This is a genomic window from Xanthobacter albus, assembly GCF_043194895.2.
In the GTDB taxonomy this organism is placed as follows: Bacteria; Pseudomonadota; Alphaproteobacteria; order Rhizobiales; family Xanthobacteraceae; genus Xanthobacter.
Genome location: NZ_CM195532.1, coordinates 2,781,061 through 2,835,819, shown reverse-complemented (window position 1 = coordinate 2,835,819; position 54,759 = coordinate 2,781,061). Strand labels below are relative to the sequence as shown.

Here is a 54,759-nt window from a genome sequence, read left to right as displayed (position 1 = left end):
CTGCACGCGCGCTGGCAGGCCCGGGCCGAAGCACGGCGCGCGGCGCTCGATACCCTCTTCGCCGCGCGCGGCGCGGCGCCCTTCCACCTCGTCGACCGGTTTGACCCCGATGCGCTGCTCGACCATCTCGCGCGCCGCTAGATCGTTTCAGTGTTTCATGGAGACACTGAAACGATCTATCCTCGTGCAATCACGCGTTTCCTTCACGCGAACCGGTTTCCACTTCGCTCGGAAACGCTCTAGGGCGCTCGCCCTTTCGGGGGCCCTGGTGCTGGCCCCGGCCATCGCGGCGGCGACGGACATCACCGTCCAGGCCCCGCGCGCCTTCGGCTACGTGCTGGGCGACACGCTCACCCTCGAAGCGCTGATCCGCCTCGACCCCGGCGTACGCCTCGACCCCGCGAGCCTGCCGCAGCCGCACCGCGTTTCGAGCTGGCTCGACCTCGTGGCCGTGGACATCTCGCCCGCACCCACCGCCGAGGCGTCCGGCCCCTTTCGCCTGCGGATGACCTACCAGAGCTTTTACGCCGCGCTGGAACCGCGCGCGCTGGAGATACCGGCCGTGGCGCTCACCATCCGCGACGGCGCGGCACGGCGGGAATTGACCGTGCCGCCCTTCCGCTTTGTCACGTCGCCCCTGCGCGAGCTGGTGCCGAGCACGGGCGACAGCCCGCTGGCTCTGCAACCGGACATTCCCCCTGCGCCCTTCCCCCTGCGCCCCGACGCGGAACGGGCGGCGCTCGCGGCGGCGGTCCTGGCCCTGGCAGGACTGGGGCTGGCGGCGGCGCGGGGCTGGCGCCCCTTCGGTCGTCACCACCGGCCGTTCGACGGGGCGGCGCGCGCCATCCGCAGGCGGGGGGCGCCGCAGGACGCGGCCGCCTATCTTTCCGCTCTCGTCGCCCTGCACCGTGCCTTCGATGAAACCGCCGGCCGCCGCCTCCTGGCGGAAGACACGGCCGACCTCCTCTCCCGAGCGCCGCACCTCGCGGCGCGGCAGGTAGACGTGGCGCGCCTGTTCGAGGCCTCGCGCATCGCCTTCTTCGGCGCGGGCGCCGAGGCCGCCATGGCGCGGCTTCCGCCGCCGGAGCTCATCGCCATCGCCACCCGCCTCGCGCAGGCGGAGCGGCGCGCGCCCACGCGGATCGTGGAGGACGCGGCATGAGCGGGAATTTCGACGGGTGGGCCGACAGCCTCGGAACCGGCCTCGCCGTGGACCACCCGCTGGCGCTCCTGCTGCTCGCGCTTTGCGTGCTGCCGCTGCTCGCCGGTCCCTTTCGCGGCGCCACGACACCCGATCTCGCGCTCGCCCCGCGCGACGGGCTCTCCCTGGCCATGGAGCTGGGGCTCAGGGCGGCCGGGGTGGTGGCCATCGGCGCGCTGGTGCTGGGCCTCGCCGGATTGCACCGCAGGGCGGAGAGCATCACCCGCATCGGCAACGGCGCCCACCTGATGCTGCTGCTCGACCGCTCCGCGAGCATGGACACCACCTTCGCCAACCGGCAGCCGGGGCAGGGCGAGGAATCGAAATCCGCCGCCGCCAAGCGCCTGCTTACGGAATTCCTCGCGCGCCGGCCGGCCGACCGCATGGGCGTCGCCGCCTTTTCCACCTCGCCCATGCCGGTGCTGCCGCCGAGCGACCACCGCGATGCGGTGGCGGCCGCCATCGCCGCCATCGACCGGCCGGGGCTGGCCCTCACCGATGTGGGGCGCGGCCTGGCGCTGGCGCTGGAGGCCTTCCGGGACGAGCCGGCCGATGGCGACGGCGCCGTGCTGCTGGTTTCCGATGGCGCGGCCGTCATCGACCCGCACGTGCAGGCCGCCGTGCGCGACGCCGTGAAGCGACGGCCGGTGCGGCTCTACTGGCTGTTCCTGCGCACCGCCGGCGCCCGCGGTATCTTCGACCGCCCCGAAGCCCCCGGAGACGACACGCCGCAGGTGATGCCCGAGCGCCACCTGAACCTCTTCCTCGCCAGCCTCGGCGTGCCCTATCGCGCGTTCGAGGCGGGCGACCCCCAGGCGGTGGCCGAGGCCATCGCCGAGATCGACCGGCAGGAGAGCCGGCCCCTGCTTTACACCGAGCGTGTGGCGCGACGGGACCTCGCCGGGCCCTGCTATGCGGTGGCGGCCTGCGCCCTCGCCTTCCTCACCGCCGCCAAGCTCGCCGAGCGTCGGCTCGATGACCGCCTCCCGCCGGTGGCGACGCCCCCCCACGGGAGGACCACGGCATGACGACGGCATCCGCTGTCCCCGCATGGCGCCGGCCCGCTTCGCATGCCCTCCGGGCCATGCTCGCGCTCGCGATGCTCGCGGCGCTCGCCGCGCTGGTGGTGCTCGGGCTGCGGATCTTCACCCACATGCGCGGCAATGCCGACATCGCCGCCCTGGCCGCCGGGCGCGACCTGCCGGTGGCCACCGATGCGGCGCCGCGCCTGCTGCTGGCGCGCGCGCATTTCCTCATGGTGCGTGACCGGCTGGACGAGGCGCAGCCGCTGGTGGACCTTCTCGCGCGCCGCGACCAGGGCCCCCTGGCCGTGGCCGGGCTCTACGACCTCGGCAACGCCCGCCTCGCCCGCGCCATCGCCCATCTGGAACGCATGGAGATCGACCCCGCGGTGCCCCAGGTGCGCCTGGCGAAAGCCGCCTACCGCGCCGCCCTCGCCCGCGCGCCGGACTCCTGGAACGCCAAGTACAACCTGGACGTGGCCATGCGCCTCGTGCGCGATTTCCCGGAGCTCGACCGCGAGCCGAAGGACGAGCCGCAGCAGGCGCCGAAGCGGGTGTGGACCGACCTGCCCGGCCTGCCCAAGGGGCTGCCCTGATGCGCGCGCCCTTTCGACACGCCGACCCGCGCGCGCTCGCCCTCGGCGCGGCGTTTCTGCTGGCCCTGGCGGCGCTGCTCGTGCCCCCCGTGACGGCCCCCGGCAGCGCCTATCGCCTTTTGGCCATCGTCGATGTCACCGGCTCCATGAACGTGCGCGACGCGGGAGAAGGCGGGCACCCGCTCTCGCGGCTGGAAGCCGTGAAATCCACCCTGCGCGACCTCGCCGCGCGGCTGCCCTGCGGCTCGCGGCTCGGGCTCGGCATCTTCACGGAGCGGCGCAGCTTCCTGCTGTTCGAGCCCATCGACACCTGCGCCGATTTCGCCCCGCTCGACGGCGCCATCGCCGCCCTCTCCTGGCGCATGGCCTGGGAGGGGGACAGCTACGTGGCGCGCGGGCTCTATTCCGCCATCGATCTCGCCGCGCCGCTCGATGCCGACCTCCTCTTCTTCAGCGATGGACAGGAGGCGCCGCCCCTGCCCCGCTCCGGCATCCCGCCCTTCTCCGGCGAACGCGGCCGGGTGGGCGGCCTCATCGTCGGGGTCGGCGGCCCGGTGCCGGCGCCCATTCCCCGGTTCGACAATTTCGGGCGCGAGGCGGGCTTTTACGGTCCCACCGACGTGCCCCAGGAGAACCGCCACGGCCCGCCGCCGGAAAATGCCGAGGCGCGCGAGGGCTGGCATCCGCGCAACGCCCCCTGGGGCGCCGAGATCGCCGCGGGGGAGGAGCACCTGAGCGCCGTGCGGCCCGATCATCTGCGCGCCCTCGCCGCCACGACAGGGCTCGCCTACACGCCACTCCACCCGGCAGGAACGCTGGTGGAGGCGCTGGAGACGGCCGCCCGGCCCCGGCCCGTCGCCACCACGCGCGCGCTTTCCCCGGTGCCCGCGGCGCTCGCCCTGGCGCTGCTCGCCGGTGTCTACGGCGCGCCCCTCGTTCTTTCGCTTCGCCACAGGAGGACCGCCACGTCATGACCGCCCGCCTCTCACGCCGCCTCGCCCTGGGGTGCGCGCTTGCCTGCGCCCTAGCCTCGATCCTCACGTGCCTGCCCGCCCGCGCCCATGGGCCGACGCCTCAGAAGGCCGAGGAAACGGTGGTGATCGACGCCCCACCGGAAACCGTCTGGAAGCTGGCGGGCGATTTCGGCGCCATCGCCTCCTGGCATCCGGACGTGAAGGCGGCCAGCGCGACCGGCAGGGAGCCCGGCGCGGAACGGGTTCTGGTGCTGGAGAAGGGCGAGATCACCGATGGGCTGGACGAGATCGACCCCGCCGCGCGCCGCATCGCCTACCGTCTCTCCAAGGAAAATGTGGAGGCATTTCCCGTGAGCTTCTACACCGCCACGCTCACGGTGGACGATGCCGGCGGCGGCAGGAGCAAGGTGGAGTGGGCGGCGCGGCTCTACCGTGGCGACACCGGCAATTTCCCGCCCGACGAGCTGAACGACGAGGCCGCCACCACCGCCATGTCCTCCTTCTTCGCCGATGGGCTGAAGGGCCTGAAGGCCAAGGCCGAGGGCCGCCCGGCGGCTGGCGCGGCCCCGGCCGGCCGATGAGCCGCGCCGGCGCGGCCGCCGCGGCCGGCCTCCTGCTCTGGGTACTCGCCTGGGCCTCGGCCTCCGCCGGGCGCCTGCTGGTGGTGTGCCAGGGGGGCGACGAAGTGCGCATCATGGACCCCGACGCCCCGGCGGCCGCCTGCGGCATCCCGGTGCCCAGGGCCCCGGCGGCGATCGCCCTGGCGCCCGGCGGCATCGCCTATGTCACCCACCCCGATGCCGGGCTGGTGACTCGAATCGACCTCGGGCGAGCGGAGGCGACGGCGTCCGCGCCCATCGGCGGCCAACCGTTCGGCATCGCGGCCGATCCGGACGGCCTCTCGCTCTATGTGGGCGACTGGAGCGCGGATCGCGTGCGCCGGCTCGATGCGAAGACCTTCGCGGAAACGGGAAGCGTGGCGGTGGGCCGCGCCCCCGCCGGGCTCGCCATCGACGGCCGGCGACGCGAGCTCTACAGCGCCGATCGGGAAAGCGGCGCCGTCAGCATCATAGACCTCGCGGCCTTCGCGCGCGTCGCCTCCGTGCCGGCGGGGGAAGGCCCCTATGGCTTCGATGGCGCCGATGATCCCGACCGGCTGCGCGTGGTGAGCGTGCGCAGCGGCGAACTGGTGGAGATCGACAAGGCGCGGAGAATCTCCACGCGCGAGCGGGTGGGCCTCATGCCCTATGGCGTCGCCAGCGATCCGCGCACCGGAGAGGTGTTGGTGGCCAATCAGCAGTCGGGTAGCCTCACTCTTATATTAGCCGGCAAACCTGCACGCGTCCGCACCCTGCGCGTGGGGGGCTCGCCCGAGGCGGTGCAGATAGAGCCCCAAAGGCGCCGCGCCTATGTGACGGACTGGTTTGCCGACCAAGTAATTGTCGTGGATCTCGACGCGTTTCGCGTCATGGCGCGGATTCCCGCCTGCAGGGGGCCACGCGGCCTTGCGCTCGCGCCCTGAGAGCAGACGGGCGAAGGGGCTCAGCTCTGTGGCCGGTCCAGCGCCGCGATCGCGATCATCATCACGATCCCGATCAGCATGATGGTGACGACCGTATGCATCCGCGCTCTCCCTCGCGCCCCCGCAATACGAAGGATAAGTGACGCCGGTTCCATGTTGCAGCGCACAAAACGCCACACATCCCTGCGCCGCGCGCGGGAGCCGGCGGTAGCATTCGCCACCCCGAAGCGCTGAAGCCATGGAGATGTCGAGAGCCTGCCCCGAATGGGAAACTCCGCTCCAGACGGAACTCAGCCGGCGAGGGATCCCGATGCCGTGCCCAGGCGTCCCGCCCCATTCTCTCGACGGAACGAGGCGACGCTTCGAGTCGCCCAAGGCGCGCCCCCGGAACAGGTGCCCGCCCGGTGACGCCTACAGGTGGCGATCCTCATAGGCGATGGTCTCGTCGATCAGCACCCGCCAGACCGCGCGGGCCACGCCCTCGGGCAGGCCCTCGGCGCGGCCCAGGGCCTCCACATGCGCCAGCACCTCGTCCACCCGGTCCTCGAGCAGGGCCGGAATGCCCGCCTCGCGCTTGATGCGCACCACGCCCTCCACCACGCCGAAGCGCTCCACTAGGAGGGCGATGAGGCGCGCGTCGATCTCGTCGATGCGGCGGCGCGCCTCCTCCAGGGCGGGCGGGGCCTCGTTCAGCCCCGCCACCACAGGTCCTCCACCGGGAAGCGGCCGGCCGCCTCCTCGATGACCTCGGCGAGGGAGAACAGGGTGGTTTCCTCGAACGGGCGTCCGATGAGCTGGAGGCCCAGCGGCAGGCCATCCGCCGAGAGGCCGGCGGGCACCGAGATGCCCGGCAGGCCGGCCATGTTCACGGTAACGGTGAAGACGTCGTTGAGGTACATCTCCACCGGATCGGCCTTCACCTTCTCGCCGATGCCGAAGGCGGGCGAGGGCGTGGCCGGGGTGAGCACAGCGTCCACGCCGGCGGCGAAGGCGTTGTCGAAGTCCCGCTTGATGAGGGTGCGCACCTTCTGGGCCCGCAGGTAATAGGCGTCGTAATAGCCGGCCGAGAGCACATAGGTGCCGATCATGATGCGGCGGCGCACCTCCGGGCCGAAGCCGGCGGCGCGGGTGTTCTCGTACATCTCCACGATGTCCTTGCCCGGCACGCGCACGCCATAGCGCACGCCGTCATAGCGGGCGAGGTTGGAGGAGGCCTCCGCCGGGGCGACGATGTAATAAGCCGGCAAAGCGTATTTGGTGTGCGGCAGGGAGATGTCCACCACCTGGGCGCCAGCATCCTCCAGCCACTTGGCACCCTGCTGCCATAGCGCGTCGATCTCGTCGGACATGCCGTCCATGCGATACTCGCGCGGGATGCCGATCTTCTTGCCCTTCACCGAGGCACCCACCGCCTGCTGATAGTCCGGCACGGGCCGGTCCACGCAGGTGGAATCCTTGGGATCGTAGCCGGCCATGGAGCGCAGCAGCAGCGCCGCGTCGTTCACCGAGCGGGCGAAGGGGCCCGCCTGATCCAGCGAGGAGGCGAACGCCACGATGCCCCAGCGCGAGCACCGCCCGTAGGTGGGCTTGATGCCGACCGTGCCGGTGAAGGCCGCCGGCTGGCGGATGGAGCCGCCGGTGTCCGTTCCCGTGGCGCCCGCGCACAGGAAGGCCGCCACCGCCGACGCCGAGCCGCCGGACGAGCCGCCGGGCACCAGCGGCGCCTGATCGCCGTCGCGGCGCCAGGGCGACACCACCGGGCCGAAGGAGGAGGTCTCGTTGGACGAGCCCATGGCGAACTCGTCGTTGTTGAGCTTGCCGAGCAGCACCGCGCCGTCGCGCCACAGGTGGGCGGAGACGGTGGATTCGTACTGCGGCACGAAATTCTCGAGGATCTTGGAGCAGGCGGTGGTGCGCACCCCCTGGGTGCAGAACATGTCCTTCACGCCGAGCGGGATGCCCTCGAGCGGGCCGGTGTCGCCGGTGGCGATGCGGGCGTCGCTCTCCTGCGCCATCTTGAGCGCGATCTCGGGCGTCTCCAGCACATAGGCGTTGAGGTGGCGCGCCTCCTCCATGGCCTTGAGATAGGCCTCGGTGAGCTCGACGGAGGTGAATTCCCCCTCGGCCAGCCCCTCGCGGGCCTCGGTGAGGGTGAGCTGGGTCAGATTGGTCATTCCACCACCTTCGGCACGGTGAAGAAGCCGCCTTCGGCATCCGGCGCGTTGGCGAGCACCTTTTCGGGATAGTGGCCGTCGGTGACCACGTCGTCGCGCATGGGCAGCTCCAGCGGCACCACGCCCGTCAGCGGCTCGACGCCGGAGACGTCGAGATCGGCCAGCTGCTCCACGAAGTCGAGGATGGCGTTGAGTTCATTCTGGAGGTGGCCGAGCTCCTCATCGCGCACCGCGATGCGCGCGAGATGGGCCACCCGGCGGACGGTCGCCTGATCGACGGACATATGACGCTCCCAAAAGCTGAGGGCCGCTATAGCAAGGGGGCCGGCGCGGTGGAAGGGTAAAGCCCCCGCCGCTCGCATCCGCCGCAGCGGACCTACCCCTCGCGCACCACATCCAGGAACTGCGCCCCGTAGCGCGCGAGCTTGGCCTCGCCGACGCCGGAGATGGCGCCGAAATCCATCATGGAATGCGGACGGGCGCGGACGATCTCCATCAGCGTGGCGTCGTGGAAGATCACGTAAGGCGGCACGCCCTGGGCGCGGGCCAGCTCCAGCCGCAGCGCCTTCAGGCGCTGGAACAGGCCCTCGTCGCCGGCATCGGAGAGCGCGGCCCGCGGCGGGCGCTGGCCGGCGGCGCCGCGGGCCGCGCGGGCCGCCTTGGCGCGCACCTCCACCTTCAGTTCCACCCGCTCGGCGCCGCGCAGCACGGGGCGGCACTTCTCGGTGAGGGTCAAGGTGCCGTGGCCCTCCACGTCCACCGCCAGCAGGCCCATGGCCACCATCTGGCGCACGATGGCCCGCCACTCGTCCCGCGAGAAGTCCTTGCCGATGCCGAAGGTGGAGAGCTGGTCGTGGCCGAACTTCAGCACCTTCTCGTTGCTCTGGCCCAGCAGCACGTCGATGACATGGCCGGCGCCGAAGCGCTCACGGGTGCGGTAGACGCAGGAGAGCAGCTTCTGCGCCGCCTCGGTGCCGTCGAAGGTCTTGGGCGGGTCGAGGCAGGTGTCGCAATTGCCGCAGGGCTCGGCCAGCGCCTCCCCGAAATAGGAAAGCAGCACCTGCCGCCGGCATTGCGCCGTCTCGGCAAGGCCCAGCAGAGCGTCGAGCTTCTGCCGCTCCACAAACTTGCGCGCCTCGGGCGCATCGGAGGCGGAAACGAACTGGATGAGCTTGGCCACATCCTCCACGCCGTAGAGCATCAGCACTTCGGAGGGCAGGCCGTCGCGGCCCGCGCGGCCGGTCTCCTGGTAATAGGCCTCGATGCTCTTGGGCAGGTCGAGATGCACCACGAAGCGCACGTCTGGCTTGTCGATGCCCATGCCGAACGCCACCGTCGCCACCATCACCACGCCCTCCTCCTTCAGGAAGCGGTCCTGGTGGCGGGCGCGGGTGTCGGCGTCGAGGCCGGCATGGTAGGGCAGCGCCGTGAGACCCTGGGTCGCCAGCATCTCGGCGGTGGCCTCCACCTTGGCGCGGCTCATGCAATAGATGACCCCCGCCTCGCCCTCATGCTCCTTCAGGAAGGCATGGAGCTGGGCCTTCGGGTTGTTCTTGGGCACGATGCGATAGCGGATGTTCGGCCGGTCGAACGAGGAGAGGAACACCCGCCCCTCATCAAGCGCCAGCCGCTCCACGATCTCGCGGCGGGTGGGCCCGTCGGCGGTGGCGGTGAGCGCGATGCGCGGCACGCCGGGGAAGCGCTCGTGCAGCACCGTGAGCTGGCGGTATTCGGGCCGGAAATCATGCCCCCACTGCGACACGCAGTGCGCCTCGTCGATGGCGAACAGGGCGATGTGGGCGCCGGAGAGCAGGTTCAGGAACGAGTCGGTGAGCAGCCGCTCGGGCGCCACATAAAGAAGGTCGAGGTCGCCGGAGGCCAGATCACGCTCCACCTGCCGCGCCTCGCCGGGCGGCAAAGCGGAATTGAGCGCCGCCGCCCGCACGCCGAGCTGGCGCAGCGCCTGCACCTGGTCGTGCATCAGCGCGATGAGCGGGGACACCACGATGCCCGTGCCCGGCCGCACCAGCGCGGGAACCTGATAGCACAGGGACTTGCCGCCCCCCGTGGGCATCAGCACCAGCGCGTCGCCGCCGGCGACGACATGCTCCACGATCTCCTGCTGCGGGCCGCGGAAGGCGTCGTAGCCGAAGACCTGACGCAGGACGTGGAGGGGTTCGGGCGCGGATGGGGCTGGCTTTGCCATGGCCGATTTATAGGCGCGCCGCCGAGTCGCGCAAATGGGCGCGTCCCTTATTCCGCACGGGAACGGGGACGCGCCGCCGGAATGAACTCAGGCCTCGAACGTCTCGCCGCTCGCCGGCACCACCACCTTCACCGGATGGTTCTCCAGGGCCTTCACGAAAGCGGAGGGCTCCTGCACCAGGATGGGGAAGGTGCCGTAGTGGCAGGGCACCACCACCTCGACGCCGGGCAGGAAGCGCTTCACCGCCAGCGCGGCCACCTCAGGCCCCATGGTGAAGCGGTCGCCGATGGGCAGGATGACCACCTTCGGCGCGTGGATCTCGCACATCAGCGCCATGTCGGAGAAGATGTCCGTATCGCCCATGTGCCACACGGTGGGCTCGCCCGGCGCCTTCACGATGAGGCCGGTGGGGTTGCCGAGATATTCGGAGGGCGCGCCGGGGCCGCCCGAGGAGTGGTCCGCGCGCACCATGGTCACGGTGAAGCCGCCCAGGTCCACAGTGCCGCCGGTGTTCATCATCACGTTGGTGCCACCGCAGCCCTTGGAGGCGAGGAAGGCGCACACTTCCGGATTGGTCACCACCGGGATCTCGGTGCCCGCGTCGGCCGCGTCCTCGACGATGGAGATGGTGTCGCCGATATGGTCCGAATGGCCGTGGGTGAGCAGGATGTGGGTGGCCCCGCAGGTGGCATTCTCCACGCCGGAAACGAAGCTCGGATTGCCGGTGTAGAAAGGGTCGATGAGCACGCCCTTGCCCGCGAAATCGAGCCGGAAAGCCGCGTGGCCGAACCAGGTGATCTTCATGGAAATGCGCCCTTTTTGAAATTGCGCCCTTGGCTGCGCTCCTTGGATGGAGCCGGCCGGCGCGGCGCCGGCCATGACGGACGGCGCGGAGTATCCGGGAAGCGCGCGCCCCGCGCAACGGCCCTCTCGCCGGCCTCCGGCGCCATGGCCGCGCGGCCCTGCCCATGCTAGCGAGAAGCGATGAGCGAAGCTTCCCTCCCCGCCCCCATCGGCCCGCTGGCCGATCTCGCCGCCCTGCTGCCGGAGCGCGGCGGCCTCATCGGGCTCGACCTCGGCACCAAGACCATCGGCGTGGCCACCTGCGACCCCGACCGCCGCCTCGCGACCGTGGTGGAGACCGTGCGGCGCACCAAGTTCACGGCCGATGCCCAGCGCGTGCTGGCGCTCGCGGCGGAGCGGCGGGCGGTGGGCTTCGTGCTGGGCCTGCCCCTCAACATGGACGGGACCGAGGGCCCCCGCGCCCAGGCCACCCGCGCGTTCGCGCGCAATTTCGCGAAGATGACGCCGCTGCCCATCGCCCTGTGGGACGAGCGCCTTTCCACCGCCGCCGTGGAGCGCGCCCTGATCTCGGCCGACGTGAGCCGTGCGAAGCGCGCCCAGGTGGTGGACCAGCACGCCGCGGCCTTCATCCTCCAGGGCGCGATCGATTTCCTCATCCGCCACGCCCTCGCCCGCCATGCGCCGGACGAGAACGAAGACGGATCGCTGGCCGAAGACTGATTCGGACACGATCCGTACCCCTGCCGTTCGCCGCCGGGGGACGGAGCGTCCCATTCCGGGACGCCGCGCGGCTACTTCTTCAGCAGCGCCGCCACCTCGCCATCAAGCCGGCCCGCGAAGCCGCTCACCTCTCCCGCGACCCGCCGCACCACCAGGGCCGACTCCCGCGTCTCGCCCATGGCATCGGAGACGCCGGTGATCATCCGGCTGACGGATCGGTTCGTGGTCGCCTGCTCCTCCACGCCCGACGAAATGTGGACGAAGGCCTCGCTCAGCTGACGGACCTTGGAGGTGATCTCCGAGACCGCGCCCGACGCGGTCTGGCTCTCCGCCTGCACCTCGCCCACCAGCCGGCGGATATCCTTGGTGGCGTTGGCGGTCTGCACGGCGAGCGCCTTCACCTCCTGGGCCACCACGGCGAAGCCGCGGCCGAGCTCGCCCGCCCGCGCCGCCTCGATGGTGGCGTTGAGGGCGAGCAGGTTGGTCTGCCCCGCGATCTGCTCGATGAGGGCGGTGACCTGGCCGATGCGCTCCATGCTCTGCGACAGGCCCGCAACCCGCTGGTCGGCGGCGGCGGCGGTCTCCGCCACGTTGCCCGACAGGCCCGACATCTCGCCGATGCGCCGGTTGATCTCGTCGAACGAGGCAGACATCTCCACCGCGGCGGCGGAAACGGAGGAGGCGTTCCGCTCGCCGTTCTCCGTCAGCTCCAGCAGGCGGTCGCTGGACTTCTGCATTTCGCTCGCCGTGGCGCCCATGGCGCCCACCACCTCCGTCACCTGCTCGGCGAGGCGGATGCGATCGGTGGCGACGGACCACGTGACCATCGGCCGGAGATACGTTCCATCCTCGCTGTGGATGGCCGACATGCGCAGGTCCAGAACCTCCGGCCCGATGTGGATGAGGGCCGCGTGCGGCAGGTTCGAGGGGTCGCGGAGCAGCCTGTGCTGGGTCTGCGGATGCTTGTGGAACACATCGATGGAGGTGCCGACCACCGCATCCGCCTTCACGGGCAGGTAGCGCTCCACGCGCTTCAGGGTCTCGAGGCTGGCGCGGTTGGCATAGTCGATGCGGAAATCATCGAGGGAGCAGGTCATCACGTTGACCGGCACCTCTTCCAGCATGTGGTGGAGAAGCTCTGCGCGCTGCGCCTGCTGCGCCGCCTCGGTCACGATATCCCAGGCCACCTGCAGGTGGGCGCATGCCCCGCCGCGGCCGCGCACCATGCTCGCCTTCAGCTCGATGCTCTCGCTCCCCATCCGCGTGAGCACCTGCGCCGGCAGCTTCCCAATCGCGAAAAGCTCCCGCGCACGGGCCGGATGGCCCGCGAGCAGGGTGTCGAGAGGGGCGCCGACGAGCGACTGCGCCGACGCCGGCAGCAGATGCGCGATGCGGCGCGCCAGCTCCAGCGACCGCCGGTTCGCATAGGTGATGGAAAAAGCCTGCGGATCGCAGAGCAGAACGGCGACGGGAAGATCGTCAAGGTACGGAACAGCCTGCTCGGCCGCGTCCTTGCGCGCGACCAGCCGGAACGCGGTTACAGACATCGTTGCCCCCTCGGCGCCGTCTTGCCGGGAGGACTGAACGCGATCCGGCAGCGGCGCTCTGTGCCGTACCTTTATATGTCAAGTTGCATACACATTGCACACCTTCTTACCTCTCAGTGAAAAAAGTTAAGCATTGAAAATCTTCCGTAAGGGAAAGGCCGCCCGCACCCAGCCGGCCACGCGGAAGCGAAGCATGCTACAAAAATCGCGCGGCGCGATCGCGATTCGCCAGCCTGCCCGCGCCGCGCGCGGGGGCATCCTCCACCTCCCCGACGGCGACCATGGCCACCATCCTCAGCGCTCTCGTTCCCGTTTTTCTGGTGATCGCCCTCGGCGTGGTGCTGCGGCGGACCCTGCTGCCCGAGGTGCAGCACTGGGTGGCGCTGGAAAAGCTCACCTATTTCGTGCTGTTCCCGGCGCTGCTGGTGGTCTCGGCCGTGAAGGCGGACCTCGCCAAGGTGAACATCGTGGCCGTCGCCGGCACGCTCATCGGCACCGTGCTGCTGCTGTCGGGGCTGATCGTCGCCCTCAACCGCCCGGTGCGGCGGGCCTTCGCCGCCGACGGGCCGGATTTCACCTCGTTCTACCAGGGCGCGGTGCGGTGGAACACCTATGTGGTGCTCGCCGTGGCGGGCGGCCTCTTCGGCGCGGAGGGCATCACCATCGCCGCCCTGGCGCTGGTCACCCTCATCCCCGTGGTGAACGTCAATGCGGTGCTGGTGCTCGCCGCCTTCTCCGGACGGGAACCGCCGACAGGCCGCTACATTCTCGGCCAGCTCGCGCGCAATCCCTATATCTCCGCCTGCGTGGTGGGCGCGGCGCTGAACGTGCTGCATGTGCCCGTGCCCGCCCTCGTGCTCGAGTTCGGCGACATCCTGGGGCGCGCGTCCCTCGCCATCGGGCTGCTGGTGGTGGGCGGCGGCCTCGCGCTGAACACCCTGGTGCGGCTGAAGCCGCTGGTGCTCGCCTCCCTGGGCGTGAAGCTGCTGGTGAAGCCGGCCATCGCCATCTGCATCGGCCTCGCCGCCGGGCTGACGGGGGTGGAACTGGTGGTGGTGGCGCTGATCGCGGCGGTGCCGTCTGCGCCCGCCGGCTACATGCTGGCCCGCCAGATGGGCGGCAACGCCACGCTGCTCGCGGAAATCCTGACGCTTCAGATCATCGCGGCGGCGGTCACGCTGCCGCTGGTGGTGGCGGTCGCATCGGCGCTGGCGGGCTGAGCCGCCCGCCCGGCGCCGCCGACCTCAGCAGGGCGCCCAGAAGCCCGCGCCGCCGGGGGTCGTCGTCACCCAGCAGCTGCGGGGCGTGCCCGCGGGCGGTTGCTGCAGCGGGCCCACCGGCCCCTGCACGTTCACCTGGGGCACCGGGTAGAGCGTGACGCGCGGCGGCTGCGCGAAATAGACCGGCGGCGGCACGGCGCCCACCACCACCGGCGCGTTGGCGATGCCGATGGCGAAGGGCCCGGCGGGCGGTGCCGGCGCCGGCATCTGCGCGGGAGCCGGCTCCATGCAATTCGAGCAACCCTGGTACCCGCCGCCGGGCGGGGGGGCCTTGGTCACGCCCTGGCGGCCGTAAAGGTCGGCGGCCTGCGCCGGGGCCCCGATGCCGCAGGCCATGCCCGCCAGCAGCGCCCACGCTGCGACCCGGCCCCGTGCTCCCCTCGTGGACGTCATGACTGAACTCCGTTCCCTGTAACCTGCCCGATCACCCGGCAGGCCGGCGCGGGCCGCCCGCCCGAATCCCCTGGTGCCCGCCGCAATCTACGGCCGGCGCGTTGCATCTTGCCGACGGCGGCGCGAATCCCCCGCAGAAGCGACCGAAGGCGCGCCGGCCGCTTGCCGCGCGCGCCCGCTGCGGATATGCCTGCCGCCTGCCATGTCATCCGCTCCAGCGTCATCCGCTCCCGCCTTCGCCCTCTCGGGCCGAGACCTGCTCGGCATCGAGGGCCTCACCGCCGGCGAGATCCTTTCCCTTCTGGACCTCGCGGAGGAGTTCGTCGAACTCAACCGCCAGGTGGAGAAGAAACGCTCAACCTTGCGTGGGCGTACCCAGATCAACCTCTTCTTCGAGGCCTCCACCCGCACGCAGTCCTCCTTCGAGATCGCCGGCAAGCGACTCGGGGCGGACGTGATGAACATGTCGGTGGGCTCCTCCTCCGTGAAGAAGGGCGAGACGCTGGTGGATACCGCCATCACGCTCAACGCCATGCACCCGGACATCCTGGTGGTGCGGCACCACGCCTCGGGCGCGGTGGCCCTGCTCGCCCGCAAGGTGGACTGCTGCGTGGTGAACGCCGGCGACGGCGCCCACGAGCACCCCACCCAGGCGCTGCTCGACGCCCTCACCATCCGCCGCAACAAGGGGCGGATCGAGGGGCTCACCGTCGCCATCTGCGGCGATGTCCTGCATTCGCGCGTGGCGCGCTCCAACATCCTGCTGCTCTCGGCCCTCGGCGCGCGGGTGCGGGTGGTGGCGCCCTCCACCCTGCTGCCGGCGGGCATCGACCAGTTCGGCGTCGAGGTCCACCGTTCCATGGAGGCGGGCCTCGAAGGCGCGGACATCGTGATGATGTTGCGCCTCCAGCGGGAGCGCATGAGCGGCTCGTTCGTGCCCTCGGTGCGGGAATACTTCCATTATTTCGGCCTCGACGAGGCCAAGCTGCGCTACGCCGCGAAGGACGTGCTGGTGATGCACCCCGGCCCCATGAACCGCGGCGTCGAGATCGACTCGGCGGTCGCCGACAGCCCGCGCTCCCTCATCCGCGAGCAGGTGGAGATGGGCGTCGCCGTGCGCATGGCGGTGCTCGACACCCTGGCGAGGAAGCTGCCCAATGCGTGACGCCCGCTTCACGGCGCGCGAACCGCGCCCCCTCCTCCTCGCCAACGCCCGCATCATCGACCCCTCCCGCGGGGCGGATTTCCACGGCGACGTCTTCCTCGCGGACGGCATCATCAAGGATGCCGCCTTCGGCATCGCCTCCGCCGGCATTCCCGAGGGGGCCGAGGTGGTGGACTGCAAGGGCGCCGTGGCCGCGCCCGGCCTCGTGGACATGCGCGCCTTCGTCGGCGAGCCCGGCTTCGAGCACCTGGAGACCCTGGCTTCCGCCAGCCACGCGGCGGCGGCCGGCGGCGTCACCACCCTGGTGTGCCAGCCCGACACCGACCCGGTGGTGGACGACCCCGCCATCGTGGACTTCATCCTGCGCCGCGCCCGCGACACCGCGGTGGTGCGCGTGCACCCCATGGCCGCCATCACGCGCGGCATGAGGGGCGAGGAGATGACCGAGGTGGGCCTGCTGAAGGCCGCCGGCGCGGTCGCCTTCACCGATGCCCACCACTCTGTGATGAACGCGCTGGTGCTGCGCCGCGCCCTCACCTACGCCCGCGACTTCGACGCCCTCATCGTCCACCACACGGAAGACGCCACCCTCTCCAAGGGGGCCATGAACGAGGGCGAGTTCGCCGCGCGGCTCGGCCTCGCCGGCATTCCGAAGGCGGCGGAGACGATCATCCTGGAGCGTGACCTGCGGCTCGTCGCCGGGGTGCGCGGGCGCTACCACGCCGCCGCCCTCACCTGCGCCGAATCGCTGGAGGTGCTCCAGCGCGCGAAGGAGGCCGGCTTGCCGGTGACCGCCTCGGTCTCGGTCAACCATCTCTCCTTCAACGAGCTCGATGTTCTGGGCTACCGCACCTACTTCCGCCTCCAGCCCCCGCTGCGGGCGGAGGAGGACCGGCAGGCGCTCATCCACGCCTTGTCGTCCGGCCTCATCGATGTGGTGGTCTCCGACCACGTGCCGCAGGACGTGGAGGGCAAGCGCCTGCCCTTCTCCGAGGCGGAACCGGGCGCCATCGGCCTCGAAACGGTGCTGCCGGCGGCCCTGCGCCTCGTTCATTCCGATGCGGTGGACCTCGTGAACCTCATCTCGGCACTCTCCACCCGCCCGGCGCAGATCCTCGGCCTCAAGGCTGGAACCCTGAAGCCGGGCGCACCAGCGGACGTCACGGTGTTCGATCCGGACATGCCGTTCGTGCTGGAGCCGGGGCAGCTCAAGTCCCGCTCGCGCAACACGCCCTTCGACGGCGCCCGCCTCACCGGCCGGGTGCTGCGCACCATCGTTGCCGGCGAGGTGGTGTATGAATACGTTTGACGCTCGAAAATAGATCGCCCTCCCCGCCCAGGGTCCGCCATGCTCGCTGATCTTCCGCCGTCGCTCCTGCACCCCCTGGCGCTGGTGTTCGGCTATCTCCTGGGGTCCATCCCCTTCGGCCTGCTGCTGACCCGAGGCGCGGGCACGACCGACATCCGCAGCATCGGCTCCGGCAATATCGGCGCCACCAACGTGCTGCGCACCGGCCGCAAGGATCTCGCCGCCCTCACCCTGCTGGGCGATGCCCTCAAGGGCACCGCGGCGGTGCTGCTGGCGCGCCACTTCGCCGGTGAGGCGGGGGCTCTCGCGGCGGCGGCCGGCGCCTTCCTGGGCCACATCTTCCCGGTGTGGCTGAATTTCCGGGGCGGCAAGGGGGTCGCGACCTTCCTGGGTGTCACCCTCGGCCTCGCCTGGCCGGCGGCGGCGGCATTCGCCATCGCCTGGCTCGCGGTGGCGTTCCTCAGCCGGTATTCGTCGCTGGCGGCGCTCACCGCCTCGGTCGCCACGGTGGCCTTCGTCGCCTGGGCGGACGACATGCCGATGACCATCCTGCTCGCGGCCCTCACCCTGCTGCTCTGGTTCAAGCACCGGCAGAACATCCAGCGCCTGCTCGCCGGTACCGAAGGCAAGATCGGCGCGAAGGGCTGAGGCGGCGATCCATGGCCGCGCGGCGATCCTCCGCCATCACCGACCCGCCGGAAAGCGCGGCGCTGAGCCCGGCCGAGCGGTTGGACTGGCTGCGCCTCATCCGTGCCGAGAACGTCGGCCCGCGCACCTTCCGCACCCTTTTGAGGAAGTTCGGCGGCGCGGCGGCGGCGCTGGAGGCGCTGCCCACCCTCGCCCGCCGCGGCGGACGCCTGCTGCCGCCTCGCATCCCCACCCGCGCGGAGGCCGAAGGCGAGATGGCCGCCCTCGCCCGCGGCAAGGCGCGCCTCGTGGCCCTGGGGGAGGCGGATTATCCCCCGGCCCTGCGCGCGCTCGATGATGCGCCGCCGCTTCTTGCCGTGCGCGGCGGGGGCGAGACGCTGCGCGCGCCCATGGTCGCCATCGTCGGCGCCCGCAACGCCTCGGCCGCCGGGCGCAGCTTCGCCGAGGCCATCGCCCGTGAGCTGGGGGCCGCAGGCTTCGTCGTGGTCTCCGGCCTCGCCCGCGGCATCGACGCCGCCGCCCACGAGGCTTCCCTAGCGACAGGCACAGTGGGCGTCTTCGCCGGCGGCCTCGCCCGGCCCTACCCGCCGGAAAACCTGAAGCTCATCGAAAGAGTGGCGGACACCGGGGCCGTGGTCTCTGAGATGCCGCTGACCTGGGAGCCGCGCGCGCGTGACTTTCCCCGCCGCAACCGGCTCGTCTCCGGCATGGCGCTGGGCGTGCTGGTGGTGGAGGCCGCGGAACGCTCCGGCTCGCTCATCACCGCCCGGCTCGCCGCCGAGCAGGGGCGTGAAGTGTTCGCCGTGCCCGGCTCGCCGCTCGACCCGCGCGCCGGCGGCACGAATCGCCTGCTGAAGCAGGGCGCGACATTCGTGACCGAATGCGCCGACATCACCGATGCCCTGGCCCCCATGCTCGGCCGCACGCCCCACCCCGCCCTCGGCACGGAGGAAACAGCGGCGGACATGGAGCCGGCCGAGCCGCCCGACAGCGCACGCGCGCTGATCCTGGAGCTGCTCGGCCCCGTGCCCACGCCGCTCGACGACCTCGCCCGCCTTTCGGGGCGCAGCGTGGCGGAGGTGCTGACGGTTCTCCTGGAACTCGACCTCGCCGGCCGCCTGGAGCGCCCCGGCGCCGGCCTCGTGGCGCTGCGATAGGGCATTTTCAATGCGAAGCGGATCCCGACACGCGTGAAAATGCGGGATCTCAATAATTTATCCAGATTGCCGCGGGCCGGGGCGGGATGGAAGGCGGCCCAAAGCACCGGCGCTCGAATCATCCAGCCTGCGAAAGTGGCGCCCTCTTCACACCATGACGACGCTTCGCGCGGTTTGCATTCGCCCTGCTCGAAGACGCGGCGGCGACGGGGCGACCGCGATCCCCTCACAGGAAAGGCCCGTGAGCTTTTCCCAGGGGGTCCCTGGCCAAGCCCGCCCGCGCCAGAACATTTTCAAGCGAAGCGGACTCCGGTTCGCGTGAGAAAATTGCGTGATCTGAAAAATCAGGAGAGGTCGCCACTCGCGTGCGCACGCCATTGGGCGCCGGTCGAAACCGGGGCCAACGGCATCAGGCGCGCCATCTTCGGGCCGTGCCGAAGACGGCGGGACCGCTCAGCGCTGGCCCGAGAGAGCCCCCGCGACGGCAGGTCGACGGACCGCCGCCCCGACCATGAGGTACCACCACCCGAAAAGCAGCCGGCGGGGCGCGAATCCCCCGCTCAGGATTCGCCGGTCCCGTGCTCCTCCGCCTTGACGACGCGGCGCTCGGCGGCCGCCTCCTCCTCAGGGCTGAGGGTGGCGCGCACGGCGTTGAAGAAGCGATCTGCAAGCGGGCTGTGGCCGTTCTTCGCACGGATCAGCCAAGCGAATGCGGCCACCCGGTCCCGCGGCACCCCCACCCCCAGGTGGTGGGCCGCGCCGAGCAGCGCCTGCCCGTCCGGATCGCCGGCCTCGGCCGCCTTGCGCCACCAGCCCGCGGCCTCGTTCTCATCGGGAACACCTGCCTCCGGGCCGACGGTGGCCTGATGGGCGATGAGGCCGAGCCGCGTCATGGCAGAGGCGATGCCCTGCTCCGCCGCCGCCTGGGCCCAGCGCTTCGCGCCTTCCATGTCAGCCGGCACCACCGTGCCCTCGTACAGCAGGAAGCTCAGCACATCCTGCGCCGGGCCGTCGCCGGCCTCGGCCGCCAGCCGGTAGAGCTCCAGCGCGCGCGGCACATCCTGCGCTCCGCCCAGCCCCTTCAGGCAGAGCCGCGCGAGGTTGCGCTGGCCCACGGGGTCGCCGGCCTCGGCCGAAAGCTCCAGCCATTCGCGCGCCAGCTCAAGGTTCTGGTCCACGCCCAGCCCGTCGATGAAGCAGGCGCCGATATTGTTCTGCGCGCGGCCGTGGCCCTCGCGCGCCAGCGGCTCCCAGATGGAGAGCGCGGTGTCGTAATCGCCGCCCTGCGCGGCGGCGAGGGCGCTGCGCATCTGCTCCTCCGCGGCATCCCAGGCGCCGGGCTCCGGCGCGGCGGGCGCGCGGGCCTCGGGCTCGGGAAGGGCCGCGGCCCCGGCGGCATCGGCCGCTTCGGGTTCCACGGCCTCGGGGACGGCGGCGCTTTCGGTCATCGGGCGGTCCTCGGCGGTCTGGGCTTCGTCGGCGCCCTTGCCTTTCAGGCGGTCGAGCCAGCTCATGGGGTGTCTCCTGCGGCGGCGCGGCCGGCGCCGCAAATGGGGACGCGGGAAAACAGGCCGGGTCCGGCGGCGAGGGGCATGGATGCGCGCGCGCCAATCCGAACGCCGCGCCGGCATGCTGCCATCGGCCGAGGAATGGAAACGCGCGTCATGTGCTCCTCTCATTGGCGGACCGGCGCCGGAGACGCCCCAGGCGTCGTGCTCCCCGGCATCACCGTGGTGCGGCCGCCCGTGATGGGCGCCGCAGCCCCGGCGCATACAGGCTCACGCTGCGCAGATGGTGAGTCCGCGAATCAACTCAAGCTGCATTCGTGACGAATTGTCCCTGCAGCGGGTGAAATATTCGTTCCTTTTGCGGTATTTTCGCAGGCACCTATCCGCTGGCGAGGCGGGTCCAGGTCAGTGGTCCGATATCGTAGGCCTGCTGGCGGCGCGCCACTTGGCCATCGGCATCGGAAGCGTCCTTGCCGGCATTCTTGCGCCGGTCCACCCGCTCCACCCGCACATCGAGCGGCGCGTCGAGCCAGATGCCGTGGAAGGGCACGCCGAGGCCGCGGGCGAGCGCCTCGGCATCGGCCCGCTCCCAAGGGCGGGCATGAACCGCATCGAGCACCACGCTCTGCCCCGTGGCCAGCACGCGGCCCGCGAGCGCGCGCATCCGCGTGTACACCCGCTGCGTCACCTCCGGGTCATAGGCCGCCTCGGGCAGCGAATCGCCTTCGCCTACACCGAACAGCCGCTTGCGCTCGATGTCGCTGCGCAGCACCACGGCGCCGGGAGGGCGGCCGATGAAGGGGGCCCAGCGCAGGGCGCGGGTGGTCTTGCCGGTGCCGGAAAGCCCGCCGATGGCGACAAGGCGGCGGCCGCCCTCGCGCAGCGCCGCGGGCATGTCCTCCGGCGGAGCCGAGGGCGGTTGCCCCCCATCTCCGGCGAGAAGGTCTCGGGCACTGGCGAACAGATGTCGGATGCGACGCTCCGCTTGGCTCCGCGTCTGCGCCGGAAGATGGGCGAGGCCGGCGGTCTCCACCTTGGCGCGGATGGCGGCGCGCAGGGACAGGAAGAACGGCAGGGCCGCGAGCCCGTCGAGCGCGTCGTCGCGCAGCTGCGCCCAGAGATAGCGGTTGAAGACCCCGCCCGCGGCGACCCACAGCCCGCGCTGCCACAGGTCCATGAGCAGGAAGGCGAGATCATAGAGCACGTCGCAGACGGCGATGTCGTCGCTGAACTCGATGGCATCGAACAGCACCGGCGCGCCATCGAGCAGCACGATGTTCCCCAGATGCAGGTCGCCGTGGCAGCGCCGCACGAAGCCGGCCTCTCCCCGCGCCCGCAGCAGCGGAGCGAGGCGGGCGAGCTCGGCCTCCGCCCGCGTGGCGAGCGCGGCGGCCTCGGCAGCGTCGAAAAGGCCGGGATGCCGGGCGAAGGTGGCGCGGTTGTCCGCGAGATAGCCGGCGAGGCTCTCCGTCACGTCGGCGCCGCCGCGAACCTCGGCCCGCGCGTGCGCACGGACGACCGCCTGGGCCAGGGCGCTCACCAGCGCCCGATCGAAAGGCGCGCGCGCCGCCACCTGGTCGAGCGTGTCGGCGGGATCGAAGCGGCGCATCTTCACCGCATAATCCACCACCTCGCCCGTGCCGCCGAGGGAGAGTCCCCCGCTTTCGCGCGTGATGGGCACGACGCCCAGGTACAGGCCCGGCGCATTGGCGCCGCTGATGGCGATTTCCGCCGCGCAGGCGGCCCGGCGCTTCTCCAGGGTGGAGAAATCCATGAACGGAAAGTAGACCGCCCGCTTCACCTTGTAGGCATAGGGGCCCGCCAGGAACACGGCGGCACCGTGCGTGTCGATGCGCCGGACCGTCTCCCCCGGCCGAAGGCCGTGGCTTGCCGGGTCGGCGAGGAAACGGAACACCGCGCCTTGATCCGCGACCACATGATCGTCCCGGCCGGCGTGTGAGGTGTCGTCCAAGGCCGCCTCCGCGGATGAGGAGCACCGCTGCGGGCGGTGCTCAGCGTTCCTGAAGCTTGTCGTGAAGCAGGGCCAGGGTGAGCGCCTGGCCGAACAGGGTGATGGCGGGCCCCGCGACCCGGCCGCGCGCGAGCTGCACGAAGCCGGCCGCGACCAGCGCCACGAAAGCGGCATTGGTGACATCCATGCGCCCGCCGCTCGCCTGCGCGAAAGCGCCGTTGAGGCGGCCGAGGGCCGAGGCCGTCCTGCCGATGGGGTGGCGCGGCGGCTCGGGCGCGACCGCAAGCCCCGCCTCCGCCAACAGCGCGGCCAGGGACGGCGGCAGCCCGTGCGGCGCGGCTGCCCGTGGCAAGGCCGCCGCATGCGTCAGGATCAGGCTGTTGCCGCGCACCACTGCGGAGACGGCGCCGGAAGCCGCGATGCGCTCCGCACATGCGCGCAGCGCATCGCCGGAAACCTCGGCCGGGGCCGTGAGGCGGGTGCGGCCCGCCATGTGGTGGGCGATGCGCACCGGAATGGGTTCGGGCATGTCAGCCTCAGCCCTCGGCATCCGGCGTCAACGGAGGAGCGGCCGGAGCTTCCGTAGTGGCCGAAGCCTCGGCAGGCTTGGCCTTCGAGGCGCGCTTGGCCGGTGCCTTCGCGGTGCCGGGCGCGGCGGAGGATTTGGCCGTGGCGGATTTGGCGGTAGCGGGCTTGGTGGTGCCAGACTTGTTGGTGCCGGACTTGTTGGTGCCGGACTTGTTGGTGCCAGACTTGGCCGCCGGGATCTTTGCAGCGCCGCCGGCCGACTTCGCGCGGCGGGGCGCCTTGGCGGCGGCTTCAGGGGGAGAGGCTTCCAGGCCCGCCTCGGGCGCCGCGACGACATCGACCACGGGCTTGCGCGCGCCGCGGGGCGCAGCAGCCTTCGGCGCCACGGGCTCCGTCACAGCGGCGGTCGTGCGCGCGCTGCGCGTGGCCTTGCCGGCGGTTGCCTTGCCCTTCGGCTCCGCCGCCGCCGTCTCCACCGCCCGCGCGCCGGCGCGCCGGGTGGTGCGGGCCCTGCGGGTGGTCGCCCGCAAGACCGTATCGGCCGGGCGAGCGGGCGGCGTCGGAGGAATGGCCCCGGCTGCGGCGTCGTCCTCCGCCTCGGGCTCCGTGGCCGGCACGCGGCGGGCAAGGCTCTCCACGCCCCGCCGTGCCGTGGCGGCGGCCGCCGCAGTGGCGGCGACGATCTTTCCGGCGGCGGACTTCACGCTGTCCGCGGCCTCACCCACCAACTCCTTCACCTCGTCCTGGGTCCTGGCGGCCACGCGGGTGGCAGCCTCATAGCCGGCCTTGCCGGCCTCGGTCGCGCTCTCCGCCGCGTCCTTGGCCGCAGGCCGGGCCGCGCGCAGAAGGCGCGGGCCGGCGGCCACCGCTCCGGCGCCAAGCGCCACGCCCAGCAGAAACCCGCCACGCAGAAGGAGAAAGGGAAGCATTCTGGTCGACCTCATGATGCGGCGGTGCGCGGTTGCCCGCAGTCGAGATTGCCCACCTTCGCGGTCGCCCGCCCGCACAGCGGCCTCAAGGCACCTTCGGGTGACGGCGCGCCTCGGGAAAAGGCGCGCACGTCGAAGCGTAGAACGTTTCCGCACGGGAAGAAAACAGCAAAACGCTCTAAAGTGGCAGGCTGGCGGACGGGGCCGGCGCACCGGCCCCGTCATTCGCGGCCCTCAGGGGGTGATGGCCACCTTCAGCACGCCGTCGCGCTGGTTGGCGAACAGGTCGTAGGCGGCCTCGATGTCATCCAGCTTGAAGCGGTGGGTGACGAGGGCGCGGGCGTCCACCCGGCCGGAGGCCACCACGTCCATCAGGCGCCGCATGCGCTCCTTGCCGCCGGGGCACAGGGAGTTGACGATGGTGTTGTCCCCGAGCCCGGCGAAGAAGGCGTCGAGCGGGATCTTCAGGTCGGTGGAATAGACGCCGAGGGAGGAGAGCGTGCCGCCGGGACGCAGCACGCGCAGCGCCGCCTCGAAGGTCTCCTGCCGGCCGAGCGCCTCGATGGCGACATCCACGCCGCGCCCGTCGGTGAGGCGCATGATCTCCTCCACCGGGTTCACCTTGGAGAAGTCCACCACCTCGTCGGCGCCCATGGCGCGGGCCACTTCGAGGCGCGCGGGCACGCGATCCACCGCGATGATGCGGGTGGCGCCCATGAGCCGCGCGCCGGCCGTGGCGCACAGGCCGATCGGGCCTTGCGCGAACACCGCCACCGTGTCGCCGATCTTGATCTTGCCGTGCTCCGCGCCGGAGAAGCCGGTGGACATGATGTCCGGGCACATGAGCACCTGCTCGTCGGAGAGCAGATCGGGCACCGGAGCGAGGTTGGCCATGGCGTCGGGCACCAGGAGGTATTCCGCCTGGGCACCGTCGATGGTGTTGCCGAAGCGCCAGCCGCCCATGGGCTTGAAGCCATGCTTGGTGCGCGGGCCGTCCTGGGAGCCGCAGCCGCACAGGCAGGCGTTGGAATAGCCGGAGGGCGTGATGGCGCCGGCGATCACCCGCTGGCCTTCCTCGAAGCCTTCCACCGCCGAGCCGAGCTTCTCGATGATGCCCACCGGCTCATGGCCGATGGTGAGGCCCTTCGCCACCGGATACTCGCCCTTCAGGATGTGGATGTCGGTGCCGCAGATGGTGGTGGTGGTGACGCGGATCAGCGCGTCGAGCGGGCCCACGTCGGGAATGGGCTTCTCGTCCAGCACGATGCGGTTCTTCTCGACGAAGATGGCAGCCTTCATCTTCGCCGTCTGGAGCGACGGGCGCTTCGACGTGGCGACAGGCTGCTCGATGATGTCCGACATGGCCTTCACGCTCCCTATGGTTGTTCGGGAAATCATATGCGGCCCGCGCGACGGTGCATTGACACCGGTCAAGGGGGACGCCCCCGCGCGGCCCCGCAGCCATGGGAACGCGGCGGCGCCTCCGGCGTTCCCAGCCGCCGACGCGGCCGGCGGCTCAGCCCTCGGGCGGGTAGAGATGCACGCCGCCGCAATTGTCGGTGACGCGATAGCGTGTGCCGCCCGCCTCGGGCATCGGCTCCAGATGGTCCGGCAGCAGGGGCACCTTGCCGGCGCCGCCGGGAATGTCGAGCACATAGGTGGGCAGCGCGAGGCCGGAGAGGCGCCCCCGCAGCGCCCGCATCAGCGCCTGCCCCTCAGCGATGGGAAGGCGGAAGTGCCCGGTGCCGGGCGCGAGGTCCGGATGGTGCAGGTAATAGGGCTTCACCCGGCATTCCACGAGCGCGCGGAACAGGGCCGCCAGGGTCTCGGCATCGTCGTTCACGCCGCGCAGAAGCACCGTCTGCGACACCAGGGGAATGCCGGCATCCGCCATGCGCGCCAGCGCGGCGCGAGCCTCCCCGGTCAGTTCGCGGGCGTGGTTGGCGTGCACGGCGACGTAGGAGGTGAGGGCCGGGGCCTTCAGCGCCGCCACGAGATCAGCCGTGACCCGTTCCGGCGCCGCGATGGGCACGCGGGTGTGGAAACGCGCCACCTTCACATGGGGAATGGCGGCGAGGCGGCCCGTCACCTCCCCCATGCGGCGCGCCGAGAGCATGAAGGGATCGCCGCCGGTGAGGATCACCTCCCAGATCTCGGGGTGGCCGGAGAGATAGGCGAAGGCCGCCTCCAGCGCCTCGGGCGAGAGTGCCGTCTCCGCGCCCGGCCCCACCATCTCCCGGCGGAAGCAGAAGCGGCAGTAGACGGCGCACACCCCCACGATCTTCAGCAGCGCGCGGTCCGGATAGCGGTGCACGATGCCGGGCACCGGCGAATGGGCGTCGTCGCCGATAGGGTCGGCCCGCTCCTCGGGGCGGATATCCAGCTCACGCGGATCGGGAACGAACTGCCGGGCGATGGGGTCGGCCGCATCGACCCGGTCGATGATGCCGGCGAGCGGCGCCGTGACCGCCACCGCATAACGCCGCGCCACGGCGTCGAGGGCGGCGGGGTCCGCCACGAGGCCGGCGTCCGCCAGCTCCCCGGGGGTGCGCAGGGTGGCCGGGCGCAGGGGCTGGACGGCGGCAGGGGCCGCGGCGCCGGAGCGGAGCGGGCCGGGCCGGGGGGCATGGGAACGGGGCATGGACATCTCTCGGGCGGTCGCGCCGGGCCGGCATGGCGCGCGATCCGGCCGCCAGGGCTGGCGAAGCCCCGGCGGCTGGCGCATCTATATAGGCGACCCGACGCGCCGGCCACCTCGCGGACCGCGCAACCGCCCCTCGCCCCAGGAGACCCGCCCATGCTCGCGCGCGAAGACGATGTTCTCGAAGCGGCCGAACGCTGGCGGCGCGAAGGGCGGGGCGTCGCCCTCGCCACGGTGATCGAAACCTGGGGCTCGGCGCCGCGCCCGGTGGGCAGCCACTTGGCCATAGACGACGCCGGCCATTTCCTGGGCTCGGTCTCCGGTGGCTGCGTGGAGGGCGCGGTGGTGACGGAGGCGCTGGAAGTGATCGCTTCCGGCACGCCGCGGCGCCTCGACTTCGGCGTCGCGGACGCGGCGGCCTGGACGGTCGGTCTCTCCTGCGGCGGGCGCATCTCGGTCTATGTGGAGCCCGTGGCCTGAGCCGGTTGCGGCCTCCATCAAGGGGTTGCGTTATGTTCGGTGGGGAAGAAGACCCTTGCGGCGGCGGGGGCGCCGTGCGATCCAGTAGACCGTGCGGTCCACGGCCGCGAAGGTTCTCCCGATGCTTCTCGATCTGCTCGCCACCCTCAATGCCGAACGCGCCGCGCGCCGGGCCTGCGTGGTGGTGACCGAGCTTGCCGGCGGCACGCAGCGCCTCGTCCGCGCGGATGACGTGGCGCACGATGTGCTGGCGCCGGAGCTGCGCCGGGCCCTGGCCGAAGGGCGCAGCGGCCTCGCGGCGGAAGGCTCGGTCTTCATCACCGCCCACATGCCCGCCCCTCGCCTGCTGCTGGTCGGCGCGGTGCACATCTCTCAGGCCCTGGCGCCCATGGCGCTGGCGGCCGGCTTCGACACCACAATCCTAGATCCACGGACCGCCTTCGCCACGCCGGAGCGTTTCCCGGACGTGGAGGTGATCGCCGAATGGCCGGACATCGCCCTGCCCGCCTACGGCCTCGACCCGTTCACCGCGGTGGCGGCGCTGACCCACGACCCCAAGATCGACGATCCCGCGATCGAGGCCGCCCTCGCCGCCGGGTGCTTCTACATCGGCGCCCTCGGATCGCGGCGCACCCACGCCGCGCGGTTGGAGCGGCTGGCGGAGCGCGGCTTTTCAGCGGAGGCGCTCGGCCGCATCCAGGCGCCCATCGGGCTGGAGATCGGCGCCGCGACCCCGCCCGAGATCGCGGTGGCGGTGCTGGCGCAGATCATCGCCGCCCGGCGCCGGCCCCGCGCCGCCCCGGCACAGGGAGCGGCGGCGTGAGGTTCGGCGCGCTGCCCCTCGACGAGGCGGAAGGCGCCATCGCCGCCCATGCCGTGCGCCTCGACGACGGCGTCATCAAGAAGGGCACGAAGCTCGGCGCGGCCGAGATCGCCCTGCTGCGCGCCGCCGGCTATCGCGACGTGGTCGCGGCACGCCTCGACGCGGGCGACCTGCCGGAGGACACCGCCGCGCTCATCCTCGCCGATGCGGTGGCCGGCGAGGGGGTGCGGGTGGATCGGCCCTTCACCGGCCGCGCCAACCTTTATGCCGCCGGCGCCGGCGTGCTGCGGGCCCCGCGCGAGGCGGTCGATGCCTTCAACGGCGTGGACGAAGCCATCACCCTCGCCACCGCGCCCGATCTGCGGGCGGTGGCGGCGGGCGAGATGATCGGCACCGTGAAGGTCATTCCCTATGGGGTGCCCGAGCCGCTGGTGACCGCAGCGGCGGCCGCGGCGGCGGGGCTGCTCTCGGTGACGCCGTTCCGCGTGCGGCGGGTGGCGGTGGTCTCCACCCTGCTGCCGGGCCTGCCCGAGAAGATGATCGCGAAGACCCTGGCGGTGACGCGCGCCCGCCTCGCGGCCGCGGGGGCGGACATCAGCCACGCGGTCTCCTGCGCCCACGAGGCCGGCCCCCTGCGCGACCTGCTGCGCGAGGTGGTCGCGGACGGCGCGGAGCTGGTGATCGTGTTCGGCGCCTCCGCCATCGCGGACCGGCGCGACGTGGTGCCCAGCGCGCTGGTGGAGGCGGGCGGCGCCGTGGTCCGGCTCGGCATGCCCGTGGATCCGGGCAACCTGCTGCTGCTCGGCCGCCTCGGCGCGGTGCCGGTGCTGGGCGCGCCGGGCTGCGCCCGCAGCCCCAAGGAAAACGGCTTCGACTTCGTGCTGATGCGGCTGCTGGCAGGCATCGAGGTGACCGCCGCCGATATCGCCCGCCTCGGCGCAGGCGGCCTGCTGGCGGACATCGCCACCCGCCCCTCGCCGCGCGCGGAAGGCGAGCCGGCAGGCTTCGCCGCGGTGGTGCTGGCGGCCGGCCGCAGCTCGCGCATGGGGGGCGGCCGCAACAAGCTGCTGGCCGAGGTGGGCAGCGTGCCGGTCATCCGCCGTGCGGTGCTGGCCGCGCTCGCCTCTCGCGCCCGCCCTGTGCTGGTGGTGACCGGCCACGAGCACGCGCGGGTGGCGGAGGCACTGGAAGGGCTGCCGGTGCAGATCGTCCATAATTCCGATTACGCCGCCGGCATGGCCTCCTCCCTCAAGGCGGGCCTCGGCGCGGTGCCGGCGGAGGCAGCCGGCGCGCTGGTGGTGCTGGGCGACATGCCCCTGCTGCAAGGCGCCCTGCTCGACCGGCTGATGGCTGCCCATGCCCCGCGCGAGGGGCGGCTGGTGGTGGTGCCGGTCGCCGGCGCCGCGCGGGGGCACCCCGTGCTCTGGTCGCGGCGCTATTTCCCGGAACTCATGGCGCTCGAAGGCGATGTGGGCGCGCGCCACCTGCTGGCCCTGCACCGCGACGCGGTGGCCGAGATCGAAGCCGGCGGCGACGGCGCCTTCCTCGACGTGGACACGCCGGAAGCGCTGGACGCCGCCCTCGCCCGCGTCGAGGCGTTGCCGAAGCCGGGCCACGCCGCGGAATAAGAGACACCCGCCCAGATGTGCTCCGCTTCGCGCGTCTCAGGCGGCCCGGATCGCGCCCAGGAAGCGCTCCACGCGCTGGCGCAGGTCCGTCGCCTCCGTGGAAAGGCGCGCCGCCGCCGCGAGCACCTTCTCGGCGTCCTCCCCCGTGGCGGTGGCACCCCGGCGCACGTCCACGATGTTGCTCGTCACCTCGGAGGTGCCGGCGGCGGCCTGCTGGACGCTGCGGGCGATCTCCTGGGTGGCGGCGCCCTGCTGGGTCATGGCGTCGGAGATGTCGCCGGAGATGGTGTTGATCTCCTCGATCACGTTGCCGATCTCGTGGATGGCGCCCACGGCGTTCTTCGAGGCGTCCTGGATGGCCTTGATCTGGGCGGAGATGTCCTCGGTGGCGCTGGCGGTCTGGGCGGCGAGGGACTTCACCTCCTCCGCCACCACCGCGAAGCCCCGGCCCGCTTCCCCCGCCCGCGCCGCCTCGATGGTGGCATTGAGCGCCAGCAGGTTGGTCTGGTTCGCGATGGCGCTGATGAGGCTGACGATTTCCGAGATGCGCGCGCTGACCGCGACGAGGCTCTGCACCGTGCCGTCCGTCTCCCGCGCGGTATCGGCGGCGCGGGCGGCCACCGCGCGGGACGTATTCATGCGGCTCGATATCTCTCCGATGGAGGTGGCGAGCTCCTCGGAGGCGGCGGCCACGCTGCGCACATTGGCGGCGGCCTGCTCGGCTGCGGCGGCCGCGCCCTGGGCGTTGCTGGCGCTCGCATCGGCGGTGCCGGTGAGCGAGCGCGCGGTGGTCTCCAGGGTCTGCGACGCCGTCGCCACCAGGTCGAGCACGCCGGTGATGTCGCGGTTGAAGGCAGCGATGAGCGCCTCGACATTCTCGGTGCGCGCGGCCTGCACCTCGGCGGCGGCCCGCTCCTTGGATTCGAGCTCGGCGCGGGCGGCGGCGTTGTGCTTGAACACCTGCATCGCCTCGGCCATGGCGCCGATCTCGTCGCGGCGGTCGAGGTCGGGGACGGTGACGGAAAGATCGCCCTGCGCCAGCCCGTTCATGGCCGCCGTCATGCGCGCCAGCGGACGGCCGATGGTGCGGTGCAGGAGCTGGCTGAGCAGCACCGCGCACACGAGCGCGGCGACGAGCGTGCCGATGATGGCCACGATGCGGAACTCGTAGAGCCCCGCATAGGCCTTCTGCGGGTCGATGGCGACCGCCAGATGCCAGCTCGCGCCCTCCAGCTCCTTCAGCGGCACGAACGCGACCAGCATCTCGCGGCCATCGACGGTGACGGAGGAGATGCGGGGAGAGATGGCCGGCATCCTGCCACCGAAAAGATCGGCCAGAGTCTTGCCGATCCACCCGTCGTTCGGGTGCACCTGCACGGTGCCCTTGTCGTCCACCAGGAAGGCGAAGCCCATGCCGCCGAAATCCACCGTGGCGAGGTGGGACTGGAGGGCCGAGACGAAGAAATCCCCGCCGACGACGCCGACAAGGCCGTCCCTGCCCGCCACCGGCTGGGCGATGGTGATGACCTGCCGGCCCGTGGTGGCATCCTTGTAGGGCTGGGTAAGGGCCACCTTCCCGGCGCTCACCGCGCCCTGGTACCAGGGCCGCTTGCGGGGGTCGTAGCCCGCCGGCATCTCGGAGGCCGGCACATGGAGAAAGACCCCGTCTGTGCGCCCCAGGTACACCTCCTTGAAGGCGCGCAGAAGCTCCTGGTTGTCGAGCAGCCTCTCGGCGGCGGCGGGATCGGCGCGGATGGAATCCGCCAGTTCCCGCACCAGCATCACCCGCGCCGAGAACCAGTTGGCGACCGAGGCGGCGGCGAGCGTCCCGGCGTTGTCGAGCTTGGCCTCGACCTCCCGGCTCACCAGCGCCTGCTGGTGCCGGTCTATGAAGAAGGAAAACGCGAAGAAGGCGAGCATCACCGCCAGCGAGACGACGATGATGATGCCACGCAGCAGCCGCGTCCGGCGCCGATCCGCCGGAGGCGCGAGGGCAATGCCGGTGGTGCCGACCGGAGAAATCGATAACGCGCTCATGCTGGCCGCCTTCGTGCGCGGAGGACGGAGGGCCGCCCCCTCGCGGACGAGGCTACCGTCTGACCACGACCGCCATGTGAAGCGTTGTGCACTGCAACCGGACGGCGGAAGCGCAGCCCCGCCTCAGAAGGGCGCCGCCATCAGATGTGTGGCGGAAATGTCCAGCCGCTCGCACAGGATCTGCGCCAGCCGCAGCCGGTGGCAGCCCTCCACATGGCGCTCGTAGCACAGGAGGCAGAGCCGGCGCCCCTTCGCGAGGCCCGTAAGCTCGTCCAGGGCCGCCTGCGCGGCGGGTGTCTTCAGGTGGGCGTCGTAGATGCGCATGAGGGTCTCGTGGTCGCCCGAGCGGGCGGCAAGGCGCCCTTCCTTGGGGGTGCCGAGGGCCCGCAGGTGCACATAGGCGATGCCGTGCTCCGCCACACCCGCGGCCAGGGCGCTCTTGGAGAAGCCGGGACGGCGTGACGCCGCCACCGCCCGCACATCCACCAGCAGGTCCACCCTGGCATCGTCCAGCGCCTCCTGGAAAGCCGCGGGCGTGGTCTGCTCATAGCCGATGGTGAAGAGGGCCGTGGTGGCCTTGGCAGCTTCGGTCATCGCCGGATCATGGAACGTCCAGGCCCGACCGTCATCAGGATTGTACGGCAGAGATATGCTGCGCTGCGGAATATTCAGGTACATCCACGGCGCATCAACCAGTCATGGCCTCCGCACCGTGACGTCTTCATATGGTGATGAAAGGCGGGGCATGTTCCGCCGAGGCATGGAACATTGCCCGCGCCTGGGCAATATTAAGTGGGTGCCTGCGCCGGGCACGGACAAGGGAACGCGAGAATGCGGCTTTTCCGCTGCGATGTCTGCGGTCAGCTTCTCTATTTCGAGAATCGGAAATGCGAGAAATGCGGGCACGGACTCGGCTACCTGCCGGAGATGAACACGCTCGTGGAGCTGGAGCCTGACGGGGGGCCTTTCCGCGCCGTGGGCGTGGAGAACCGGCGCTTCCGCTTCTGCGCCAACGCCGCCCATGATGCCTGCAACTGGCTGGTGCCGGAGGAGCAGGTGGGGGAATATTGCCTCGCCTGCCGGCACAACAGGGTGGTGCCAGACCTCTCGAACCCCGGCTACCTGAAGAAATGGCGACGCATCGAGATCGCCAAGCACCGCCTCATCTACTCCCTGCTGCGTCTCAACCTGCCGCTGGAGAGCAACGAGGACCGTGAGGGCGGCCTCTGCTTCGACTTCCTCGCCGACCCACCCGAGAACAACGCGCCGAAGGTGATGACCGGCCATGACGAGGGCCTCATCACCATAGCCCTGGCCGAGGCCGACGATGCCGAGCGTGAGCAGCGCCGCAACGATCTCGGCGAGCTCTACCGCACGCTGCTCGGCCATTTCCGCCATGAGGTGGGCCATTACTACTGGAACCGGCTGGTGCGCGACGGCGGCCGCATCGCCGATTTCCGGGGGATGTTCGGCGACGAGAGCCTGGATTACGGCAATGCGCTGAAGGCCTATTACGAGGCCGGCCCGCCGGCAAACTGGCAGGCGAACCATGTTTCCGCCTACGCCACCTCCCACCCGTGGGAGGACTTCGCGGAAACCTTCAAGCACTATATCCACCTCGTCGACACGCTGGAGATGGCCAGTTCGTTCGGCATGCGGGTGGAGCCGCGGCTGGACCGCAGCGGGGAACTGAAATCGCGGGTCGATTTCAACCCCTACCGCGCCTACGACATCCAGGAGATGGTGGACGCGTGGCTGCCCATCGCCTTCGCGCTCAACAGCCTTAACCGCTGCCTGGGCATGACCGATGCCTATCCCTTCATCCTGAGTCCCGGCGTGATCGCCAAGCTCGGCTTCATCCACCGTCTCGTGCACCGGGCGGCACCGGCTGACCCCGTGCGGGCCGCCGTGGCCGAACCCGCTGGCGAAGCCATAGCCCCGGCGGAAGGGATGCCGGAGGACGTACAGGCGACAGGCGTGAACGCGTCGTGACGGCCGCTCGCGCCGGGGCCTCGCGTCACGGCAGGGCGGGCAAAGCCGGCCACGACGACACAGCCCCTGGCGGGCCGTCGCCCCTCGGGTCGTGAGGCAATCGACGCCCGCCTTCGACCGGCGCCCCATGGGCTTCGTCACCTCCGCCCATGGGCCGGTTTCGCTCAGGGCCGCTTTGCGCACCAGCGCGGCGCGGGCTCGCAAGCGCCGCGGGCGTAGCCAAAGGCCCATGAGGCAAGCTCGCGGGCCTTTGGCATGGCCGCGCGCACCGCCCCGGACGCTCAGTCCTGGGCCGGAGCGCTCTTGGCGGTTTTGGCGCTTTTCTTCGCCGGGGCTTTCTCGGCCGTCGTCTTGCGCGCAGCCGGCTTCTTCGGCGTCGGCTTCTCCTCGCCGTCGGCGCCATCGCCCTCCGCCGGCGCGGCCTTCGCCTTGGACTTCGCGGTGGTGGACTTCGCCGCGGTCTTGCGCGGCGCCTTGGCGGGGGCGCTCGCCGCCTTCGCGTCGATGAGGCTCACAGCCTCCGCGAGGGTGAGCGCTTCCGGATCCATGGACTTGGGCAGGGTGGCGTTCACCTTGCCAAGGTTCACGTAGGGCCCGAAACGCCCCGCGCGCACGGTGATCGCGCCGCCGAGGGTGGGATGCTCGCCCAGGGTGCGCCCGGCCGGCGCCGCATTGCGCGGGCCGCGCCCCTTGCTCTGCTTGTCTGCGATGAGGGCGATGGCGCGGTTGAGGCCGATGTTGAGCACATCGTCCGCCCCTTCCAGGTTCGCATAGGTGCGCCCGTGCTGCACATAGGGGCCGTAGCGGCCGATGCCGGCGAGGATTGGCTCGCTGTCCTCAGGGTGCTTGCCCACCTCGCGCGGGAGGGCGAGCAGCTTCAGGGCGGTATCGAGGTCCACATCCGCCGCGGCGAGGCCCTTGGGCAGGGAGGAGCGCTTGGGCTTCTCCCCGTCCTTGCCCTCGCCGAGCTGGAGATAGGTGCCGAACCGGCCGGCGCGCACGGTCACTTCCTCGCCGCTCTCCGGATCGACGCCGATCACGCGCTTGCCGTCGCCCTCGGGCGCGCCGTCACCCGTGAGAGGCTGGGTGTGGCGGCATTCGGGATAGTTCGAGCAGCCGATGAAGGCACCGAACTTGCCCATCTTCAGCGAGAGCCGGCCGTTGCCGCAGGTGGGGCACAGGCGCGGGTCGGAGCCATCCGCCTTCGGCGGGAAGATATGGGCGGTGAGCATCTCGTCCAGGGCATCGAGCACCTGCGAGACGCGCAGTTCCTTGGTGGCGCCGATGGCGGCATGGAAATCCCGCCAGAAATCGCGCAGCACCTCTTTCCAGTCGATCTGCGCCGCCGAGATCTCGTCGAGCTTCTCCTCGAGATCGGCGGTGAAGTCATACTCCACATAGCGCTTGAAGAAGCTTTCCAGAAAGGCGGTGACGAGCCGGCCCTTGTCCTCCGGCACCAGCTTCTTCTTTTCCAGCTTCACATATTCGCGGTCGCGCAGCACCGCGAGCACGGCGGCATAGGTGGAGGGGCGGCCGATGCTCAGCTCCTCCATGCGCTTCACCAGCGATGCTTCCGAGTAGCGCGGCGGCGGCTCGGTGAAGTGCTGGGCGGTCTCGATGCCGCGCCGGTCGAGCCCCTCTCCGGCGCTCATGGCCGGAAGGCGGCGGCCCTCCTCGTCCTCGTCATCGTCATCCTTGCCCTCGCGGTAGAGGGCGAGGAAGCCGTCGAATTTCACCACGGTGCCGGTGGCGGAAAGGTCGAGGATGCGAGCGCCGGACGGTGCGGACACCTTGGCCTCGATATCGGCCGTGGTCCGCTCCAGCTCGGCCGATTCCATCTGGCTGGCGATGGTGCGGGTCCAGATCAGCTCATAGAGCCGTGCCTGCTCGGCATCGAGGTGGCGCGCCACCTCCTTCGGCGCGCGGCCCGGATCGGTGGGGCGGATGGCCTCGTGCGCTTCCTGGGCGTTCTTGGCCTTCACCGTATACTTGCGCGGCACGCCCGGCAGGTAGCGCGGGCCGAACTGCTTGCCGATGGCGCCGCGGGTGGCGGCGACGGCCTCGGGCGCCATGTCCACACCGTCGGTACGCATATAGGTGATGAGGCCCACGGTCTCACCGCCAAGGTCCACGCCCTCGTAGAGGCGCTGGGCGATCTGCATGGTGCGGGCGGGGGCGAGGCCCAGCTTGCGGCTGGCCTCCTGCTGCAGGGTGGAGGTGGTGAAGGGCGGCTGCGGATGCCGCTTCACGGGCTTCGCCTCCACCGAGCGCACCCGGAACTGCGCGCTCTCCAGCGCGGCGCGGAAGGCCGCGGCCTCCTCCCCCGTGCCCACCGAGAGACGGGTGATCTTCTTGCCGTCGGCGCCGGCGAGGCGAGCCTCGAACTCCTCCGCGCGGGGCGTCGCGAGGCGGGCGACGATGGACCAGTATTCCCTGGCGACGAATGTCTCGATCTCCCGCTCACGGTCGCACACGAGGCGCAGCGCCACCGACTGCACCCGCCCGGCGGAGCGGGCGCCGGGCAGCTTGCGCCACAGCACCGGGGAGAGATTGAAGCCGACGAGATAATCAAGAGCGCGACGGGCGAGGTAGGCATCCACCAGCGCCACGTCGATGGCGCGCGGCGCCTTCATCGCGTCGAGCACGGCCTGCTTGGTGATGGCGTTGAACACCACCCGCTCGACCTTCTGGTGCTTCAGCGCCTTCTTCTGCCGCAGCACCTCCAGGACGTGCCAGGAGATGGCCTCTCCCTCGCGATCCGGGTCGGTGGCGAGGATGAGCGCGTCGGCCCCCTTCACGGCGCTGGCGATCTCGCTGAGTCGCTTCTGCGCCTTCGGGTCAACCTCCCAGAGCATGAGGAAATCGGCATCGGGATCGACCGATCCGTCTTTGGAAGGCAGGTCGCGCACATGGCCGTAGGAGGCGATGACCTCGTAGCCAGGACCCAGATACTTGTTGATCGTCTTCGCTTTGGCCGGCGATTCGACGATGACGACCTGCATGACCCAACGTCTCTCTCTGGTCCGGAGCCCCATTGCGCGGACCGTTTGATGCGCCTTGGCGCGATGCGGACCGCTGCGGAGGGCGGCTCGGGCCGCCGGCCTCTCGCGGGCCACATCTCGTTGCGCTTGGTGGCTCCCCCGAAGCCGGACAGCCCGCAGGCGGATGCCATTTCACAACGGAAACAGCATTATGGCCGGCCGGCTTTCCCAAAGGCGGCTGCAAGATGGGCACGCCGACCGCGCCTGTCAAATGGCACCGTCCGGGTGGCGAAAGGGAACGGCGCGACTGGAATGCAACTATGAGTATGTTTTAATATGTCTATCAACCTGTAAGACGTATTCCATGACCTCTCGGGAAGGTCTTCGACAGGATCGCTCCATGGAAAAAATAGCAGGCGACAGGGCCACTCGCAGCGCCAACGCCCGACCTCAGGCAACTGAAACGCCCAATATGAGCGATTCCACGGCCGTTGCCTTATACATCGCAGGATTGAGCGAGGAGCTTTCCCGCCTCGCGCGCAGCAGCGGGCTTTCGACTCTCTCCTATATACTCGATATGGCGCGGCTCGAAGCGCGCGAAGCCGCGAATGCGAAGGAGAGCGCCGGCGAAGGGCGCGTCGAGGCAAAGGACGCGGGCTGTGGTGCAATGACGCCCTGACGCTGGATGGCGACGATCCGCCTTCGGCCTTCCCCCGGAAGGCCCCCTGGAACCGAATGCTGAAGCCAGCTCCCGCAAGCGCGGCAGGATCGGGCGATGGCGAGGCCGGCTTTTATACATTGTCGCCTTGTGCCGGATCACCGGTATTGAAAGCCATCGTCGTGGCCGCCACAGGTGCCCGGCTCACCACCGACACCACCTTGCCGGCACTCGGACCGCCCCCGCAACGGCGGCTTCAGACAAAGCCCTCCCGACAACCGTATCCGCGGCACAGTGAGCGCCTTCCTGGCGCCCGTTCGGCTATGAGAGGCCCCCCACCGGCGCAGCTCGGATGAGCAACGCACCGGACGCCGAGGGTGCGCGCCCCGCCTCAAGCCCGATGCGCGTGTTCCGCCCCACCCTCCTCCGGCGGGAACAGGCCAGCCTGGAAGCAAGTGCTCATATGCTCCACCTTGGCGATGGCGCGGTCGGCGGCGGCCGGCTCCAGCACCCGGCGCGCCGTGAGCTTGAAGAGCGCCACCCAGAGGGTGAAATGCTCCGGCCGCAGTTGCAGCGAGATATGCGCCGAGAAGGGGTTGCCCGTGTAGCGGCCGGTCCCCAGCAGAGTGCGCGACCAGAAGTTCTGGACCACGCGGTAGTGCCCCTCCCAATCCGGAATGGCGCGGGCGAAGACCGGCCCCAGCACGGGGTCCGAGCTCGCGGCGGCGTAGAACTCCCGCACCAGCCGCTCCAGGTCCGCCTCGGTGACATGGATCTGCGCGGCGAGCTGCTCGCGCGCGCCGTCGGGCCAGTCCTCGGCACGGTCGGGAATGATGGCGGAGAGCTCCGGCGCGGCCGGGCCCTTGCGGTCGGCGGTGTTCAGGGGCGGATCATACTTGCCCACGAGGTCGCGCAGCGCATGGGCGCGTAGCCGCGCATTCTCGCGCTCCATGAAGAACACGCCGTCGGTCAGCCCCGTCTCCACCGGCAGCGTCTCGCGCACGGCATCCTCGGCAAGGGCCATGTCGGCGCCTTCGCCGATGTAGGCGGGATAGGCGAGCCCGCCGATGGCGCGCGTCAGGATGAAGATGCCCGGCCGGGAGGGCGCATGCGGCGCGGCGGCGAAGCTCACGCCGCCGAACTCGGCCGCGCTCGCCGCGGCGGAAGGCAGGTGCCGCAACGCGCCCGCCTGAGGCCCATTCATGGCGGTCTCCGCTTCGGAAATGGCAGTGGGGGATGTCATGGGTGCCTGTTCCTCCGCGATGGGCGTTAATCCTGCGCGCCGTCCTTGCCGTCGCGTGCGGGTGCCACGAGGCGCAGGCCCGCCCGCGAACGGGCCACCGCCTTCGCCGTTTTCTGCCACGGTGGACGGACGCGGACCGCGGTGCCCGGCACGAATCGCACGGGCAGGGGCGTATCGTTTTTGTCGGACGCCATGGACGCGCCTCCTCGCCCGGCCCCGCGCTTCGCCGGAAGCGGCGCGGCCGGCAGCGTTTTGCATATCAACTATATAACGCAGCCTAGAAGAGGTGCGTGCACTGGGCAAGGCGCTCGCCAAGCCCGGAGCGCCCCAATTTTGAGCGCGCACATAAAATCACCACCGGGGCCGGCACTATGCCTCGGCGGGCACCCCGAGCTCGGGCGCCGCGGCCATCATCAGCACGGTGATGAATGCATTGATGCGATTATAGGCGGCGACACAGAGCTGGTCCGCCGTCAGCAGCGCCCGCGCGCTCTCCTGCGCATCCTGGTTGATGTGGCCGGTGAGCGCCGAGACCAGCTCGCTCTGGCCGATGGCGAGGCTCCGGAGGCCGAGGAGAAGATGATCCAGGTCGCCCCGGGTCAGCGTCACCTTCAGCGGCGCGCCGGCATCGAGGGCTGCCCAGCGGGCGATGGCCTCCGCCGGCACCTGGATCTGCTCGGGCTGCTCCTGCGCGCCGTCCGCTTCCGCGGCGCCTTGGGCAATATCGGTCATGGCAATCTCGCAATGCGGCAAAACACGCCATGGGCGGTAACCCGCCCGGCGCGACATTGAAAATGCGGCGCCCCGACATGGTGCGTCGCAGCAACAGAGTATGCCCGCCGCCCCCTGCGACACAAGAACGTGCTCCGCCACGATCACGTTTTGGCAAGGTCGCCTTCTACCGCCGGCGCGCGGCCGCTAGAAATGCGGCGGTGCGGAAACCCGCGCCCAACGGCAAAGAGATGGATGCGATGACGGACACTCTGCTGCGCGATGCGGCGCCCGGCCAGCGGGCCGAAAGCGAAAACAAGGCCGCCCGAAGCGGCAACTGGCGCTGGATCAAGGTGTGGGACGCACCCACACGTCTCTTCCACTGGACGCTCGTGGCCCTGGTGGCCACCTCTTACGTTACCGCCCGCAACGGCTGGATCGACTGGCACTTCTATGCCGGCTACGCCATCCTCACCCTGGTCGTGTTCCGCATCCTGTGGGGCCTGCTCGGCAGCGAGACGGCGCGCTTCTCGTCGTTCGTGAAGGCGCCCGGCGCCGCCCTCGCCCACCTGAAGCACTTGCTGCGGCGCGAGCCGGAACCCGAGACCGGCCACAACGCCGCCGGCGCCTACATGGTGCTGGCGCTGCTGGCGCTGCTGCTGTTCCAGGCGGTCTCGGGCCTCTTCGCCAACGACGGACTGTTCACCAGCGGGCCGCTCGCCGCCCTGGTGAGCGGCGAGACCAGCGACCGGCTGACCGTGCTGCACGGCATCTCGTTCGATCTCATCGCCATCGCGGTGGCGCTGCATGTGGCGGCCATCTTCGCCTATGCGCTGCTGCTGCGGCAGGATCTGGTGCGGCCCATGATTACCGGATGGAAGCGCCTGCCGGCGGCCATCGCCGCGCCACGCCTCGCGCCCCTGCCCGCCGCCATCGCGCTGCTCGCCCTGGCGGCGGCGGCGGTGTTCGGCCTCCTGCAGCTGGGCTGAGGGCGAAGCGCACAAAAAAAGGGCGGCCCCCAGGGGAACACCCAGGGGACCGCCCGGCGAAATGCGGAAAACTCCAGGGGACCGCGAAGGCCCCGCGGGGCCTCAGCGGGACTTGAAGCTCTGGTGGCAGGAGCGGCAGTTCTCGGCCACGGCGGTGAATGCGGCCTTGAAGCCGGCCTCGGTGGTGGCCTTGGGGGCGTTCTCGGCCACCGCCTGGTTGAACTTGACGATGGCGGCGTCGAAGCCGGCGCGGTCCGACCACACGGCGGAGGTCGCCTTCGTCTCGCCGGTGTCGGAGCCGGGCGGGAACAGCTTCTCGAAGCCGACCATCTTGTCCTTGAAGGTCTGGAAGATCAGCTCGGCCTTCTCGGCGCTGAACGGGACCTGCCCCTTCAGGATCGAGGCGCCGATGTCCGTCTGCTCGCCAATCGTCTTCATCGCGGCGCGGCGCTGCTGGAGAACGTTGGTCTGGGCATAGGCGGCGGTGGCGGCGAGGAGACCGGCCACGACGGCCGCTGTCACGGAAAGACGCATCTTCTGCTCCAATGCGGATTCGGAAGAGGCCGAACCCTACAGCCATTCCAATCTGGGGATACCTCTCGCCGCTCACGCTTCCGCGAGCGCGGCGGCGGCCAATTGCCGCTCACGACTTTCGACGCATCTTCCCTTGCGGAAAACAGACCGCGAACCCGCCATCAAGCGCCGGTCACGCGGTCCACCATGGCCCGCACCTCATCCGCCACCGCCGCCACCAGGGCCTGCTCCCGCGCCCGCACCACGAGGTGCGTCTTGAAGCGCCCGTCCTCGTCGCGGAACGGATAGGAGCCGATGATGGTCTCCGGGTGCCGCCTGGCGATATCGGCCAGCGGTGCCGCGATATCCCCCTCCTTGGCGTCGGCGAGCACGGTCTGCGAGAGCATGGGCCGGCCCTTCTCCAGGGCGGGCAGCACCGCCTCCAGCATGGCCTGCATGATGCGCGGGACGCCGGCCATGACGATCACATTGCCAACGCGGAAGCCCGGCGCCTTGGAGACCGCGTTGACCACCAGAGAGGCACCGGCGGGAATGCGCGCCATGCGCAGGCGCGCCTCGTTGAGGTCTTTCTCGGCGATGTATTCGAGCAGCATGGCGCGGGCGCGCGGATCCACGTCTATGCTGACGCCGAACGCCCTGGCGATCGAGTCGGCCGTGATGTCGTCATGGGTGGGCCCGATGCCGCCGGTGGTGAAGACATAGGTGAAGCGATGGCGCAGCGCGTTGACCGCGGCGACGATGTCCTCCTCCACGTCGGGGACGATGCGCACTTCCCGCAGATCGATCCCCACCTCGGTCAGCCGCTCGGCGATATGGCCGATATTTTTGTCCTTGGTCCGCCCCGAGAGAACCTCGTCGCCGATGACGAGCAATCCTGCGGTGACCATTTGCGCGCCGTCTGCCTCACTCATGACGCCTCACCTGCCCTTTCCAGCGGCACTTCCACTGGATCTGCCCAAATTGCACCCACCCACAAAGCGCGAGCGTCGCAGCCAGGAAGCCTTTTCCCTTTATCACTTCTTTGGCACGATGTTTGTAGAGTTGTGAATCTGAGACCTGCGGACGTGGAGTGACAGTCCCAATGCGGCAAGCGTTCGACGAAATGTCCAGCACCAACGGGCATGTGAGACCGGCCTACGAAACGCTGAAGCAGTGGCTCAGCACCGTTCCGCAGGACGTGCTGAACCACCGCCGCAAAGAAGCCGAATACATCTTTCGGCGGATCGGCATCACCTTTGCCGTCTATGGGGAGCAGAACGCCCAGGAGCGCCTGATCCCCTTCGACATCGTGCCCCGCATCCTCACCAAGGATGAGTGGACGCGCCTTTCGAAAGGCCTGGAGCAGCGCGTCAAGGCGCTGAACATGTACATCCACGACGTGTATTCGAAGCGGGAGGTCCTGAAGGCCGGCGTGGTTCCGGAAGACCTCGTCTACAAGAACCCGGCCTTCCGTCCCGAGATGAACGGCCAGCGCGTGCCGCACGATCTTTACGTGCACATCGCCGGCATCGACATCGTCCGCACCGATCCCGATACCTTCTACGTGCTGGAGGACAATGCGCGTACGCCGTCCGGCGTCTCCTACATGCTGGAGAACCGGGAGATCATGCTGCGCCTGTTCCCCGAGCTATTCTCCATGCACAAGGTGGCGCCGGTCGAAAACTACGCCGACGACCTGCTGGCCACCCTGCGCTCGCTCTCGCCCCACGGCGGGCACGAGCCGAACGTGGTGATCCTGACCCCCGGCATCTACAATTCCGCCTATTACGAGCACTCCTTCCTGGCCGACAAGCTGGGCGTGGACCTGGTGGAGGGCCGCGACCTGTTTGTGAAGGACGGCATCGTCTACATGCGCACGACCGAGGGGCCGAAGCGGGTGGACGTCATCTACCGCCGCCTCGACGACGACTTCCTCGACCCCCTCGCCTTCCGGCCCGACAGCGTGCTGGGCGTGCCCGGCCTCATGAGCGCCTACCAGGCCGGCAACGTCACCCTCACCAATGCGGTGGGCACCGGCGTCGCCGACGACAAGGCGGTCTATTCCTATATGCCGGACATCATCCGCTTCTACCTGGGCGAGGAGCCGCTGCTGCCGAACGTGCCCACCTGGCGCTGCCGCGAGGCGGACCACCTGAAGTACGTTCTGGAGCACCTGCCCGAGCTGGTGGTGAAGGAAGTGCACGGCTCCGGCGGCTACGGCATGCTGGTGGGCCCCGCCGCCGACAAGGCGCAGATCGAGAAGTTCCGCGAGAAGCTCATCGCCGATCCCGGCAACTTCATCGCCCAGCCGACGCTCGCGCTCTCCACCTGCCCCACCCTGGTGGAGCAGGGCATCGCCCCGCGCCATGTGGACCTGCGCCCCTTCATCCTCTCCGGCTCCGACAAGGTGCGCATCGTGCCCGGCGGCCTCACCCGCGTGGCCATGAAGGAGGGCTCCCTCGTGGTCAATTCCAGCCAGGGCGGCGGCACCAAGGACACGTGGGTGCTCGACGCATGACCTGAGGCCGCGGCGCGGCGTGATGCCCCGGCGCCCGCCACGGCCTTCCGAACACATCGCCGGCAATCGCACCGCCACGACGCCTGCCGCCTTTTCCTCCTCCGGATGGGTTCTCCATGCTCTCCCGCACCGCCGACAACCTCTACTGGCTCAGCCGATATGTCGAACGCGCCGACTGCCTCGCGCGCATCCTCGACGTGTCGCAGCGGCTCGCCTACACCCCCGTCACCTACGGCGGCTCCACCAACGAGTGGGGCTCGGCGGTGCTGACCGCCGGTGTCGCGGAGCAGTTCACCGAGCGCTACGGACCGCTCGAGGACGCCAAGGAGGAGCAGGTGGTCTCCTTCCTGGCGTTCGAGGCTGAGAACTCCTCCTCCATCCGCAACTGCTTCGAGGTGGCGCGCACCAATGCGCGCTCGGTGCGCACGGCCCTCACCTCGGAGATGTGGGAGGTCATCAACACCGCCTGGATCGAGCTGCGCAACTTCCCCAACCGCGCCCTCACGCGGGACGAGCTTTCGCGTTTCCTGGCGTTCGTGAAGGAGACCTCGCTGCGGTTCGACGGCGCCACCTTCCGCACCATGCTGCGCAACGACGCCTACTGGTTCTCGCGCTGCGGCGCGCAGCTCGAGCGCTCGGACAACACCGCCCGCATCCTCGACGTGAAATATCACGTGCTGCTGCCGGAGAAGGAGCACGTGGGCGGGCCGCTCGACTATTTCCAGTGGGCCTCCATCCTGCGCTCGGTCTCGGCGCTCACCGCCTTCCACTGGGTCTACCGCGACAGCGTGAAGCCCTGGCTGGTGGCAGATTTGCTGATCCTCAACCGGCAGATGCCGCGCTCGCTCGCCGCCTGCTACGACAACCTCGCCCGGAACCTGGACGACATCGCCTCCGCCTACGGCCGGCAGGGGCCCTCCCAGCGGCTGGCGCGCTCCATGCTGGCGCGGCTCACCAACCGCAACATCGAGGACATCTTCCAGACCGGCCTGCACGAGTTCATCTCGGGCTTCATCTCCGACAACAACAAGCTGGGCGCCGAAATCACGGAGCAGTACCTGACCTGAGAGGGCGGCGCATTCCTGCAAAGCTCCTCCGGGTCTGGCAATTTCAAGGTTCGATCATGCGTGTCCGCATCCGCCACGAGATCACTCAGCGCTTCGAGCCCGGCAGCCGCAACCTGTCGGTCACCGTGCGGCTCACCCCGCGCCCGCACGAGGGGCAGTTCATCCAGCGCTGGACCCTCGACCTCAACAACGACTGCCGGCTCCATCCGCAGGAGGATGCCTTCGGCAACCTCTGCCACGCCTTCAGCGTGGACGGCCCCACCGATCACGTGACCGTGATCGCCGAGGGCGAGGTGGAGACCTTCGACACCACCGGCATCGTGCGCGGAACGGTCGAGCCCTTTCCCCCCTCGCTCTACCTGCGCGAGACCACGCTCACCCATCCCGCTGACGCGGTCATCGCCTTCGCGGAACAGGTGGCGGACACGCCGGACGACCCGCTGAGCCGCCTGCATGCCCTGATGGTGCGCGTGCATGAGGCCGTGGAGGAAACGGAGCCGACCCCCACAATCATGCCCATGTCGGCGCAGGAGGTGCTGGAGGCGAAGTCGGCCTGTCCCGGCGGCATCGCACACCTGTTCACCACGGCGGCGCGCCACCTCGGCGTTCCCGCCCGCCACATCTCCGGCTACCTCGCGCTCGACGACGAGGGCTCGGCCCGCCACTGGGCGGAAGCCTATGTGCCGAAGATCGGCTGGATCGCCTTCGACCCCGGCCGCAACCTCTGCGCCACCGAGAATTACGTGCGCCTCGCCGTGGGCCTTGACGCATTCGGCGTCGCCCCCATGCGCTCCACCGGGTTCGAGTGCCGCGAGAGCGTTCGTGCCGAGGACGGGCGCATTCCCCCGCGCCTCGTGCAGGCACAGAGCCAGGGCCAGAACTGAAGCGGGCCAGCGCCGGGACAAAACGCCCCGGCGCGCGCTTCTTTTGCCCGGCTGTCATAAAGACACGGCGAAGCAACCTCCATGATATGCCCCCCGGAGGCCACACGGAGGGCTCATGCCATGTCCAAGCATATGCCGGCCGATATCAAGGCCGATGCCGCGCCCGGCACCGCGCCGGCGACAGCGCTGCCCGGCGCCAAGCCGCCCGCCGCCGCGTTGCCGGTGAAGGTGGAAGCCCGCCACCTCGATTTCTATTACGGCGGCACCCGCGCCCTGCACGACGTCTCGATGCCGCTCCACGCGAACCGCATCACCGCGCTCATCGGCCCCTCCGGCTGCGGCAAGTCCACCCTGCTGCGGGTGTTCAACCGCATGTTCGAGCTCTACCCCGACCAGCACGTGACGGGCGACGTGCTGATGGATGGCGCCAGCATCCTCGGGCCGGGGGTGGACCCCGCCGCCCTGCGCGCCCGCATCGGCATGGTGTTCCAGCGGCCGACGCCATTCCCCATGTCCATCTTCAACAACGTGGCCATGGGCGTGCGAATCAACGAGGCTCCACCGGAGGCGGACGTGGCCGTGCGGGTGGAGGAGGCGCTGCGCCGCGCCGCCCTGTGGGACGAGGTGAAGGACCATCTTCCGGAAAGTGGCCTCAGCCTTTCCGGCGGCCAGCAGCAGCGCCTGTGCATCGCCCGCACCATCGCCGTGCGGCCGGAGGTCATCCTCTTCGACGAGCCCTGCTCCGCCCTCGATCCCATCACCACTGCCCGGATCGAGGAGACCATGGTGGAGCTGCGGGCCCACTACACGCTCGCCATCGTCACCCACAATCTCCAGCAGGCGGCGCGCGTGTCCGACTTCACGGGCTTCATGTATCTGGGCGAGATAGTGGAGTTCTCCTCCACCGACCACATGTTCACCCGCCCCAAGGACGAGCGCACCCACAACTACCTCACCGGCCGCTTCGGCTGAGCGGTCCGCCCCTGCCGCTCCGGAAGCAGGGCGGGGCCCCTTGACCCCCCGGCCCGCCCCTGCAATGTCCTTGCCTCAAACAGGAGGAAGCCCCCGATGTCCGAAGCGCCGGCTTACGATCCCAACAACGTCTTCGCCAAGATCCTTCGCGGCGAACTGCCGGCGTACAAGATCTACGAGGACGACCGGACCCTCGCCTTCCTCGACATCATGCCGCGCTGCCCCGGCCACGCCCTGGTGATTCCCAAGAGCGCGGCGCGCAACATCCTCGACATCGACCCCGAGGATCTCGCCCAGGTGGCGCGGGTTTCCAAGAAGGTGGCCATCGCCGCCAAGGCGACCTTCAAGGCGGACGGCGTCGTCGTCATGCAATTCAGCGAGGCCGCCAGCGGGCAGGAGGTGTTCCACCTCCATGTCCACGTCATTCCGCGCCATGTGGGCGTGCCCATGAAGCCGCCGGCGAGCGACATGGAGAAGCCGGAGACGCTGGCCGGGCACGCGGCGCTGCTGCGCGCCGCCCTCGGCCAGTGAGCGCCGCCGCGGCCGCGCTGACCATCCGGGCGCCGGCGCGGCTCCATCTCGGCTTCCTCGATCTCGGCGGCGCCCTGGGCCGGCGCTTCGGCAGCCTGGGCATCACCCTCGCCCGGCCGGTCACCCAGGTGACCGTCGCCCGCGCCGATGCCGACGCCGCCCTCGGGCCCGACTCGGACCGCGCCGCGCGGGTGCGCGATGTGGTTCGCGCGGCCCTGGGCATCACCGGCAATTTCGCCGTGAGCGTGGATTCGGCGCTGCCGCCCCACGGCGGGCTCGGCTCCGGCACCCAGCTCGCCCTGGCGGTGGGGGTGGCGGTGGCGCGGCTCGGTGGCCATGATCTCGGAGCGCGCGCGGTGGCCGGCCTCATGGGGCGCGGCCTGCGCTCCGCCATAGGCATCGAGGCGTTCACCGGCGGCGGCGTCATCCTCGACGGCGGAAAGCGCCTGCCGCCGGGCGCCGACCATACGCGGCGCGCCCCGCCCCTGCTCTCGCGCCTGCCGTTTCCGGAGGACTGGAGGGTTCTGCTCGCCTTCGATTCCATCCGCGAGGGCCTCAGCGGCGAGGCCGAAACACGCGCCATGGCCGCCCTGCCGCCCTTTCCGCAGGCGCTCGCGGCCCATTTGTGCCACCTGATGCTGCTTGAGGCGCTGCCCGCCCTGGCGGAGGGTGACGCCCTTGTCTTTGGCTCGGCCATCGGCGAATGGCAGCGGGCGCTGGGGGACCATTACGCGGCAGCCCAGGGCGGCGGCCGCTTCTGCAGCCCCCATGTGGCGGAGGCCATCAGCTTCGTGGAAAGCCAGGGCGTTCCCGGCATCGGCCAGAGCTCCTGGGGGCCCACCGGCTTCGCCGTGGTGGGCAATGCGGCGCAGGCGGAAGACCTGCTGCAGGCCTTGCGCCGTCGCTTCGCATCGTCCACAAATCTCTCGTTCGATTGCGTGGCGGGAAACAATCTCGGCGCCGAAATCCAGGCGCACGGGGCAGGCCCCGGCTGACCGCCGCCACCAACTTCGCGACCAGGCGCCACGCCCGGTCTGGGATCTCCGGTGAAGAACCGCCCCGCGGCGCGCATGCCGAAACAAGCAGGCGGGTTCACGAACAGCAGGCCGACCAGCATGGATCTTGCTCTCATCGCTCTCTCCGCGCGGCCGCTGGCCGCCAGCGCCGCGCGCGCCGGCTTCGCGGCCCTGGCGCTTGACCTGTTCGCCGATCTCGACACCTGCGCCCATGCGGCGCGCTGCGTGCGCGTGCACAAGCGCAACGGCTACGCCTTCGACGGCGACGACCTGATCCAGGCGCTCGGCAGCCTCTCTCCCGCCGGCCTGCCCGTGGTGCTGGGCGGCGGGCTGGAGGACGATCCGGACCTCATGGCCCGCATCGCCGCCCGCAATCCCATCCTCGGCAACTCGCCCGAGATCGTAAGGGTGCTGAAGGACCCACTCGCTTTGGCCGGCCTGTGCGGCCATCTCAGCGTGCCGTTTCCGGAAGTCACCGCCGAGGCGCCCACCCAGGACACCTTCGGCGGCGCGCCGGTGATCGAGAAGAAGATCGGCGGCGCCGGCGGCGGGCATATCCGCCGGCGGGCGGCCGGTGATCTCTCCGCGCCCCGGCACGGCTACTACCTCCAGCGCGAGGTGAAGGGCGAGCCCTATTCCCTCCTGCTGCTCGCGAACGGACGCAAGGCCGTGGTGGTCGGTGCCTCCCGCCAGTGGCGCGACAATGATGCCGAGCATCCCTTCCGCTATGGCGGCGTGGTCGGCCCCGTCGCCCTGCCCGCAGCGCATGCCGAGGCGATGCGCGAGGGCGCGGTGCGCATCGCGCTCGCGTGCGGGCTGGTGGGCCTCGTCTCCATGGATTTCGTGGTCAGCGAGGACGGCTGGTTCCTGGTGGAGGTGAACCCGCGCCTGGGGGCCACGCTCGATATCTTCGACGTGGACCCGCTGCCGCCGCTGCTCGGCCTCCATCTCGCGGCCTGCGGCGGCCGGGTGCCTGAAGGCCTGCCGACGCCTTCCGAGATCCATGCCGCGCGCGTGGTCTATGCGGAGAGCGATCTTCTGGTGCCCGCCTGCACCCTGCCCGACCACATCGCCGATCGTCCGGCCGCCGGCGCCGCCATCCCCAAGGGGGCTCCGGTGTGCACCGTGCGCACCAGCGGTCCCACGATCGAGGCCGCGCTGGCGCGGCTCGATACCCTCACCGCGGAGCTGCGCGGTGAGCTGGGCTTCGCGCCCGTTGCGGAGCCGGCGGCCTGAGCCCCTCCGCACCGATGCACGCGCGCGTCGCCTCCTGCTTCCTGTCCGCATGCCGGGCGGAGCTTCAGGCCCTGAAGCCCGGCAACGTGCATGTGTTCGCCGCCGGACACGGCATGGAGACGCGCCACTTCGAGCAGGCCGCGGAAGCGGCGGCGAAGGTCATCGCCGCGCCCGGCCTCAGTGTCGGCACCCGCATCCTGGCGGCCGTGGAAGCATCCCTGGCGGTGGCCGGCTGCAACACCAACCTCGGCATCATCCTCCTCTCCGCTCCGCTCGTGGCCGCCGCGCTCACGCCCACACCGGGAAACCTGCGACGACGCCTCGCGGCGGTGCTCGACGGCCTCACAGTGGAGGATGCGGATGCAGCTTTCCGCGCCATAGCCGCCGCCAATCCCGGCGGGCTCGGCACCGACGCCGCGGCGGACGTGCGCGCGCCCGCCAGCATGGACCTGCGCGCCGCCATGGCGCTCGCGGCCGGGCGAGACCGTATCGCCCGGCAATATGCGGGCGGTTTTGCCGACGTGTTCGGCATCGGCGTGCCGGCCCTGGAGGCAGACCCCTGCGCGCCGCGCGGCGTGGAGCATGCCTATCTTGCCCTGCTGAGCGCCTTCCCCGACAGCCATATCGCCCGGAAGTTCGGAAACGCGGCGGCCGAAAGCGTGCAGGCAGAGGCGGAGGAGGTGCGCCAGGCGCTTGCCGCCACGGCGGCAGCGGATGACGACGCGGCCCGCCACGCCCTCCTCATGCGCTTCGATGCAAGCCTGAAGGCGCGGGGCCTCAACCCCGGCACCACCGCCGACCTGACGGTGGCGAGCATCCTTGCCGCCTTGCTGGATGCAGGCTGACACCAAAGGCCTGTGAGCGCTTCTCGCGAGCCCCTGGTCAAGCACGCGGCGGGTGAGCGAGACCCGCTCGGCGCCGATCAAGGACCGGGCGGTGGCAGGCGTCACCCGGCGCGGCGATCACTCGATGGGAAAATCGAAATAGGTCTCGGGGAAGGGTTCGTCCGCCAGGGTGAAATGCCACCACTCCTGCTCGAAGGGACGGAACGCGTGCGCGCCCATGAGGGTGGCCAGCAGGCGCCGGTTCTCCCTCTGCGCCACGCTCACCGCATCCGATCCAGGCCAGGAGAGGGTGCTGAAGAGATCGAAAGGCGTGCCCATGTCCAGCTCGGCGCCGGTCGAGCGGTCAACCAGCGTCAGGTCCAGCGTGGAGCCGCGCGAATGGCCGGACCGTTCGGCGATGTAGCCCAGGGCGAAGAGCTGGCCCTTGTCGAGATCGGGATAATACGTGACCTTGGTGCGGGTGTCCGAAAGGTCCGCCGCCCAGCGGGCGAAATGGGCCACGGCGCGGGCGGGGCGGTAGCAGTCGAACAGCTTCAGGGCGAGCCCCCGCGCCTGCGCATCGCGCGCGACGCCGGCCAGCGCCTCCGCCGCGGGACGCGTCAGCAGGCATCGCGCCGCGCCGTAGCCATCCACCGGAGTGCCGACGAAATTGTGCGCGCCGGCATAGCGCACGTCGAGCACGACCTCGGGCACCAGATCCGTCACATCGACGAACAGCTCCGGCCGTTCGGCGCGGGCATCGGGAAACGGCCCGAGCCCGGCGAGGCCGAGCACAAGGGCGGCGGGCTTGGCGAAGGTATTCATGAGGCGGCGCATCGGCTCTCCGAGGAGGCCCCAATCTAGCGCATTCTGGCGCTAAGGCGATCCCGCGCACGCGGCGCGGGATCGAAGGCATCCTCTCCCTTCCGCCAGAAGGGCGGAGGGGCCGCCGGCCTCAGGAGAAGAAGCTGGTGATGGTCTGCCAGATGCTTTTGTGCGGTGCGGCGGTGATCTCGGCCGCCGCCGGCTTGGCATCCGGGCTGGCCACTTCCGGCCCCGAGAGCGACTTCTCGACCGCCGCCGGCGTGATGACGGCGGAGAAGGCCGTGATCTTGGTGAGGGTGACGGGACCGGCCATGCCGTCCGCGTCGAGGCCGTTCTTCTCCTGGAAGGCCTTCAGCGCCTTCTCGGTGGCCGCTCCGAACACGCCGTCGGCGGTAAGGCCCAAAGCGCCCTGGAGCTTCTTCACCGCCTCGCCGCGGCTGCCCACCGCGAGCAGGATCAGCTCCGGCAGGTCCAGCGCCAGGAAGGTGTCGGGGCCGGCCACGCCGTCCACCGCAAGGCCATGGGCCTTCTGGTACGCCTTCAGCGCCTCCTCCGTCGCGGAGCCGAACTGGCCGTCCGCGGGCACGCCCAGCTTCGCCTGCAAGATCTTCACCGGCTCGCCGGCCAATCCACGCTTCAGCAACGCCATGGTCCCACTCCCTGCGAGATTGACGCCCGAAGTCCCGGCGCCAACGGTACCGTTACTAAATTCTATAACATTTTACCATGGGAACCAAATACCCGGGCGCCCAAAAGAAAAATGCCGGGCCCAGTGATGGACCCGGCAAGTATCGCCGCAGAGCGGCGAACCTTCCAGAGGGGAACAGCTGAAGCATCGATCACGATGCGATCAGCGCATGTGCACACTGCACGCCTCTTAGGCAGAAAGCAACGAGAAATGACCGCATATCAGGCATGCACAATGCGCTTAGCTTTTCGGTCCAGCCCTGCGGAAAACGTCATCCAACCGATAAACTTCAGTAGTTCCAACGCTGTGCCTTGGAGATCAGAAAATCGCGAAACACCTGGATGCGCGCCACCGAACGCATCTCCTGCGCATAGGTGAAATAGGCTTCCAGCTTGGGTGTCTCGCGATCCGTGAAGATCTGCACCAGGGAATTCGCGTCGTCGGTGAGGTAATCCGGCAGCGTGCCGATGCCGACCCCACGCTCCACCGCGCGCTTCAGCCCGAGCACGCTGTTCACCTCGAAGGCAGGGATGCGCGGCACGGTGCCGTCGCGCCCGGCGTGCTCGAGCCAGTTCAGGCCCTGGAAATAGGAGGGAATCGGCCCGCCCAGCAGCAGGATGCGGTGCTTGTCGAGCTCATCGAGCGTGCGCGGCTGGCCGTGGCGCTTCAGGTAGTCCACCGAGGCGTAGGCGTGGAAATGCACAGTGAACAGCTTACGCTGCACGAGGTCCGGCTGCACCGGCTGGCGCATGCGGATGGCCACGTCCGCCTCGCGCATGGCAAGGTCCAGCTCCTCGTCGGTGAGGATGAGCTGGATGCGGATGTCGGGGAACAGCTCCACGAACTCGCCCACCCGCGCCGTCAGCCAATGGGTGCCAAGGCCCACAGTGGTGGTGACGCGCAACTCGCCGTTGGGCTTCTCGCGGCTGTCGGAAAGCTGCGCCCGCGCTGATTCCAGCTTCAGGAACACCTCGTGGGCGGTGCGATAGAGCAGCTCGCCCTGCTCGGTGAGGATGAGCCCGCGCGCATGGCGGTGGAACAGGGGCACCTTCAGCTCCGCCTCCAGCGCCGACACCTGCCGGCTGACCGCCGATTGCGACAGCCCCAGCGTCTCACCCGCATGGGTGAAGGAACCCGCTTCGGCGGCGACGTGGAAGACCTTCAGCTTGTCCCAGTCCATGGGGGCCCCGGAGGTGTGGCATCCGGCGGATGCGGGATGCTCTCGTTTTGGATTGGTCGGGAACGCGGAAAAGGGCGCCGCCCGGCGGCGCCCGGGCCGCCCTATTCGGCGGCCTCGGCCACCGCCGCCGCGAGGAAGCGCTCCGCCTCCAGCGCCGCCATGCAGCCGCGCCCGGCGGCGGTGACCGCCTGGCGGAAGATATCGTCCGCGACATCGCCCGCCGCGAACACACCCGGCACCGAGGTGGCGGTGGAATCCGGCGCGGTCCACACATAGCCGGACGGCTTGAGCCGGAGCTGGTCCTTCACGAGGTCCGTCGCCGGGGCGTGGCCGATGGCGACGAACAGGCCGTCCGCCGCGAGCTGCCGGGAGGCGCCGGTGCGCGTGTCCTTGAGCAGCACGCCGGTGACGTGGGGGGGCTCGTCAGCGCCCTGCACCTCGGCCACCTCGGCGTTCCAGATCACCTCCACCTTGGGATTGGCGAACAGGCGGTCCTGAAGGATGCGCTCGGCGCGGAAGCCATCGCGCCGGTGCACCACGGTAACCTTGGCGGCGAAATTGGTGAGGAACAGCGCCTCTTCCACCGCCGTGTTGCCGCCGCCCACCACCACCACGTTCTTGCCGCGGTAGAAGAAGCCGTCGCAGGTGGCGCACGCGGAAACGCCGAAGCCGCGGTAGGCGCCCTCCGAATCCAGCCCCAGCCAGCGCGCCTGCGCGCCGGTGGCCAGGATCACCACGTCGGCGGTGTAATTCACCCCCGATTCCGTGACCAGCCGGAACGGCCGCTGGGAAAGGTCGAGGCTCGCCACATGATCGGCGACGAGGGTGGTGCCCACATGCTCGGCCTGGGCGCGCATCTGCTCCATCAGCCAGGGGCCCTGGATGGGCTCGGCGAAGCCGGGGTAGTTCTCCACATCGGTGGTGATGGTGAGCTGGCCGCCGGGCTGGATGCCCTCGAACAGCACCGGCTTGAGCATGGCGCGCGCCGCATAGATGGCGGCGGTGAAGCCCGCCGGCCCGGAGCCGATGATCACGACCTTGGTATGCTGCACGCTCATAATGTCCTCGAAAGGCTCTGCCCTTGCGGGCGAGGTTGCTGCGCGCGCCGCCGGCGCACGAACCGCCGCCATGCCGGCGCGCAGCGTAAGCTATGCGCAAATGTAGGGGCTCCACCGCATTGCCACAAGGCGTCGCCGCGGTGCCGAAGCTCACCTTTCATGACCATTGTGCACGGGGGATTGGACGAAAGATTATTTCGTTGCGTTGCCGCAATCGCGCACTAAGGTGCCGGAGCGCCGAACATGGGCGCCCTGCCCACCGGGAGTCCGCTTTGACCGTTCGCCTCGATGCTGTCGACTGGAAGATCCTCGACGAGCTTCAACGCGACGGGCGCATGACGAACGTGGAGCTCTCCCGCCGGGTCGGCATCTCCGCCCCGCCCTGCCTGCGCCGCGTGCGCGCGCTGGAGGATGACGGCATCATCCAGGGCTATCGCGCGCTCCTGGACGAGAAGCGACTGGGCTATGATCTCATGGCCTTCGCCATGGTGCACCTCATCAGCCAGGCGGAAGTCGATCTCGCCGCCTTCCAGGACCGCATCGACCAATGGCCGCTGGTGCGCACCGCCTGGATGCTCTCCGGCGACGTGGACTTCATGATGCTGTGCGTGGCGCCGGACCTGCGCACCTTCCAGAACTTCGTGCTGGAGATCACGGCCACGCCCAACGTGCGCAACGTGAAGACCGCGCTCACCCTGAAGCAGGTGAAGAACGCCCCCGCCGTGCCGCTGGAAGGCGATCCCCCGCGCCCGTGACCTCCTCCCCCTGCGCTCAGCGGATGCCGGCGCGCAGGAAGGCCTGAATGAACTGCCTCTGGAAGATGAGGAACGCCACCAGCAGCGGCGCCACCACCGTGAGCGTCGCCGCGCTGATGATGGAGATGTTGACCCCGCTTTCCGGCGCGCCGAACAGCGACAGGCCCACCGTGAGCGGCCGCGTGCCGGGCGAGTTGGTGACGATCATGGGCCACAGGAAGTTGTTCCAGTGGGTGGCGACGGACACCAGCGCGTAGGCGAGATAGACCGGCCGCGTCACCGGCACATAGACCCGCCACAGCACGCCGAGCCAGGAACAGCCCTCCACCCGCGCCGCCTCTTCCAGCTCCACCGGCACCGACTTGAACGCCTGCCGCAGCAGGAAGATGCCGAAGGCGCTGGCGATGTAGGGCAGCCCCATGCCGGCGATGGTGTCGAGCAGAGCGAGGCGCGAGACCATGGCGTAGTTCTCGACGATCAGCACCTCGGGCAGGATGAAGAGCTGGAGCAGCACCAGCACGAACAACACCTCGCGCCCGGGAAAACGGAAGCGCGCGAAGGCGAACCCCGCCAGGGTGCACAGCACGAGCTGCCCCGCCAGCGTGAAGCTCACCAGCATCAGCGTGTTGAGCATATATGTGGGCCACGGCGCCGCGGCCCACGCGGCCTCGTAGTTCTCGAGCGTGAAGGGCGCTGCGAGCGAGAAATCGAGCGCCTGGCCCTGCATGCGCAGCGAGGCCCAGGCCGCGAACAGCAGCGGCGCGATCCACACCAGCGCGAGCAGCCACGCGCCCGCGGCATCCAGCGCCACGCTCCAGCGGATCGGACGGACGGCGAGCGAGGGTGTCATCGGT

55 protein-coding genes (2 of these 55 cut by a window edge) are annotated in these 54,759 nt (G+C 70.3%); 28 read left to right on the top strand and 27 right to left on the bottom strand.

Annotated features, from left to right (window positions below; translation table 11 throughout):
* The 7 genes from V5F75_RS12710 to V5F75_RS12680 all read left to right on the top strand — a co-directional run.
* On the top strand, positions 1-141 hold the 3' end of the coding sequence (locus tag V5F75_RS12710; protein WP_394034627.1) for a DUF58 domain-containing protein. Its footprint begins 729 nt before the window's first position; 141 of the gene's 870 nt are visible here — the last part of the coding sequence; its start codon lies beyond the left edge, outside the window; its stop codon occupies positions 139-141.
* Positions 142-268: 127 nt separating this feature from the next.
* Entirely contained in the window at positions 269-1,162 is an 894-nt protein-coding gene (locus V5F75_RS12705) for a nonribosomal peptide synthetase MxaA (RefSeq protein ID WP_394034628.1), read from the top strand.
* On the top strand, positions 1,159-2,229 hold the full coding sequence (locus V5F75_RS12700; RefSeq protein WP_394034629.1) for a vWA domain-containing protein: 1,071 nt from the start codon (positions 1,159-1,161) through the stop codon (positions 2,227-2,229). Before V5F75_RS12705 ends, V5F75_RS12700 begins: the two co-directional genes overlap by 4 nt.
* A complete protein-coding gene (locus V5F75_RS12695; RefSeq protein ID WP_394034630.1) occupies positions 2,226-2,819 on the top strand; it encodes a hypothetical protein in 594 nt (197 codons plus the stop codon). Before V5F75_RS12700 ends, V5F75_RS12695 begins: the two co-directional genes overlap by 4 nt.
* Positions 2,819-3,793 carry a vWA domain-containing protein gene (locus V5F75_RS12690; RefSeq protein ID WP_394034631.1) on the top strand — a complete coding sequence of 325 codons (975 nt, stop codon included), beginning with the start codon at positions 2,819-2,821 and terminating at the stop codon, positions 3,791-3,793. The genes V5F75_RS12695 and V5F75_RS12690 overlap by 1 nt, the downstream gene beginning before the upstream one ends.
* Positions 3,790-4,374: an SRPBCC family protein gene (locus V5F75_RS12685; protein WP_394034632.1), complete on the top strand. Its 585-nt coding sequence runs from the start codon at positions 3,790-3,792 to the stop codon at positions 4,372-4,374. Before V5F75_RS12690 ends, V5F75_RS12685 begins: the two co-directional genes overlap by 4 nt.
* Positions 4,371-5,315, top strand: coding sequence for a YncE family protein (locus V5F75_RS12680; RefSeq protein ID WP_394034633.1), 945 nt, complete (start codon positions 4,371-4,373; stop codon positions 5,313-5,315). Before V5F75_RS12685 ends, V5F75_RS12680 begins: the two co-directional genes overlap by 4 nt.
* 411 nt (positions 5,316-5,726) lie before the next feature.
* Here V5F75_RS12680 and V5F75_RS12675 read toward each other — a convergent pair whose 3' ends face one another.
* The 5 genes from V5F75_RS12675 to V5F75_RS12655 form a co-directional block, all read right to left on the bottom strand.
* On the bottom strand, positions 5,727-6,017 hold the full coding sequence (locus tag V5F75_RS12675) for a chorismate mutase (RefSeq protein WP_394034634.1): 291 nt from the start codon (positions 6,015-6,017) through the stop codon (positions 5,727-5,729).
* Positions 6,005-7,489, bottom strand: coding sequence for an Asp-tRNA(Asn)/Glu-tRNA(Gln) amidotransferase subunit GatA (gene gatA, locus V5F75_RS12670; RefSeq protein ID WP_394034635.1), 1,485 nt, complete (start codon positions 7,487-7,489; stop codon positions 6,005-6,007). The genes V5F75_RS12675 and gatA overlap by 13 nt, the downstream gene beginning before the upstream one ends.
* On the bottom strand, positions 7,486-7,773 hold the full coding sequence (gatC, locus tag V5F75_RS12665; protein ID WP_393988552.1) for an Asp-tRNA(Asn)/Glu-tRNA(Gln) amidotransferase subunit GatC: 288 nt from the start codon (positions 7,771-7,773) through the stop codon (positions 7,486-7,488). The genes gatA and gatC overlap by 4 nt, the downstream gene beginning before the upstream one ends.
* 92 nt (positions 7,774-7,865) lie before the next feature.
* Positions 7,866-9,695 (bottom strand): DNA helicase RecQ, encoded by a 1,830-nt coding sequence (gene recQ, locus V5F75_RS12660; RefSeq protein ID WP_394034636.1) that lies wholly within the window; start codon positions 9,693-9,695, stop codon positions 7,866-7,868.
* 87 nt (positions 9,696-9,782) lie between these two features.
* Positions 9,783-10,499: a metal-dependent hydrolase gene (locus tag V5F75_RS12655; protein ID WP_394034637.1), complete on the bottom strand. Its 717-nt coding sequence runs from the start codon at positions 10,497-10,499 to the stop codon at positions 9,783-9,785.
* 180 nt (positions 10,500-10,679) lie between these two features.
* Between V5F75_RS12655 and ruvX the strand changes: the two genes are divergently transcribed.
* Positions 10,680-11,219, top strand: coding sequence for a Holliday junction resolvase RuvX (ruvX, locus tag V5F75_RS12650; protein WP_394034638.1), 540 nt, complete (start codon positions 10,680-10,682; stop codon positions 11,217-11,219).
* Between the two features lie 71 nt (positions 11,220-11,290).
* Here the strand turns inward: ruvX and V5F75_RS12645 are convergent, their stop codons facing one another.
* Entirely contained in the window at positions 11,291-12,766 is a 1,476-nt protein-coding gene (locus V5F75_RS12645; RefSeq protein WP_394034639.1) for a methyl-accepting chemotaxis protein, read from the bottom strand.
* A 281-nt stretch (positions 12,767-13,047) separates the two neighbouring features.
* Between V5F75_RS12645 and V5F75_RS12640 the strand changes: the two genes are divergently transcribed.
* Entirely contained in the window at positions 13,048-13,986 is a 939-nt protein-coding gene (locus tag V5F75_RS12640; RefSeq protein ID WP_394034640.1) for an AEC family transporter, read from the top strand.
* A 24-nt stretch (positions 13,987-14,010) separates the two neighbouring features.
* Here the strand turns inward: V5F75_RS12640 and V5F75_RS12635 are convergent, their stop codons facing one another.
* Positions 14,011-14,439, bottom strand: a complete 429-nt coding sequence (locus V5F75_RS12635; protein WP_394034641.1) for a hypothetical protein — start codon at positions 14,437-14,439, stop codon at positions 14,011-14,013.
* A 202-nt stretch (positions 14,440-14,641) separates the two neighbouring features.
* On the opposite strand from V5F75_RS12635, the gene V5F75_RS12630 reads away from it, so the two are divergent.
* From V5F75_RS12630 to dprA, 4 genes are read left to right on the top strand one after another with little or no spacing between them, the layout of a single operon-like run.
* Positions 14,642-15,604: an aspartate carbamoyltransferase catalytic subunit gene (locus V5F75_RS12630; protein ID WP_394034642.1), complete on the top strand. Its 963-nt coding sequence runs from the start codon at positions 14,642-14,644 to the stop codon at positions 15,602-15,604.
* A complete protein-coding gene (locus V5F75_RS12625; RefSeq protein ID WP_394034643.1) occupies positions 15,597-16,913 on the top strand; it encodes a dihydroorotase in 1,317 nt (438 codons plus the stop codon). Before V5F75_RS12630 ends, V5F75_RS12625 begins: the two co-directional genes overlap by 8 nt.
* Positions 16,914-16,952: 39 nt before the next feature.
* Positions 16,953-17,561 carry a glycerol-3-phosphate 1-O-acyltransferase PlsY gene (plsY, locus tag V5F75_RS12620; protein ID WP_394034644.1) on the top strand — a complete coding sequence of 203 codons (609 nt, stop codon included), beginning with the start codon at positions 16,953-16,955 and terminating at the stop codon, positions 17,559-17,561.
* Between the two features lie 11 nt (positions 17,562-17,572).
* The gene (gene dprA, locus V5F75_RS12615; RefSeq protein ID WP_394034645.1) at positions 17,573-18,718 is read left to right on the top strand and encodes a DNA-processing protein DprA; all 1,146 of its coding nucleotides are present in this window, start codon (positions 17,573-17,575) and stop codon (positions 18,716-18,718) included.
* 560 nt (positions 18,719-19,278) lie between these two features.
* On the opposite strand, the gene V5F75_RS12610 is transcribed toward dprA, so the two are convergent.
* The 6 genes from V5F75_RS12610 to V5F75_RS12585 form a co-directional block, all read right to left on the bottom strand.
* A complete protein-coding gene (locus V5F75_RS12610; RefSeq protein ID WP_394034712.1) occupies positions 19,279-20,028 on the bottom strand; it encodes a tetratricopeptide repeat protein in 750 nt (249 codons plus the stop codon).
* A gap of 577 nt (positions 20,029-20,605) precedes the next feature.
* Positions 20,606-22,198 (bottom strand): bifunctional aminoglycoside phosphotransferase/ATP-binding protein, encoded by a 1,593-nt coding sequence (locus V5F75_RS12605; RefSeq protein ID WP_394034646.1) that lies wholly within the window; start codon positions 22,196-22,198, stop codon positions 20,606-20,608.
* A 40-nt stretch (positions 22,199-22,238) separates the two neighbouring features.
* A complete protein-coding gene (locus tag V5F75_RS12600) occupies positions 22,239-22,727 on the bottom strand; it encodes a hypothetical protein (RefSeq protein WP_394034647.1) in 489 nt (162 codons plus the stop codon).
* 7 nt (positions 22,728-22,734) lie between these two features.
* Positions 22,735-23,655 (bottom strand): hypothetical protein, encoded by a 921-nt coding sequence (locus V5F75_RS12595; RefSeq protein ID WP_394034648.1) that lies wholly within the window; start codon positions 23,653-23,655, stop codon positions 22,735-22,737.
* A 234-nt stretch (positions 23,656-23,889) separates the two neighbouring features.
* A complete protein-coding gene (locus V5F75_RS12590; protein WP_394034649.1) occupies positions 23,890-25,017 on the bottom strand; it encodes an NAD(P)-dependent alcohol dehydrogenase in 1,128 nt (375 codons plus the stop codon).
* 154 nt (positions 25,018-25,171) lie between these two features.
* Entirely contained in the window at positions 25,172-26,296 is a 1,125-nt protein-coding gene (locus V5F75_RS12585; RefSeq protein WP_394034650.1) for a lysine-2,3-aminomutase-like protein, read from the bottom strand.
* 156 nt (positions 26,297-26,452) lie between these two features.
* Here V5F75_RS12585 and V5F75_RS12580 point away from each other — a divergent pair, with 156 nt between their 5' ends.
* From V5F75_RS12580 to V5F75_RS12570, 3 genes are all read left to right on the top strand, one after another.
* Entirely contained in the window at positions 26,453-26,776 is a 324-nt protein-coding gene (locus tag V5F75_RS12580) for an XdhC family protein (protein WP_394034651.1), read from the top strand.
* Positions 26,777-26,897: 121 nt separating this feature from the next.
* On the top strand, positions 26,898-27,599 hold the full coding sequence (locus V5F75_RS12575) for an XdhC family protein (protein ID WP_394034652.1): 702 nt from the start codon (positions 26,898-26,900) through the stop codon (positions 27,597-27,599).
* Positions 27,596-29,227, top strand: coding sequence for an NTP transferase domain-containing protein (locus V5F75_RS12570; protein ID WP_394034653.1), 1,632 nt, complete (start codon positions 27,596-27,598; stop codon positions 29,225-29,227). Before V5F75_RS12575 ends, V5F75_RS12570 begins: the two co-directional genes overlap by 4 nt.
* Positions 29,228-29,263: 36 nt before the next feature.
* Here V5F75_RS12570 and V5F75_RS12565 read toward each other — a convergent pair whose 3' ends face one another.
* Together V5F75_RS12565 and V5F75_RS12560 are read right to left on the bottom strand one after the other, a co-directional pair.
* Positions 29,264-31,264 carry a methyl-accepting chemotaxis protein gene (locus V5F75_RS12565; RefSeq protein ID WP_394034654.1) on the bottom strand — a complete coding sequence of 667 codons (2,001 nt, stop codon included), beginning with the start codon at positions 31,262-31,264 and terminating at the stop codon, positions 29,264-29,266.
* 123 nt (positions 31,265-31,387) lie between these two features.
* Complete coding sequence (locus V5F75_RS12560; RefSeq protein ID WP_394034655.1) at positions 31,388-31,858, bottom strand: DUF488 domain-containing protein; 471 nt, start codon at positions 31,856-31,858, stop codon at positions 31,388-31,390.
* A 237-nt stretch (positions 31,859-32,095) separates the two neighbouring features.
* On the opposite strand from V5F75_RS12560, the gene V5F75_RS12555 reads away from it, so the two are divergent.
* A complete protein-coding gene (locus tag V5F75_RS12555; protein ID WP_394034656.1) occupies positions 32,096-33,256 on the top strand; it encodes a zinc-binding metallopeptidase family protein in 1,161 nt (386 codons plus the stop codon).
* A 281-nt stretch (positions 33,257-33,537) separates the two neighbouring features.
* On the opposite strand, the gene topA is transcribed toward V5F75_RS12555, so the two are convergent.
* Complete coding sequence (topA, locus tag V5F75_RS12550; RefSeq protein WP_394034657.1) at positions 33,538-36,258, bottom strand: type I DNA topoisomerase; 2,721 nt, start codon at positions 36,256-36,258, stop codon at positions 33,538-33,540.
* Positions 36,259-36,709: 451 nt separating this feature from the next.
* Here topA and V5F75_RS12545 point away from each other — a divergent pair, with 451 nt between their 5' ends.
* Positions 36,710-36,916, top strand: coding sequence for a hypothetical protein (locus tag V5F75_RS12545; RefSeq protein WP_394040942.1), 207 nt, complete (start codon positions 36,710-36,712; stop codon positions 36,914-36,916).
* 370 nt (positions 36,917-37,286) lie between these two features.
* Here the strand turns inward: V5F75_RS12545 and V5F75_RS12540 are convergent, their stop codons facing one another.
* The 3 genes from V5F75_RS12540 to V5F75_RS12530 form a co-directional block, all read right to left on the bottom strand.
* A complete protein-coding gene (locus tag V5F75_RS12540; protein ID WP_394034659.1) occupies positions 37,287-38,138 on the bottom strand; it encodes a group III truncated hemoglobin in 852 nt (283 codons plus the stop codon).
* A gap of 26 nt (positions 38,139-38,164) precedes the next feature.
* On the bottom strand, positions 38,165-38,332 hold the full coding sequence (locus tag V5F75_RS12535; protein ID WP_394034660.1) for a hypothetical protein: 168 nt from the start codon (positions 38,330-38,332) through the stop codon (positions 38,165-38,167).
* A 175-nt stretch (positions 38,333-38,507) separates the two neighbouring features.
* The gene (locus V5F75_RS12530; RefSeq protein WP_394034661.1) at positions 38,508-38,870 is read right to left on the bottom strand and encodes a hypothetical protein; all 363 of its coding nucleotides are present in this window, start codon (positions 38,868-38,870) and stop codon (positions 38,508-38,510) included.
* 239 nt (positions 38,871-39,109) lie between these two features.
* Here V5F75_RS12530 and V5F75_RS12525 point away from each other — a divergent pair, with 239 nt between their 5' ends.
* A complete protein-coding gene (locus V5F75_RS12525; RefSeq protein WP_394034662.1) occupies positions 39,110-39,838 on the top strand; it encodes a cytochrome b/b6 domain-containing protein in 729 nt (242 codons plus the stop codon).
* Positions 39,839-39,940: 102 nt separating this feature from the next.
* Here V5F75_RS12525 and V5F75_RS12520 read toward each other — a convergent pair whose 3' ends face one another.
* Positions 39,941-40,372 (bottom strand): c-type cytochrome, encoded by a 432-nt coding sequence (locus tag V5F75_RS12520; protein WP_394034663.1) that lies wholly within the window; start codon positions 40,370-40,372, stop codon positions 39,941-39,943.
* Between the two features lie 161 nt (positions 40,373-40,533).
* Positions 40,534-41,283 carry a competence/damage-inducible protein A gene (locus tag V5F75_RS12515; RefSeq protein ID WP_394034664.1) on the bottom strand — a complete coding sequence of 250 codons (750 nt, stop codon included), beginning with the start codon at positions 41,281-41,283 and terminating at the stop codon, positions 40,534-40,536.
* A 170-nt stretch (positions 41,284-41,453) separates the two neighbouring features.
* Between V5F75_RS12515 and V5F75_RS12510 the strand changes: the two genes are divergently transcribed.
* The 8 genes from V5F75_RS12510 to V5F75_RS12475 all read left to right on the top strand — a co-directional run bounded on the left by V5F75_RS12510 (position 41,454) and on the right by V5F75_RS12475 (position 49,420).
* Entirely contained in the window at positions 41,454-42,869 is a 1,416-nt protein-coding gene (locus tag V5F75_RS12510) for a circularly permuted type 2 ATP-grasp protein (RefSeq protein WP_394034665.1), read from the top strand.
* Between the two features lie 116 nt (positions 42,870-42,985).
* On the top strand, positions 42,986-43,936 hold the full coding sequence (locus V5F75_RS12505) for an alpha-E domain-containing protein (protein ID WP_394034666.1): 951 nt from the start codon (positions 42,986-42,988) through the stop codon (positions 43,934-43,936).
* Positions 43,937-43,992: 56 nt separating this feature from the next.
* Entirely contained in the window at positions 43,993-44,820 is an 828-nt protein-coding gene (locus V5F75_RS12500) for a transglutaminase domain-containing protein (protein WP_394034667.1), read from the top strand.
* Between the two features lie 120 nt (positions 44,821-44,940).
* The gene (gene pstB, locus V5F75_RS12495; protein WP_394034668.1) at positions 44,941-45,792 is read left to right on the top strand and encodes a phosphate ABC transporter ATP-binding protein PstB; all 852 of its coding nucleotides are present in this window, start codon (positions 44,941-44,943) and stop codon (positions 45,790-45,792) included.
* Between the two features lie 96 nt (positions 45,793-45,888).
* The gene (locus tag V5F75_RS12490; RefSeq protein WP_394034669.1) at positions 45,889-46,323 is read left to right on the top strand and encodes an HIT family protein; all 435 of its coding nucleotides are present in this window, start codon (positions 45,889-45,891) and stop codon (positions 46,321-46,323) included.
* Positions 46,320-47,318, top strand: a complete 999-nt coding sequence (locus V5F75_RS12485; RefSeq protein WP_394034670.1) for a beta-ribofuranosylaminobenzene 5'-phosphate synthase family protein — start codon at positions 46,320-46,322, stop codon at positions 47,316-47,318. Before V5F75_RS12490 ends, V5F75_RS12485 begins: the two co-directional genes overlap by 4 nt.
* A gap of 120 nt (positions 47,319-47,438) precedes the next feature.
* A complete protein-coding gene (locus V5F75_RS12480; RefSeq protein WP_394034671.1) occupies positions 47,439-48,575 on the top strand; it encodes an ATP-grasp domain-containing protein in 1,137 nt (378 codons plus the stop codon).
* 14 nt (positions 48,576-48,589) lie between these two features.
* Complete coding sequence (locus V5F75_RS12475; RefSeq protein WP_394034672.1) at positions 48,590-49,420, top strand: triphosphoribosyl-dephospho-CoA synthase; 831 nt, start codon at positions 48,590-48,592, stop codon at positions 49,418-49,420.
* Between the two features lie 117 nt (positions 49,421-49,537).
* Here V5F75_RS12475 and V5F75_RS12470 read toward each other — a convergent pair whose 3' ends face one another.
* From V5F75_RS12470 to trxB, 4 genes are all read right to left on the bottom strand, one after another.
* Positions 49,538-50,236, bottom strand: coding sequence for a M15 family metallopeptidase (locus tag V5F75_RS12470; protein ID WP_394034673.1), 699 nt, complete (start codon positions 50,234-50,236; stop codon positions 49,538-49,540).
* A 118-nt stretch (positions 50,237-50,354) separates the two neighbouring features.
* Complete coding sequence (locus tag V5F75_RS12465) at positions 50,355-50,873, bottom strand: peptidoglycan-binding domain-containing protein (protein WP_394034674.1); 519 nt, start codon at positions 50,871-50,873, stop codon at positions 50,355-50,357.
* 328 nt (positions 50,874-51,201) lie between these two features.
* Positions 51,202-52,092, bottom strand: coding sequence for a LysR family transcriptional regulator (locus tag V5F75_RS12460; protein WP_393988591.1), 891 nt, complete (start codon positions 52,090-52,092; stop codon positions 51,202-51,204).
* A gap of 101 nt (positions 52,093-52,193) precedes the next feature.
* Entirely contained in the window at positions 52,194-53,150 is a 957-nt protein-coding gene (gene trxB, locus V5F75_RS12455) for a thioredoxin-disulfide reductase (protein ID WP_394034675.1), read from the bottom strand.
* A gap of 272 nt (positions 53,151-53,422) precedes the next feature.
* Between trxB and V5F75_RS12450 the strand changes: the two genes are divergently transcribed.
* Complete coding sequence (locus V5F75_RS12450) at positions 53,423-53,905, top strand: Lrp/AsnC family transcriptional regulator (RefSeq protein ID WP_394034676.1); 483 nt, start codon at positions 53,423-53,425, stop codon at positions 53,903-53,905.
* A gap of 16 nt (positions 53,906-53,921) precedes the next feature.
* Here the strand turns inward: V5F75_RS12450 and V5F75_RS12445 are convergent, their stop codons facing one another.
* Positions 53,922-54,755: a carbohydrate ABC transporter permease gene (locus V5F75_RS12445; protein WP_394034677.1), complete on the bottom strand. Its 834-nt coding sequence runs from the start codon at positions 54,753-54,755 to the stop codon at positions 53,922-53,924.
* Positions 54,752-54,759, bottom strand: partial view of a carbohydrate ABC transporter permease gene (locus tag V5F75_RS12440; RefSeq protein ID WP_394034678.1) — the final stretch only. 904 nt of this gene lie beyond the right edge of the window; 8 of the gene's 912 nt are visible here — the last part of the coding sequence; the start codon falls outside the window, past its right edge; the stop codon is at positions 54,752-54,754. Before V5F75_RS12440 ends, V5F75_RS12445 begins: the two co-directional genes overlap by 4 nt.

What these genes read in the sequence shown, in the direction of transcription:
- V5F75_RS12595 (WP_394034648.1), bottom strand. Translation starts at nt 23,655, where the DNA reads ATGCTTCCCTTTCTCCTTCTGCGTGGCGGGTTTCTGCTGGGCGTGGCG.
- V5F75_RS12530 (WP_394034661.1), bottom strand. Translation starts at nt 38,870, where the DNA reads ATGACCGATATTGCCCAAGGCGCCGCGGAAGCGGACGGCGCGCAGGAG.
- V5F75_RS12535 (WP_394034660.1), bottom strand. Translation starts at nt 38,332, where the DNA reads ATGGCGTCCGACAAAAACGATACGCCCCTGCCCGTGCGATTCGTGCCG.
- V5F75_RS12625 (WP_394034643.1), top strand. Translation starts at nt 15,597, where the DNA reads ATGCGTGACGCCCGCTTCACGGCGCGCGAACCGCGCCCCCTCCTCCTC.
- V5F75_RS12525 (WP_394034662.1), top strand. Translation starts at nt 39,110, where the DNA reads ATGACGGACACTCTGCTGCGCGATGCGGCGCCCGGCCAGCGGGCCGAA.
- V5F75_RS12695 (WP_394034630.1), top strand. Translation starts at nt 2,226, where the DNA reads ATGACGACGGCATCCGCTGTCCCCGCATGGCGCCGGCCCGCTTCGCAT.
- recQ (WP_394034636.1), bottom strand. Translation starts at nt 9,695, where the DNA reads ATGGCAAAGCCAGCCCCATCCGCGCCCGAACCCCTCCACGTCCTGCGT.
- V5F75_RS12465 (WP_394034674.1), bottom strand. Translation starts at nt 50,873, where the DNA reads ATGGCGTTGCTGAAGCGTGGATTGGCCGGCGAGCCGGTGAAGATCTTG.
- V5F75_RS12585 (WP_394034650.1), bottom strand. Translation starts at nt 26,296, where the DNA reads ATGCCCCGTTCCCATGCCCCCCGGCCCGGCCCGCTCCGCTCCGGCGCC.
- V5F75_RS12610 (WP_394034712.1), bottom strand. Translation starts at nt 20,028, where the DNA reads ATGCGCAGCGCCCTCGCCGCCGCGCAGGGCGGCGATTACGACACCGCG.
- V5F75_RS12555 (WP_394034656.1), top strand. Translation starts at nt 32,096, where the DNA reads ATGCGGCTTTTCCGCTGCGATGTCTGCGGTCAGCTTCTCTATTTCGAG.
- V5F75_RS12655 (WP_394034637.1), bottom strand. Translation starts at nt 10,499, where the DNA reads ATGAAGATCACCTGGTTCGGCCACGCGGCTTTCCGGCTCGATTTCGCG.
- V5F75_RS12475 (WP_394034672.1), top strand. Translation starts at nt 48,590, where the DNA reads ATGCACGCGCGCGTCGCCTCCTGCTTCCTGTCCGCATGCCGGGCGGAG.
- gatC (WP_393988552.1), bottom strand. Translation starts at nt 7,773, where the DNA reads ATGTCCGTCGATCAGGCGACCGTCCGCCGGGTGGCCCATCTCGCGCGC.
- V5F75_RS12630 (WP_394034642.1), top strand. Translation starts at nt 14,642, where the DNA reads ATGTCATCCGCTCCAGCGTCATCCGCTCCCGCCTTCGCCCTCTCGGGC.
- V5F75_RS12560 (WP_394034655.1), bottom strand. Translation starts at nt 31,858, where the DNA reads ATGACCGAAGCTGCCAAGGCCACCACGGCCCTCTTCACCATCGGCTAT.
- V5F75_RS12510 (WP_394034665.1), top strand. Translation starts at nt 41,454, where the DNA reads ATGCGGCAAGCGTTCGACGAAATGTCCAGCACCAACGGGCATGTGAGA.
- V5F75_RS12565 (WP_394034654.1), bottom strand. Translation starts at nt 31,264, where the DNA reads ATGAGCGCGTTATCGATTTCTCCGGTCGGCACCACCGGCATTGCCCTC.
- V5F75_RS12690 (WP_394034631.1), top strand. Translation starts at nt 2,819, where the DNA reads ATGCGCGCGCCCTTTCGACACGCCGACCCGCGCGCGCTCGCCCTCGGC.
- V5F75_RS12470 (WP_394034673.1), bottom strand. Translation starts at nt 50,236, where the DNA reads ATGCGCCGCCTCATGAATACCTTCGCCAAGCCCGCCGCCCTTGTGCTC.
- V5F75_RS12645 (WP_394034639.1), bottom strand. Translation starts at nt 12,766, where the DNA reads ATGTCTGTAACCGCGTTCCGGCTGGTCGCGCGCAAGGACGCGGCCGAG.
- topA (WP_394034657.1), bottom strand. Translation starts at nt 36,258, where the DNA reads ATGCAGGTCGTCATCGTCGAATCGCCGGCCAAAGCGAAGACGATCAAC.
- V5F75_RS12515 (WP_394034664.1), bottom strand. Translation starts at nt 41,283, where the DNA reads ATGAGTGAGGCAGACGGCGCGCAAATGGTCACCGCAGGATTGCTCGTC.
- V5F75_RS12700 (WP_394034629.1), top strand. Translation starts at nt 1,159, where the DNA reads ATGAGCGGGAATTTCGACGGGTGGGCCGACAGCCTCGGAACCGGCCTC.
- V5F75_RS12540 (WP_394034659.1), bottom strand. Translation starts at nt 38,138, where the DNA reads ATGACATCCCCCACTGCCATTTCCGAAGCGGAGACCGCCATGAATGGG.
- V5F75_RS12590 (WP_394034649.1), bottom strand. Translation starts at nt 25,017, where the DNA reads ATGTCGGACATCATCGAGCAGCCTGTCGCCACGTCGAAGCGCCCGTCG.
- V5F75_RS12505 (WP_394034666.1), top strand. Translation starts at nt 42,986, where the DNA reads ATGCTCTCCCGCACCGCCGACAACCTCTACTGGCTCAGCCGATATGTC.
- V5F75_RS12575 (WP_394034652.1), top strand. Translation starts at nt 26,898, where the DNA reads ATGCTTCTCGATCTGCTCGCCACCCTCAATGCCGAACGCGCCGCGCGC.
- plsY (WP_394034644.1), top strand. Translation starts at nt 16,953, where the DNA reads ATGCTCGCTGATCTTCCGCCGTCGCTCCTGCACCCCCTGGCGCTGGTG.
- V5F75_RS12445 (WP_394034677.1), bottom strand. Translation starts at nt 54,755, where the DNA reads ATGACACCCTCGCTCGCCGTCCGTCCGATCCGCTGGAGCGTGGCGCTG.
- V5F75_RS12580 (WP_394034651.1), top strand. Translation starts at nt 26,453, where the DNA reads ATGCTCGCGCGCGAAGACGATGTTCTCGAAGCGGCCGAACGCTGGCGG.
- gatA (WP_394034635.1), bottom strand. Translation starts at nt 7,489, where the DNA reads ATGACCAATCTGACCCAGCTCACCCTCACCGAGGCCCGCGAGGGGCTG.
- dprA (WP_394034645.1), top strand. Translation starts at nt 17,573, where the DNA reads ATGGCCGCGCGGCGATCCTCCGCCATCACCGACCCGCCGGAAAGCGCG.
- V5F75_RS12460 (WP_393988591.1), bottom strand. Translation starts at nt 52,092, where the DNA reads ATGGACTGGGACAAGCTGAAGGTCTTCCACGTCGCCGCCGAAGCGGGT.
- V5F75_RS12545 (WP_394040942.1), top strand. Translation starts at nt 36,710, where the DNA reads ATGAGCGATTCCACGGCCGTTGCCTTATACATCGCAGGATTGAGCGAG.
- V5F75_RS12600 (WP_394034647.1), bottom strand. Translation starts at nt 22,727, where the DNA reads ATGCCCGAACCCATTCCGGTGCGCATCGCCCACCACATGGCGGGCCGC.
- V5F75_RS12520 (WP_394034663.1), bottom strand. Translation starts at nt 40,372, where the DNA reads ATGCGTCTTTCCGTGACAGCGGCCGTCGTGGCCGGTCTCCTCGCCGCC.
- V5F75_RS12680 (WP_394034633.1), top strand. Translation starts at nt 4,371, where the DNA reads ATGAGCCGCGCCGGCGCGGCCGCCGCGGCCGGCCTCCTGCTCTGGGTA.
- V5F75_RS12640 (WP_394034640.1), top strand. Translation starts at nt 13,048, where the DNA reads ATGGCCACCATCCTCAGCGCTCTCGTTCCCGTTTTTCTGGTGATCGCC.
- V5F75_RS12685 (WP_394034632.1), top strand. Translation starts at nt 3,790, where the DNA reads ATGACCGCCCGCCTCTCACGCCGCCTCGCCCTGGGGTGCGCGCTTGCC.
- trxB (WP_394034675.1), bottom strand. Translation starts at nt 53,150, where the DNA reads ATGAGCGTGCAGCATACCAAGGTCGTGATCATCGGCTCCGGGCCGGCG.
- ruvX (WP_394034638.1), top strand. Translation starts at nt 10,680, where the DNA reads ATGAGCGAAGCTTCCCTCCCCGCCCCCATCGGCCCGCTGGCCGATCTC.
- V5F75_RS12490 (WP_394034669.1), top strand. Translation starts at nt 45,889, where the DNA reads ATGTCCGAAGCGCCGGCTTACGATCCCAACAACGTCTTCGCCAAGATC.
- pstB (WP_394034668.1), top strand. Translation starts at nt 44,941, where the DNA reads ATGTCCAAGCATATGCCGGCCGATATCAAGGCCGATGCCGCGCCCGGC.
- V5F75_RS12500 (WP_394034667.1), top strand. Translation starts at nt 43,993, where the DNA reads ATGCGTGTCCGCATCCGCCACGAGATCACTCAGCGCTTCGAGCCCGGC.
- V5F75_RS12480 (WP_394034671.1), top strand. Translation starts at nt 47,439, where the DNA reads ATGGATCTTGCTCTCATCGCTCTCTCCGCGCGGCCGCTGGCCGCCAGC.
- V5F75_RS12635 (WP_394034641.1), bottom strand. Translation starts at nt 14,439, where the DNA reads ATGACGTCCACGAGGGGAGCACGGGGCCGGGTCGCAGCGTGGGCGCTG.